The sequence below is a fragment of the Streptomyces sp. NPDC048411 genome (assembly GCF_040704695.1).
In the GTDB taxonomy this organism is placed as follows: Bacteria; Actinomycetota; Actinomycetes; order Streptomycetales; family Streptomycetaceae; genus Streptomyces.
Genome location: NZ_JBEZKL010000035.1, coordinates 1 through 55,842, shown reverse-complemented (window position 1 = coordinate 55,842; position 55,842 = coordinate 1). Strand labels below are relative to the sequence as shown.

Below are 55,842 nucleotides of genomic sequence, written 5' to 3'. Positions count from 1 at the left end.
GGTCTGGCGGGATGTCGACGCCGCACTGTCGCAGCTGCACGGCGAGCGGGTGGACACCGGCGAGACGCTGATCGGCAACAACCCCACCGACGAGCTCGCACGGCGGCGCAACCGCGCTGTCTGACGGGCCGCGGAGCGGGGGCGCGGCGATTGTCAGTGCCGTAGGGCAGCATCGGTGATGTGAGAGCCGCGCCCACCATCCTGCATCTGGACATGGATGCCTTCTACGCCTCGGCCGAGCAGGCGGCGAAACCGAGTCTGCGCGGCAAACCGGTCGTGGTCGGCGGGCTGGGACCCCGTGGGGTCGTCGCCACCGCTTCCTACGAGGCGCGGCGCTTCGGGGTGCACTCGGCGATGCCGACCGCGCAGGCCCGGCGGCTGGCGCCCAACGCCGCCTATCTGGTGCCCCGCTTCACCCTGTACCGGACGGTGAGCGACCAGGTGATGGGGTTGCTGGGGCAACTGTCACCACTGGTGGAGCCGCTCAGCCTGGACGAGGCGTTCGTCGATCTGGAGGCCGGTGGGGCAGCCGACGACACCGCCTCGGCGCGGGCCATCGGCGAGCAGCTGCGCGACGCCATCAGAGCCGTCACCGGACTCACCGGCTCGGTCGGCCTCGCGGGCTCCAAGATGCTGGCCAAGATCGCCTCGGAGGAGGCGAAACCGAACGGGCTGCTGGTCATCGAGCCGGGGACCGAACGGGAACTGCTCGCCCCGATGTCCGTGCGGATTCTGCCCGGCGTGGGCCCTGCCACCGGGGACCATCTGCGGCGGGCCGGGATGACCACGGTCGACGACCTGGCCACGGCCGGCGAGGCGGAGCTCGTACGGCTGCTGGGGAAGGCGCACGGCGTCGCGCTGCATCGCATGGCCCTCGGGTACGACGACCGCCCCGTCGTGGCCGAGCGAGACGCCAAGTCGGTGTCGGTCGAGGACACCTTCGACATGGATCTGCACGACCGGATCCGGGTCAGGGCGGAGGTCGAGCGCCTGGCGGCCCGTTGTGTCCAGCGGCTGCGGGCCGCGGAGCGCTCGGGCCGCACCGTGGTGCTGAAGGTGCGCAGATACGATTTTTCGACGCTCACGCGGTCCGAGACGCTCCGGGGGCCGACGGACGACCCCACAGTGGTCAGAGAGGCCGCTGCGCGGCTGCTGGAGGCTGTGGACACCACCGGAGGGGTGCGGTTGCTCGGGGTGGGCGTCACCGGGCTCGCCGACTACACGCAGGAGGATCTCTTCGCCCAGGCAGCCGGTGAGCGGGCCGCGCCAGAGGTCCCCGCCCGTGAGGAACAGGGCGCGGGCGGCCACGGGGACGAGCCGGCGGACGGGGCGCAGGAGCAGGAGACCGCCGAACAGCTCGCGGCCCGGCGCTGGCCCGCCGGGCACGACGTATGCCATGACACCTTCGGCCACGGCTGGGTGCAGGGCAGTGGGGTGGGCCGGGTGACCGTGCGGTTCGAGGAACCCGGGTCGCCGCCCGGACGGGTGCGGACGTTCCGTGTCGACGATCCGGAGCTGCAGCCTGCCGATTCGCTTCCGCTGGTGAGTGATCCGGCGGACTACTCGTCCTGGCCGGCCAGCCTGCCGAAGTCCCGGTCCGGGCCCGGCTCATCGGGCGGCGAGTCCAGACCGTAGTGCCGGTAGAGCTGAAGCTCCTGTTCCGGCGAGAGATGGCGGCCCACGCCGAAGTCGGGCGCGTCCTTGATCAGCGCACGGTCGAAGGGGATCCGGAGCACGTCGTCGACGAATTCGCTGGGCTCAAGCGGAACGAAGGCGTCCCTGCTGAACAGTCCGGTGCGCACGGCTGCCCACTCGGGTATGCCGGTCGCGTCGTCGAGATACACCTCGTCCACAGTTCCGATCTTGGTGCCCTTGCGGTCGAATGCCTTGCGGCCGATCAGGCTGCGCGGATCGATGTCGGTCTGCACGGTCCCTCCCATTGGTCGCGGCTACTCCACAGGCACTACGAAAGGGCAGATTCGGGCTATCGGCCACTTGAGAATTCCGTCGCGAGCCCCGCTGGTAGGCTGGTGATGGCTGCTGACCCCGTGCGGGAGAGCCTTCCGGAGCGCATCCGGCAGGCGCCGAAGGAGCAAATCCTCCCCGGAATCTCTCAGGCCCCCGTACCGCACGGACGAGGTCACTCTGGAAAGCAGGGCGGGTTTCGTGGCGGCAGCAGCCGGAACGGATCCCTCCCTCACCGACGGTGAAAGCCGGTATGCCCCAGGGCGCACCGGTGAAGCTCTCAGGTTGAGATGACAGAGGGGGAGGCCGTCCGGGCACCCGCGCCGTGGTGCCCCTCGCAGGTCGTGACAGACCAGGAGGCCTCCACCATGACCCCCCGTCGCACTCCGCTCTCCCAGCTGGAGCAGGGCATCCCCTTCGAGCAGCGCCACATCGGCCCCGATGCCGAGGCGCAGGCGAAGATGCTCGCCCAGGTCGGTTACGGCTCGCTCGACGACCTCACCGCGGCCGCAGTGCCCGATGTGATCAAGAGTGCGGAGGCGCTGCAGCTGCCGTCGGCCCGTACCGAGGCCGAGGTCCTCGCCGAGCTCCGCACCCTTGCCGACCGCAACCAGGTGCTCGCCCCGATGATCGGGCTCGGCTACTACGGCACGTTCACCCCGCCGGTGATCCTCCGCAACGTCATGGAGAATCCCGCCTGGTACACGGCCTACACGCCGTACCAGCCGGAGATCTCGCAGGGCCGCCTGGAGGCGCTGCTCAACTTCCAGACGATGGTCGCCGAGCTGACCGGGCTGCCCACCTCCGGCGCCTCGCTGCTCGACGAGGGCACCGCCGCCGCCGAGGCCATGGCGCTCGCCCGACGCGTCGGCAAGGTCAAGGACGGAGTCTTCCTGGTCGACTCCGACACCCTGCCCCAGACCATCGCCGTGATCGAGACCCGCGCCGAGCCGACCGGTGTCGAGGTCGTCGTCGCCGATCTCGCCGAGGGCATCCCCGCAGAGATCGCCGGGCGCGGTGTCTTCGGCGTGCTGCTCCAGTACCCGGGTGCCTCCGGCGCCGTCCGTGACATCAAGCCCGTCATCGAGCAGGCCCACGAGCTCGGCGCGATCGTCACCGTCGCCGCCGACCTGCTCGCCCTGACCCTGCTGACCTCGCCCGGTGACCTCGGCGCGGACATCGCCGTCGGCACCACGCAGCGCTTCGGTGTACCGATGGGCTTCGGTGGACCGCACGCCGGCTTCATGGCTGTGCGTGAGAAGTTCGCCCGCAGCCTGCCCGGCCGCCTCGTGGGTGTCTCCGTCGACGCGGACGGAAACAAGGCCTACCGCCTCGCCCTGCAGACCCGCGAGCAGCACATCCGTCGCGAGAAGGCCACCAGCAACATCTGCACCGCGCAGGTACTGCTCGCCGTGATGGCTGGGATGTACGCGGTCTACCACGGCCCCGACGGCTTGCGGACGATCGCGCAGCGCACCCACCGCTACGCCACGATCCTGGCCGAGGGCCTGCGCGCGGCCGGGGTGGACGTCGAGACCGGCGCCTACTTCGACACGCTCACTGTGCGTGTTCCCGGCAAGGCGTCGGATGTCGTGGCCGACGCCCGTGACCGTGGGGTCAACCTGCGTCTTGTCGATGCCGACAGGGTCTCCCTCGCCTGCGACGAGACCACCACACGTGCGCAGCTCGCCGCCGTCTGGGCCGCCTTCGGCGCCGACGCCGACATCGAGGCGCTGGACGCCGCTGCCGCCGACGCGCTGCCCGAGTCCCTGCTGCGCACCGATGAGATCCTCACCCACCCGGTCTTCCACCAGCACCGCTCCGAGACCGCGATGCTGCGCTATCTGCGCAAGCTCGCCGACCGTGACTACGCGCTGGACCGCGGCATGATCCCGCTCGGCTCCTGCACCATGAAGCTGAACGCGACCACCGAGATGGAGTCGATCACCTGGCCCGAGTTCGGCGCGCTGCACCCGTTCGCGCCGGCCGAGCAGGCGGAGGGCTACCTCACGCTGATCCGTGAGCTGGAGGAGCGCCTCGCCGAGGTCACCGGCTACGACGCGGTCTCCATCCAGCCGAACGCGGGCTCGCAGGGCGAGTTCGCGGGCCTGCTCGCCGTGCGCGCGTACCACCGGGCCAACGGCGACGAGCAGCGGACCGTCTGCCTCATTCCGTCTTCCGCGCACGGCACCAACGCCGCGAGCGCCGTGATGGCGGGCATGAAGGTCATCGTGGTGAAGACCGCCGACGACGGTGAGGTCGACGTCGAGGACCTCCGCGCCAAGATCGAGAAGCACCGCGACGAGCTCGCCGTGCTCATGATCACTTACCCGTCGACGCACGGTGTGTTCGAGGAGCACGTCGCCGACATCTGTGCCGAGGTGCACGATGCGGGCGGTCAGGTGTACGTCGACGGCGCCAACCTCAACGCGCTGGTCGGTCTTGCCAAGCCCGGTCGGTTCGGCGGCGACGTCTCGCACCTGAACCTGCACAAGACCTTCTGCATCCCGCACGGCGGCGGTGGCCCCGGTGTCGGCCCGGTCGGCGTGCGCGCCCATCTGGCGCCGTACCTGCCGAACCACCCGCTGCAGCCCGGCGCGGGCCCCGAGACCGGTGTCGGACCGATCTCGGCCGCGCCGTGGGGCTCGGCCGGTATTCTCCCGATCTCCTGGGCGTACGTACGCCTGATGGGCGGGGAGGGCCTCAAGCACGCGACGCAGGTCGCCGTACTCGCGGCCAACTACATCGCCAAGCGTCTCGAACCGCACTACCCGATTCTGTACACCGGCCCGGCCGGTCTGGTCGCGCACGAGTGCATCGTGGATCTGCGGCCGATCTCCAAGGCGACCGGGGTCAGCGTCGACGACATCGCCAAGCGTCTGATCGACTACGGCTTCCACTCGCCGACCATGTCGTTCCCGGTGGCGGGCACGCTGATGATCGAGCCGACCGAGAGCGAGAACCTCGCCGAGCTCGACCGGTTCTGCGACACGATGATCGCCATCCGCGGCGAGGTCGAGAAGGTGGCCTCCGGCGAATGGAGTGCGGAAGACAACCCGCTGACCAACGCCCCGCACACCGCCGCCATCCTCGGCGGGGAGTGGACGCACGCGTACAGCCGCGAGACGGCCGTCTTCCCGGCCGGAGTCTCGGCCGCCGACAAGTACTGGCCGCCGGTGCGCCGGATCGACGGTGCGTTCGGTGACCGCAACCTCGTCTGCTCCTGCCCGCCGCTGGACGAGTACGACAACTGACCCACCCGTTCGGGTGTGACCCGGACATGCGTCGGGGCCGGTTCGGAGATCTTCTCCGGGCCGGCCCCATTTCTTACGGGCCACGCTCAGGCGGCCTTCATCACCCGGCCGGCGTCCAGCGGCCGGTGCGGAGCGATGATCTGCCCGTCCGGGAGCAGCTCACCGGTGTCCTCGAAGAGCAGGACGCCGTTGCACAGCAGGCTCCAGCCCTGTTCCGGGTGGTGTGCCATCAGGCGTGCGGCTTCCCGGTCGGCTGAGTCGGCTGTCGGGCAAGGTGGCTTGTGCTGGCACATGGCTGGGTTCTTTCGCTGCGTTGTAGTGGGTGTCCTGCGGCTTGATGAGGTGTTCATGGCCGCCCCCCGTATCTGTCGGTCCGGTTCCAGTGTTGCCCCACGGGCGCCAATCCGCAGGGATTTCGCGGCAGCGGTGCTCCTACTCTCATGACGCGTCACCCGGGCGGACGGTTCAACACAACTGCACTGTCCCTTCGGGTGGTTCGGGGTGGCCGGACCGGACTAGTCCGGATGGTCCCGGGGGCGCCCCGCTGTCCCGCGCTGCGTGTCCCGCAGTACTGTGCCCCGCCACCGGAAACGGCGACGGGGCACAGTACTGCGTGCCGGAGGCGGGACGGGGTCAGGCGGGTGAACCGAGCAGGGGGCCGGGGCCGGGGGTGATGCGCAGGGTCATCACGGGGAGTAGATCGGCGACCCGGTGCGCGCGGTGTGCCGCGATACCCGGTGGGGCGGGAGCCAGCGGTACCAGAAGATCGGTGGGGGCGAGGGTGCCACCCGACGGGTCGGCCTCGATGTCCTCGTGCAGCCACAGCGTCAGCATGTAGAGCTCCGGGATCGACAGCAGCCGGGGCTGGTAGCGGGGTGTCACCGTCTCCGTCTGGCGCAGGGCGAGCTCGGTCGATGCGATGTAAGGACCCTCGAAGAAGTGCGAGAAGGCCCAGCCGTCCGGAGTGAGCATGGTGTCGGCCGCGGCGACGGCCCGCTCCGAGCTGCGGATCAGGAAGCGCCACGCGGTCAGCCGGGTGCGTGGTGCGAGCCCGTTCGGGCCGATCCGGTCCAGCACATGGACGGGGAGCGGAAGTTCGGGGCTCAGAGGTCCCTGGACGGACCGGAGAGCCGGGGTGCGGGCCTCGAGGACTGCGGTGGGTGAACCGAGTGCCGCGAGGACGCTGCGCAGTGCAGGCGCGGGAGCCGGGGGAACATGCAGCGGCATAGTGGGTCGCCTCTCACTTCGGAGACACGGTGATGCGTGGGCGGGTGCAGACGGCGCTGTCGGCGTGCGGGGCCAGAGGAGCCGGTGACTGGGCCGGTGCGTCAACTCTCTGCCTCGTCCGCGGAGTTTATACGACACGTGTTCACGCGGTGTTTCCACTAGCCGCCGCAGGTATTGCCGGCAAGGCGGTATCGAGACTTTATTATGCGGAGATTCTGTTGATTCGAGGTGAGCCGCGCAGCCGCTACCTGGTGTTTTTCCGCAGCCGCGGTAGGCCGAATCGCGTCGGCGTTTTCACCACCACCGGCCGGTGGAAAATGCACCGTGCCGCATGCCGTCGGAATGTGCCCGGACGGTCGCCATCAGATTACTGGGTCCGCGCCGTCCATGAGGGCGTTATGGATCACATCCCCTGGGCATTATCGATCGTGACGCGAGCGGCCTGGGCCGCGGGCCGCCCACTTGCGGAGGGACGCTTCGATGGGGGAGAAGGTCGTGGCGGGCGCCTTTGATCTGTCCGATCGGCAGAGGTACCGGAGGAAACTCCACCTGTGCCTGGAGGGGCTGGGGAGGCTCCTGGCGGAGCAGAGGTTCGACCGCCCCCGCAACCTCATGGGCATGGAGATCGAGCTCAATCTGGCGGGTTCGGACGGCCTGCCCCGGATGATGAATGCGCAGGTGCTCGAGCGGATCGCGAGCCGTGATTTCCAGACCGAACTCGGGATGTTCAATCTGGAAGTGAACATAGTTCCGCATCACCTGGCCGGGCGTGTTTTCGATCAGCTGGCCGAGGAGCTCAGGACCGGTCTCGGATATGCGCATCGGAAGGCGGGCGAGGTCGCTGCCGGGATCATGATGATCGGAATACTGCCGACCCTCGGCAGCGCGGACCTGGTCGCGGCGAACCTCTCGGACGTGGACCGCTACACGCTGCTCAACGATCAGATAGTGGCGGCGCGCGGCGAGGATTTTGCCCTCGATATCGAAGGCGTGGAGCGATTGGTCTGCACCGCCACTTCGATCACACCCGAAGCGGCCTGTACATCGGTCCAGCTGCATCTGCAGGTCACCCCGGCGCGTTTCGCGGACGTGTGGAACGCCGCCCAGGCCGTCGCCGCCGTTCAGATCGCCCTCGGCGCCAACTCGCCCTTTCTGTTCGGCAGGGAGCTGTGGCGGGAGTCGCGGCCGCCGCTCTTCCAGCAGGCCACCGACACCAGGCCGCCCGAACTGCAGAACCAGGGGGTGCGCCCGAGGACCTGGTTCGGCGAGCGATGGATCAGCTCGGCGTACGAGCTCTTCGAGGAGAACCTGCGCTACTTCCCGCCGCTGCTCCCGATCTGCGACGGGGAGGACCCGCTGCGGGTGCTCGACGAGGGCGGCGTGCCGGGTCTCCAGGAGCTCGTGCTGCACAACGGTACGGTCTACCGCTGGAACCGGCCGGTGTACGGCCTGGCCGACGGCGTACCCCATCTCCGTGTCGAGAACCGTGTCCTGCCCGCCGGGCCGACCGTCACCGACGTGATCGCCAACGCCGCGCTCTACTACGGCCTGGTGCGGGCGCTCGCCGAGGAGTCCCGTCCGGTGTGGACCAGGCTGCCGTTCGCCGCGGCGGCCGAGAACTTCGACACCGCCTGCCGCCGAGGCATCGACGCCGAGCTGGTCTGGCCCCGGCCGGGGCGGTCGGGCGGGCTGACGCGGGTGGCGGCCGTCACGCTCGTACGGGACGAACTGCTGCTGCTCGCCGCGGCGGGGCTCGACGCCTGGAACATCGAGCCCGCGGACCGCGACCGCTACCTCGGGGTCATCGAGGAGCGCTGCAAACGGCGGGTGAACGGGGCGTCCTGGCAGGTGGACACGTACCACCGGGGGTTGGACGCCGGGCTCGGCCGGGACGCGGCGCTCGCGGCCACCACCCGCCGGTACGCCGAGTTGATGCACTCCGGCGATCCGGTGCACAGCTGGCCGGTGGGTCTCCCCGTGTCGTAGCCCGATGGGTGTGCCTCGGCGTGCCCGGCGTCTGCCGCCTCCGGCCGGTGCCCGCCCGGGCACGGCTGTTCAGTGCGGCGGCGCGGCGGAGAACCGTCCCCGCTGTAATCCGTCGGGTAGTCGTCGGGCAAGCTGTGACGTCCCGTGTCGGTGGTGCCGCTCCTTGAGGATGAACAAGGAAAAAGGGGACCACACCATCGTCAGTGATGGTCGTCCCCGGCCGGTCGCGCATGATTTTCGTACCTGCATTCGAGACCGCAGCGGGACGCGGGGAGTGGGATGAGATGCGAATGCACAACTGAAGGCAGGTGTACAGGTGACGGAGGGGCGCGTGGCTGATTCTTGTCCCCGAGAGGCCGTGTCACGGCGGATCCTGCGGTCCGAAACGGTGCTGGTGCTGGCTCTCTCGCTGGGTGCCAGCGGAGTCTCTGCTCTGATCAGTTTTGTCGGATCACTGACGAAACCAGGGGGTTTGAAGCATCAGGCCGCGACGCTCAACAGTTCATATGCCCCGGGACGACCATGGCTGGATCTCGCTTGGCAGCTCTTCGGCATCGCCACGGCCCTGATCCCCGTGGCGCTGGTGGCGCATCTGCTGACAAGGGAGGGCGCGGGCCTGCGGGCCATCGGCTTCGGCCGGACCAGACCCGGGTCGGACCTGGGGCGCGGCACGGTGATCGCGGCGGGCATCGGCAGCGCCGGGCTGGCCTTCTATCTGGTGGCGCGGGCCGCCGGCTTCAACCTCACGGTGGTTCCGGAGTCGCTGCCCGACGTGTGGTGGAAGTTCCCGGTACTGATCCTCTCCGCACTCCAGAACGCCGTGCTGGAGGAAGTGATCGTCGTCGGGTATCTGCTGCGCAGACTCGGGCAGTTGGGGTGGACGCCGATGGCAGCCCTGGTGGCGAGTTCGGTGCTGCGCGGCTCGTACCACCTGTATCAGGGGATCGGTGGGTTCATCGGCAACATGGTGATGGGCGTCGTCTTCGTGCTGCTGTACCGGCGTTGGGGGCGTGTCGGGCCCCTGGTCGCGGCGCATGCGCTGCTCGACATCGGAGCGTTCGTCGGATACGCGCTGCTGGCCGGCAAGGTGGGGTGGCTGCCCACGCCGTGAGCGGACGGCGCGCAAGCAGGGGGCGTACCGATCATTGCGTACGCCCCCTCGTCTCGTCGGTCAGAACGTGGTCAGCAGTTCTCCGTCGACGACTGTCACCGCGCTGCCCGTCAGCAGTGTGCGGTCACCGCGCAGCGATGTTCGGACCAGACCGGAACGGGCGGAGGCCTGCAGGCCGGTCAGCTCGTCACGGCCGAACCGGGCCGACCAGAAGGGGGCCAGTGCGGTGTGGGCGCTGCCGGTGACCGGGTCCTCGTCGATACCGACCTGGGGGAAGAAGCCGCGGGAGACGTAGTCGTAGCCACGGGCCGGGTCCTCGGCGGCGGCCGTGGCGACGATGCCGCGCCGTGAGCAGGCGGCCAGCGCGGCGAAGTCCGGGGTCAGTCCGCGTACGGACTCCTCGTCGGCCAGTTCGACGAGGAGGTCGCCGATGTGGGCGCCGGTGTCGTGGACGGACAGCGGTTCCGCGCCCAGGGCGACGGCCAGCCCGGCCGGGGTGGAGGCCGGCGTGAGCGGGGCTGTGGGGAAGCCGAGTGTGAGCGAGCCGTCCGGGTGGGCGGTGGAGGTGAGGATCCCGCAGCGGGCGGCGAAGCGCACCGTTCCGCCGGCCGTTCCGGTCGTGCGCAGGACGTGGGCCGTGGCGAGGGTGGCGTGCCCGCACATGTCCACTTCGGTGGCCGGGGTGAACCAGCGCAGCGCCCAGTCCGCCTCTCCGCCCGGCGGCAGGGGGTGCGCGAAGGCGGTCTCGGAGAGATTCATCTCCAGAGCGACCTGCTGGAGCCGGTCGGCTTCGGGGAAGGTGTCGGAGTCCAGGAGCAGGACGGCTGCGGGGTTGCCGGTGAACGGGCGGTCGGTGAACGCGTCGACGATTCGGATCCTCATGGGATGACCGTAGAGGTTCTGGAGAGCGGCGGACCAAGGCCAATTCCAGGCCGCCGGCCTGGGATTCCGAGAGCCGCACCGGGGCGCTACGGCCGGCGCCCCCACGCGGAGACGAGCGGAGCGGTGGCCAGGTCGAGGCGTCCGGTGGCGACGTTCTTCAGGTGCCGGTCGATCTCCTCCTCGGTGGCGAGACCCGACGTCACGAGCCGGTCGCGGATCTGGCGCACGGTGGCGGCCTCAAGGACGGTGCACGCCGGTGAGGTGATAGGGAAGTACGCATCGGCCTGCACATCGTCCAGACCCGCCTCGCGCAGCAGCCGGGGCAGGGTCCGGCCGTAGGCGAGGTCTGCACCGCGGGCCGCCATGAGTTCGCGGAAGCCTGACCGGAGGCGATTGGCGAGGCGCTGTTCGGGGCCCGACTCGTCCGGGCACAGCAGCGGCTGCAACCCGGGGTCGGCGTCCTCCAGGAGGAGTGCACCACCGGGCCGCAGCGCCTGAATCATGCGGCGCAGCGCCTCGGCACGGTCGGTGACGTGTACCAGGACCAGCCGGGCATGGACCAGGTCGAAGCTGCCGGGAGGCGGGGGATCGGCGGCGACATCGTGGCGCAGTACCTCGACGACGTCGTCCGCGGCGCCCTGCGCCCACGACACATCGATGTCCGTCGCGACCACGGCGCCGGTCGGACCGACTCGCGCGGCCAGGCCGGCGGGAACGGAGGGGCCGCCGGCTCCGACCTCCCAGCAGCGCATGCCCGCGGTGATACCGAGCCGGTCGACATGCCGGAAGGTCACCGGGTCGAAGAGTTCGGCGAGGGCGCCGAAGCGGATGCCCGCCTCGTTCTGCCGGTTGTCGAGCAGGTAGCCGTGGTCCGGGCCGTGCCCGTGCTCCGGGCCGGGTGCAGTCATGTCGCATCGCCCTCCGTCGTGTGCGCCTCGGGGCAAGTATGCAAGGCAAGGTCCTTCCGAAGCGATTGTCGTAAGAGCGATTCCGATATATCGTTGACGCATCGCGACAGATCAGCGATGGGAGGAGCGTAGCGATGCGTTCACATGGACACGAGCATGAGCACGGACATGGGCGCTGCGGGCCCGGTCATCACGGTCGGGGTGACTTCGAGGGCCGCCGTGCCGCATTCGGGCAGTTCGGACCCCCGTTCGGCGGTGGCCCCTTCGGTGGCGGCCCCTTCGGCGGGGGGCGCGGTCGCGGTGGCGGCCGGGGAAGGGCGCGGCGTGGTGACGTACGGGCTTCGATCCTGGCGCTGCTGAAGGACCGGCCGATGCACGGGTACGAGATGATCCAGGAGATCGGCGAGCGCAGCGGCGGGGCCTGGCGGCCCAGCCCCGGCTCGGTCTATCCGACCCTTCAGCTGCTGGAGGACGAGGGGTTGATCGTCAGCGCGAGCGAGGGCGGCAAGAAGCTGTTCACGCTCACCGACGCCGGCCGCGCCGAGGCGGAATCCGGGCCCGACGCGCCATGGGAGGAGGCCGGGCGCGGGATCGACTGGGAGAGCGTCAACGAGATCCGGCAAGCCGGCTTCGGTTTGATGGAGGCATTCGGCCAGGTCTGGAAGACCGGCTCGGCCGATCAGCGCCAGAAGGCGCTGTCGCTGATCAATGACGCCCGGAAGAAGCTCTATCTGATCCTTGCCGACGAGCAATGACCCGAGGAGTGGTCCCGGCGAAGGGCCCTGTGGCTGAGCCGCGGGGCCCTTCGTTCGTCCGGTGGTGGTCAGGCGGCGACCAGGCCGCCCAGCTTGCGCAGCGACTCCACGAGTGCGGCGGTCGCCGAGTCCTTGAGCTTGCCCGCCATCAGGGAGACCGCGGCTCCGGTGAACTCTCCGTCGATCCGGACCATGGTGGCATCGCCGTCGGGTGTCAGTGAGTAGCGCATCGCCAGATCGACACCCATCGGCCCCTTGCCCTTGGTGGTCAGCAGTCGGGCGGTCTCCAGCTCCGCCACGGTCCAGGTCACCTCGGCGGGGAAGCCCATGAGCTTCATGTTCTCCTCGTAGGTGGCCGCGAGTTCGAGTGTGGCCGGGCCGCCCTTGGGGAAGCTGGTGTGGGTGGCGTTCCACTGGCCGTACGTGGTGAAGTCCGTCAGCTGGGCCCAGACCTTCTCGGCCGGCGCTTCGACGCGCGTTTCGGCACTGACTTCGGCCATGCGACCACCCCTTCTCGTCGGGTTACCGTGTCGCGGAACGTAGCCGTAGTGGCGAAAACATTCAATACTGATGAACTGTCAGATCTGTTGGATCCGCTCTGTGTGCCGGATTGGCGCCGCGTCGAGCCGGTCGGCGATGCGAGGGTGCAGGCCGTCGGCGTGGCAGTGGAACGCCGCCCGGAACGGGTTGGCGGGCAGGGCGTCACGGAGAGCGTGGACGCGGTGGACGTACTCCCGTCCGTCGATCGCCGGCAGGGCGACCGATCGGCTCGCCTCTGGTGCTCCTTTCCGGTCGCCGCCGTACACGTGGTGTGGGGGACCTGTGCGGGCGGCTCGCGGAGCGCAGGGCAAGGCGGCGCGCGCCGTTTCCGGCAATCGGATCCGCGAATGACGAGATCTCATCCGTAAGGAGGAGGAACCGCTCTGGTGTCCCCAACTTCGGCGGGATGTGTAAATGGGCCCTTCCGGGGATGCTCAGGCACCCAGGGACTGATGGGGTGAGAGGTGTGCAAAACCGGACGCCGCAGATTCCTCAGCAGCCCGCACCGAACCGCGCTGAACCCGGAGCCACACTCACCGTGGAACTGGCCTCGGTGGTGACGGGTGCCCGCAGGCGCGCCCTGCGCGACGGTGACCGGCAGATCGACACGGCTCATCTGCTGCATTCCCTCATCGAGTCGGATCCAGAGGTCCGCACCGCCTTCGAGGGCGGACCGCAGCTCGCGAAGGTGCTCGGCTACCTCGTGCAGCGCTCCATCGGTTACGGGCTTCGCTGGCAGGGCACCGTGGAGGACTCCGGCGCGGTTCCGGTCGTCACTCAGATGGCGGCCGAGGCAGGGGACGCAGGGGTGGAGGGCTGGTCGCCCTCGGCTCTGTCGGCGATGGCCGGTGCCAGGGAGCGCGCGGAGCTTCGCGGGGACGTGCGGGCCGGCGGGCTCGATCTGCTCGCGGCACTGGCCGCCGACCCGGAATGCAGGGCTGTCGAGGTGCTGGAGCGGGCCGGTGTCGATGCGGTGCGGCTCGCCGGCCGGATCGTCGATGCGCCGGGCGGGGGCTGACAGCCCCTCGTCGCGCGGGCGCCTCGGCGTGGCGGTTTCCGCCAGGGTGTTGCCGGCCCGCCATGGCGGTGGTGCGGTGGCTCTGTCAGGGCTGTGATGGCCGGTCGTTTCCGTGCGGGGGCTCCGTCAGTGCTGTGAGAGCGGGTCGCAGCAGGATGGCCAGATGGTCGGCCGGGGTGCCGCGGTGGGCGTCGATGCCGGTCGGCGGTTCCGCCTTCACCATCCCCGGACTGCCGGTACTCCACATCCGGGACGGACTGATCACGCGGGTACGCGACTACCTGGACGGGCTGGCCGTCGCCCGGATCGGAGAGCGCGTGCGGTAGTGCGACAGTCAGGGGCCGCGGTGGTATCGGTGTGTTACGCGCGACAGCGGTCACCGGGGTGACGCTCATGACGGCAGCTGTCATGATGTGCCGATGCACGCGTCTCAGGGGAGAAGCGCCGGCCTGGGACTAGCCCTGGCCTCGGCGTTCGCATTCGGTGGTTCCGGGGTGGCGGCCAAGCCGCTGATCGAGGCAGGGCTCGACCCGCTCCATGTGGTATGGCTACGGGTGGCGGGTGCCGCCCTCGTCATGCTTCCCGTGGCGTGGCGTCACCGGGATCTCGTACGCAGCCGTCCCGTGCTGCTCCTGGGCTTCGGCCTGCTCGCCGTCGCGGGCGTCCAGGCCTGCTACTTCGCCGCGATCTCCCGTATACCCGTCGGTGTCGCGCTGCTGGTCGAATATCTGGCGCCCGCGCTCGTCCTCGGCTGGGTCCGGTTCGTGCAGCGCCGTCCTGTCACTCGGGCCGCCGCGGTCGGCGTCGTTCTCGCGGTCGGCGGTCTCGCCTGTGTGGTCGAGGTGTGGTCCGGGCTGAGCTTCGATGCGGTCGGGCTGCTGCTTGCCCTCGGTGCCGCCTGCTGTCAGGTCGGCTACTTCGTCCTCTCGGACCCGGGGAGCGGGGACACGGCGGCGGGCGCGGAGCCTCCGCATCCGGTCGGTGTCATCGCGTACGGACTGTTGATCGGTGCAGCCGTCCTCACGGTGGTGGCACGGCCCTGGGGAATGGACTGGTCGGTCCTCGGCGGCAGCACCGGCATGAACGGCGCGGAGGTTCCCGCCTGGTTGCTGCTCGGCTGGATCGTGCTGCTCGCCACCGTCATCGCCTATGTGACCGGCGTGATCTCGGTACGGCTGCTGTCTCCTGCGGTGGCGGGTGTCGTTGCCTGCCTGGAGGCGGTCATCGCTACCGTGCTCGCCTGGGTGCTGCTCGGGGAACATCTTGCAGCGCCGCAGCTCATCGGCGGCGCCATGGTGCTGATCGGTGCGTTCATCGCCCAGTCGTCGACGCCCAAGGCCCCCTCCGGCCCCGTGGCGTCGGGGGTGGGCGCGGGAGGCGACCGGGATGCCGTCGAGGAGTTGTCCGCCCGCCCTGCCGCCACGTAAGGTGCCGATCATGCATCTCACTGTGCTTCCGCCGCCCGCCGCCTGACGCGGGCCGCCACTCCTGACGAAGACCAGGCTCGGGAAGGCCCCGAGCGGATCGTCGCTGCCCGCGTGCCGAGCCGAGCGACCACCATCTGTTTTCTTCAGGAGAAGTGCACGTGCCGAATCCTGCCTCCCGCCTGCCCGTCGGGCGGAGCCTGTTCTATCTGATCGTCGCCGGGGTGGCCTGGGGGACCGCGGGGGCTGCCGCCTCGCTGATCTTCCGGGTCAGCGATCTCGGCCCTCTCGCCCTCTCGTTCTGGCGCTGCGTCGGCGGTCTCGTGCTGCTGCTCGCCGCGCTCGTGCTGCGGCCACGACGCGCAGCAGTCTCCGCCGAGTCGCGGCGGCGCCGTCTGCTGCGCATCCTCGGGACCGGCCTCGGCCTCACCCTGTTCCAGAGCGCCTACTTCGCGGCCGTCGAAGCGACCGGTCTCGCGGTCGGGACCGTCGTCACCCTCGGCGCCGGGCCCGTACTCATCGCCGTCGGCGCGCGGCTGACCATGGGGGAGCGGCTCGGCGGCGGGGGGCTCGCCGCGGTGCTGGGCGCGCTCGCCGGGCTCGCCGTGCTGGTGCTCGGCGGTGAAGGCGCTGCGGTGCGTCCTGCCGGGGTCGCACTGGCGCTGCTCTCCGCCTCCGGATACGCCGCCATCACCCTGCTGACCCGGTGGCTCGGCCGCGACGGCGGTGGCTCGGACCCGCTCGCCACCAGCGCGTGGGCCTTCGGGATCGGTGCGCTCGGGCTGCTGCCGATGGCGGCTGCGGAAGGACTTGTGCCGCACACCGCGGACGCCGCCCAGGTGGTGTGGCTGCTGGTGTACGTGGCGGCCGTCCCTACCGCGCTCGCCTACGCCCTCTACTTCGCGGGCGCTGCGGTGGTGCGGGCCGCCACGGTGTCCGTGATCATGCTGCTCGAACCGGTGAGTGCCGCGGTCATCGCTGTCGTCGTGCTCCGGGAGCAGCTCACCGCGGCCACGGTGGCCGGCACGCTGCTGCTCCTCACGGCGGTCGCGGGGCTCGCCGTCGCTGAGACGCGCAGTGCGGCGAGTGCCCGCCGCCGGGCAGCCGTTCCCGTCTGACGGTGCCGGGGGCGGCCACCGGTGGTGGCCGCCCCCGGGCATCAGAGAACGGTCAGATAGTCGGGCACCGCGATAGCCGGATCGAGGTCGTCCGACGGCTGCGGCGCATGGTAGCCGCGGGCCAGCGGAACGACGCCCGCCCAGTGCGGCAGCGCGAGATCGTCCGGATCGTCGTTCGGGCCTCCGGTGCGCACCTTTGCGGACACCTCGTCGAGGTCCAGCCGGATCACGGCCGTCGCGGCGAGCTCCTTGGTGTTCGCCGGGCGGGAGTCCGCGGTCCGGCCCGGGACGACATGGTCGACGATCGCGTCGAGCGCGGTACGCCGCTCCTCCGGGTCGGTCACCGTGCGGGCGATGCCGTGGACCACCACGGAGCGGTAGTTGATCGAGTGGTGGAAGGCGGAGCGGGCCAGCACCAGCCCGTCGACATGCGTCACCGTGAGGCAGACGGGCAGGCCGGGGTCCGTCTCGCCGGCCTGCCGAAGCGGCCGCGAGCCGGTCGAGCCGTGTATGTACAGCCGCTCGCCGATCCGGCCGAAGAGCGTGGGCAGGACGACCGGTGCGCCGCCGCGGACGAAGCCGAGATGGCAGAGGTAGGCCTCGTCGAGTATCGAGTGGACCAGCTCCCGGTCGTACGAGGCCCGCTCCCGGGAGCGGGTCGGGACGGTCCGCTCGGTCGGTTCGTACGGGGCTGCTGCCTCCGGGCCCGTGGTCTGCGGCGGTGCGGTGTCCGGCATGGCCAACTCCATTGCACTAGTGCATAATCGTCTTTGTGCTAGAAGAGTATCGGATCGTCGGGCGGCGTGCATCGGAGATTGCCGCGAGTGTCGAGCGAGCAGTCGGGTCGGGTGAGCTCGCGCCCGGGCAAGTGCTGCCGCCCATGCGCGAGTTGGCCGCCCAATTGGAGGTCAATCCGAATACGGTCGCGGCCGCCTACCGCACCCTTCGCGAGCGCGGGGTGATCGAGACGGCCGGTCGCCGGGGGAGTCGGGTGCGTCCGCGCCCCGCCAGTACGGCGCGTGGCTCGCTCCGGGTCGAGGCGCCGCCCGGGGCTCGCGATCTGGGAGAGGGGAACCCTGATCCGGCGTTGCTGCCACCACTGGACGAGGCGTTCGCGGCGGCCACGCGGGCGTATGCGGAGCGGCCGGGGATGTACGGAGAAGCGCCGGTGGACCCGGAGTTCGCCGCACTGGCACGCGCCGCCCTCGATGCCGACGGGGTGCCGGCCGGGCCCGTGGCCGTCACCTCCGGATCCTTGGACGCGATCGAGCGGGTGCTGGTCGCTCATCTCAAGCCCGGTGACGCGGTCGCCGTCGAGGACCCCGGCTGGGGCTCCCTGCTCGATCTCGTACCGGCGCTGGGTCTGCGTCCCGTGCCGCTCCCTGTGGACGACGAGGGGCCATTGCCCGATGCCGTCGAAGGGGCGCTCAGCGCCGGTGCCCGTGCACTCGTGGTGACGGACCGTGCGCAGAATCCGACAGGTGCCGCTGTCGGGGCGGCGCGCGCCGAGGAGTTGCGCCGCGTTCTCGCCGGTCACCGCGGAGTGCTGCTGATCGAGGACGATCACGGGCACGCCATCGTCGATCTGCCGCTGCATCCGCTGGCGGGTGTCACGGACCGGTGGGCGTTCGTGCGGTCGGTCGCCAAGGCGTACGGGCCCGATCTGCGGGTTGCCGTGCTGACCGGGGACGCGGTCACGGTCGACCGGGTCCTGGGGCGGCAGGGGCTGGGGCCCGGCTGGGTCAGCAGGCTCCTGCAGCGGGCAGTGGCGCACCTGCTGACTTCGGGCGCCGTCGACACCGACGCGGTCGCCCGGTCGTACGGGGAGCGGCGGGACGCGCTCGTCCGGGCGCTGAAGGAGCGCGGTGTCGAGGCACACGGCCGCAGCGGTATGAATGTGTGGGTGCCGGTGAGCGACGAGACCGGGACCGTCGCCCGGCTGCTGGGCGCGGGCTGGGCGGTGGCGCCCGGGGCGAGGTTCCGGCTCGCCGCACCGCAGGGGGTCCGGCTCACCGTGTCACCGCTCACCGCGGCCGACATCGAGCCGCTGGCGGATGCGGTGGCGGCAGCGGCAGGACCGCTCCGCCCGATGAATTACGGCTGAGCCGGGTGGCGTTCGGGGGGACGGGGTGAGCGGTTCGGGCCCGGACGCGGTGGTCCGACGGGGCGGGGTGAGCGGTCAGGACTTGGGCTTACGGGCTCTGCTCTGAGTCAGGGCGGCGCCCGTCAGGACGATCACGGCGCCGACCGGGGTGTTCCAGGTCAACTGTTCGCCGAGCAGGGCGACCCCGGCCGCGGTGGCGATGACCGGAATGAAGTACGTGACCATCTGCGCGGTCGTCGGTCCGACCTCCTCGACCAGGCCGTACTGCATCAGCACCGCAAGGCCCGTACCGAGCGCCCCCAGCGCGACGACGGCGAGCGTCGGCAGCAGGGGGAAGCCTTCCGGGGCCGACGTGAACAGAGGGGTGACCAGGGCGATCTGCACGGTGCCGAGGAAGAGCTGGCTTCCGGTCAGGGCGAGGGTGGACGACCCGCTGCCCGCCAGGGTCCTGCGGACGTAGATCCAGCCGACCGGGTAGCTGAGGGAGGCGAGGAGTGCCATCGCCGTGCCGCTGAAGTCCAGCCCGGAGAAGCCCTGCCAGGCGCCCAGCACCGTCAGCACACCGAGGAAGCCGAGGCCGAGTCCCGCCACGCGGCGACGGGTCGGCCGGTCCTCGGAGAGCGCGACGAGGGACAGCGCCATGCCCCACAGCGGCGAGGTGGCGTTGCAGATGCCGGCCAGTGTCGACGGGATGGTCTGTTCAGAGTAGGCGAAGAGCGAGAACGGCAGCGCGTTGAGGAAGAACGCGGCGACGGTGAGGTGGCCCCAGGTGCGGGCGGTGCGCGGCAGCCGCTCACGGCGCACCACCATGGCGACGGCCAGCACCGCCGTCCCCGACAGCAGTCGGCCGAGCGTCACCTGGAACGGGGCGTACGCCTCGGTGCCGACCTTGATCAGGAGAAAGCTGAAGCCCCAGATGAGCGACAGCGCCGCGAAGCGGATCCGCCAGTCCAGTGCGGGGCGGCGCGCGGAGGAGGGGGCGGGAACGCCGGTCGCCCGGGTGGGGGCGGCGGTCGAGGTGGGGGCGGTCATGAGGACAACGATGACGAATTCAACCGCGTAGGACAAGTGAGACTTTGTGCAAGCCTTCGCGTAGCATCGCTTACATGTTGAACCTCGAGCGACTGCGCACCCTGGATGCCCTCGCCCGCTTCGGTTCGGTGAGCGGCGCGGCCGAGTTCCTGCATGTCACCACGTCGGCAGTCTCCCAGCAGTTGGCCAAACTGGAGCGCGAAGTGAGGCAGCAGCTCCTCGCCAGGAACGGCCGCGGGGTCCGGCTCACCGACGCGGGGCAGCTGCTCGCCGACCATGCCGCGAGGATTCTGTCCCAGGTCGAGCTGGCGCAGTCCGACATCGAGGCCCAGCGCGGAGAGGTGGTGGGCGAGATCCGGCTCGGCGCGTTTCCCACCGCAGCGCGCGGACTGTTCCCGGCGATGCTTGCCACGCTGCGCGCGGATCACCCCGAACTGAAGGTGAGCACCGCCGAGTTGGAGCCGGAAGCCGGCATCCGTGCCGTGATGCGGGGCGATATCGACTTGGCGGTGGTGCTCGACTGGAGCAACAAGAGGCTGCCGGTCCCCGGCGGTCTGGCGATGGCCGAACTGCTCGACGACGCACCGGACATCGCGATGCCGGCCGATCACCCGCTCGCGGACCGTACGGAAGTGGATCTGGAGGACTTCGCCGACGACGACTGGATCTCCTGGCCGGAGGGCGAGTTCTGTCACGACTGGCTGATGTTCACGCTGCGCTCCAAGGGAATCGAGCCGCGCATTGCCCATCTCGCGGGCGAACACCACACCCAGCTCGCACTGATCGCCGTCGGGGTGGGCGTCTGCGTTTCGCCCCGGCTGGGGCGGGGGGCTGCGCCGGACAGGGTGCGGCTCGTGCCCGTGCGGCAGAAGATGAGACGGCACGTCCACGCCGTGTGGCGGGCGGACGCGGACCGCCGCCCGTCGATCAGGGCGGCGGTTGCGGCCCTGCGTGCGGCGGGCCGGGATTTCGACGCTCCGTTGAACAGGGACGGTGCGGCCTGACCTCGTGGCGGCGAGGCGGTGGAATCAGGCCGGGTATGCCAGCTTCCGGAAGTCCCAGGAGGTGATCGCCTCCGGGGTGAGCCGCAGCCACGCGTGCCGCCCGTCGTGCGGCATCACGTCCGTCCCGAAGTACTTCGCCGCGAACAGCCGCTCCGGGAAGTCCAGTTCGAGACATGCCTCGCCGGTACGAGGGGCCTCGCCGACGAAGGCCGCCTCGCCCGAGAGCTCGACGCCACGCAGCTCTCCGTACTCCACCCCGTCGTCGACAACCACTGCGATCTTCGGGTCCTGGCGCAGCTGTGACCAGCGCAGGGACCGGGTGATCGAGTACAGCCAGAGCGAGGTGCCGTCCCAGGTGAACCAGAGTGCGCCGATGTGCGGGCGGCCGTCGGCGGAGACGGTGGCGACCCGACAGGTGCGCTGCTCCGCGAGGTATGTGTCGCGTTCCGCGTCCGTCATCATGATCCGACGGCCCCGTCGCTGAATGGCGGCCATGGGGCGCCCCTTCCAATGAGCTGACTAGGTGTCAGGAATGATGGATCCTCTTCCCTCCTGGCGCAATGGCCGTTAGCCTCGCGCGCCCGGCCGTCAGCAGAAAGACCGCCTGTAGACACCAGGAGCCATCGAGAGGGGCAGCCGTGCCGTCCAGGGAACAGCTCGCCGAGCAGCTCGATCCGGCCACCACCGTGCTTCTGACGGTCGAGTGCCAGCAGGGCGTCGTGGGCCCTGACAGCGCACTGCCCGAACTCGCCGAGGAAGCAAGCGGATCCGGCGCCCTCCACCATGTCGCCCGGCTGGTCGCAGCCGCCCACGAGGCCGGTGTCCAGGTGCTGCACGCGGTCGCCGAACGGCGCCCCGACGGGCGCGGTGCCAACCACAACGCCCGCCTCTTCCGGGCCGCCGGGCGCCTGCCCGTGCAGCAGCACCCCGGCACCACGGCGGTCCGGATCGCCGCGTCCATCGAGGTGGCCGACGAGGACATCGTCGTACGCAGGCTGCACGGCCTCTCGCCCATCGCCGGCACCGATGTGGACGCGCTGCTGCGCAATCTCGGCTGCCGCACCCTCGTCGTCACCGGCGTCTCGGCCAATGTCGCCATCCCCAACGCCGTCTTCGACGCGGTGAACCTCGGGTACACGGCGGTCGTGCCGTCCGACGCCATCGCGGGGGTGCCCGCCGACTACACCCCCGCGATGATCCGCAACACGCTCGCTCTCGTCGCCACCGTCACCACCACGCAGGACGTGCTGGGCTGCTGGCGGAGCCCCCAAAGGGCCAGGTCCTGACCTACGAGGCGAGTGTGATCGAGTCGCCCTCGACCTTGATCGAAGCGGCGGGCAGCGGTTCGGTGGCCGGGCCCGCCGACACACTGCCCGTCGCGGCGTCGAACTTGCTGCCGTGACAAGGGCAGTTGATCGTGCCGCCCGAGACGCTCGACACCGCGCACCCCTGATGCGTGCACTTCGAGGAGAACGCCTTGAACTCCCCGGCCTTCGGCTGCGTGACGACGACACCCTTGTCGGCGAAGACCTTCCCGCCGCCCTCGGGGATGTCGGCGGTCTTCGCCAGGACGCCCGCAGCACCCCCGGCACCGGCCTGTTCGACGGCAGCCGAGCCGCCCGAGTCCTTCGAGCCGCCGCACGCGGTGAGTACGGTGGCCACTCCGACGGCACCGGCGGCTGCGATGACGGTGCGACGCCCGGGACGGACCCCGTGCTCCTGCGATGCGCTCATGCCGGCATTCCCTTCCGTGTTGTTCATGGCTTCGACCAGGGATACGCGCGGTCGATGTCCCGTGTTCAACGATCGAGGGATTTTTTCAGGAAGTCCCGCTCCAGGACCAACAGATGGGCGGCCGTCTCCTCCTGGGTGACCAGGTGGGTCGCCCCGGAGAGCGGCAGCACCGTGTGCGGTCGTCCCGCCGCCAGCAGCGCGGCGGAGAACCGTAGCATGTGGGCGACGGTCACATTGTCGTCGGCGAGTCCGTGGACCAGCATGAGCGGACGCGTCAGCCGGTGCGCCTCGGTCAGCAGCGAATTGCGCTCGTACGTCTCCGGGTCCACCTCCGGATGGCCGAGAAACCGCTCCTCCCAGTGGGTGTCGTACAGCCGCCGGTCGGTCGGTGCGGCGCCCGCGACCGCCGCGTGGAACACCTCCGGGTGACGCAGTACGGCCGCGGCCGCGAGATAGCCGCTGAACGACCAGCCGCGCATCGCCACCCTCCCCGGGTCCAGTTGCGGATACCGCGCGACCGCCGCGTGCAGCGCGTCCATCTGATCCCGCAGGACAGCCGTCAGCCGGTCGCCCCGCACGGATTTCTCCCACGCCTTGCCGCGCCCCGGAGTGCCACGCCCGTCCGTGACCAGCACCGCGAACCCCTGCTCGGCGAACCACTGGGCGACTGCCGTCCACCAGCCGCGCGCCTGCAGCACCAACTGCATCCCATGGCCCGCGTACGGGCTGAGCAGGACGGGCAGACGGTCGTCGCCGGGGCGGTGCCAGGACGGCAGGTACAGGTGGCTGCGCAGTTCCCGCTCTCCCAGGCTCAGCGCGAGGGGCCGCGGGGTGACCACGGGAGTCTCGGCGAGGACTCCGATCCGCCCCGCCGGCGCACCGTCGCGCAGCACCGACACCGTCTGCCCGTCGGGGGTCCTGCTGTCCAGTACGAGCGTGGGGCCGCCTGCGGCGGCCGTGTGCACACCCGGCGTCCCACTGATGCGGACGGGACCGTCGCCGGTCGACCCCACCGCGCACGACCAGATGTGGATGTCCGTCGGCTCCTCGCTCGCGGTGAAGAACACCCGGTCATCGACGGCGCCGACGACCTCGCGGACCTCCAGTCCCGGCGGTGTCGTACGGCCGTCGATGTCCAGCCCCTGGGTGTCGCCGCCGGGCTGCGCGGGGACGACGAGCGCCCCGGAGGCGAGGCGCAGCGGCGTACCCGGCCGGAGCGCGACCCACGCGGGATCGTGGGCGCGGTGCAGAGTCCGGGTCTCTCCCGTGGCCGGATTCACCGCCAGGACGTACACCGAGCGCTGATCACGCGTCTGTACGGAGACCAGCGGACCGTGCCGGTCCCATGCGGCCGTGGCGACATACTCGAACGCCGGGTCCGTCCAGGTCCCCTGCGGGTGGTCCTCGCCCGCGGCCGTGGGCAGCCGCACCGCGACCCGTTCGCCCGACACCCGCACCACGTGCAGTGACACCTCCGCGTTCGCCGTGCCCGCCGCCGGGTACGCCACCGCGCGTGGCGGACGCTCCGGATTCGCCGGATCGCTGATGTACCTGCGCTGTACCATCGAGGTGTCCACGCGTGCCACCAGCAGCGCATCGCTGTCGGGGGACCACCAGTAGCCGCGTGGGCGCCCGAGCGACTCGGCCGACACATAGTCGGAGAGCCCGTACGTCACGTGCCCCGTCCGCTCCTCCGGTACGGCCACCGGCCGGTCGTCGGTCCCGTCGCTCCGCACCGTCCGCAGTGCGCCCCCGGAGACGTACGCGATCAAGGCGCCATCGGGCGAGGGCCGCGGATCGACCACGGATCCAGCGGTGGCGACCCGGCGCGGGGTGCCTCCGTCCGTCCGTACCACCCAGAGCTCGCCCTGGAGGGCGAAGGCGACGAGCCGGACTTCGGCGTCCGTCGCGTACGACACCACTCCGGTCGACGTTTCCCTGGCCCGCTCCCGGCGTGCCAGCTCCTCTTCCGGTACCTCGCCGGGGTCCGCGTCTTTGCGCCGGAGGGCAGGTGGGTCGGCGAGTATCCGCTCACCTCCGTTCTCATGCAGCCACAGGCGACTCACCGGGTCGGTGCCGCCCGTCGTCCTGAGGAAAAGGACCTGCCCGCCGTCGGGCGACACGGTGAACTGCCGGGGCACCCCGAGCGAGAAACGCCTGGTGCGGGCGGTTTGGAACGGCAGTCCACCGGCGGGGGCTGAGGCGGCTTCGGCCGTGGTCATCTCGGTGTTCCTCTCGGTCGTGATCCGCTGCTGCGACCAGCATCGAGGCAGGTACCGGGTGTCGCGCAACGCATTTACGACGGCCGTGACGACCTGCTCGTGGCCGAACTGCACGAGGGCCCGTGGCCACATCCCGGCCGACGATCCGATGACAGCTGATGCCCGACCGATACGGAGGACCACCGAGTGAACACAGCTGAACCGGATTCGGACGACAGTCACCCTCACTTTCGGCACCTCATCGAGAGGGTGACCGAACATCACCGCCGTGCTCAGGCCGAGCGTGAGGAATCCGCCCTGGAGGACGCGATCGGTGATGCGGCGTTCGGCCTGGCGGCCGACATCGCGCACCCCATGGCCCGCCAGGCGGAATCCGGGTACGACCTTGACACGGATCTCGGCATCGACCCACGGTAGTGCCCGTTTGCCGGTTCCGAGATTTTCCGGCCCACCGGTTCAGGTGGGCCGGAGTACGTTCAGCGAGCGGCCGCCCATGAGTCGTGCGCCCAGTCCATGAAGCTGGTCCAGCGAATCTCCGGGTGGGCATTGCGGAGCGCGGGGATGTCGACGCGATAGCCAGGGCCGTTCAGGAACGTCCACATCGCATGCATGTCCGGATTGCCGATCGCTGCCAGCGGTACTTGTTCATGCCGGACCTCCCGCCCCAGCGCCGCACCGAGCGAGGCCGCCATCTGCCGGGGAGTGGGTGCATCGCCCGCCAGCTCAATACGGCGCCCGACGTAGGAAGCGGGGTTGATCAGCACTTCCGTTGCGAACGCGCCGAGGTCGGGGCGGGCAAGCTGCTGCAGCGGCCGATCGGGCGGCAGCGGCAGATCAAGAACGCCGTCGTGGATGCGCTCTGCTCCGCCCAGCGCGTTGTCGAAGAAATATGTCGGCCCCAGAATCGTGTACGGCACATCGCCGGAGGCCAGCTCAGCTTCGATGCGCGCCTTGCTCTCGAAATGCGGTACCCCGCTGTCCTGGTCGGCCCCGGCCACGGAGCTGAACACAAGATGCGGCACGCGCTTCTCCGTCGCGGCGGACAGGATCGCCCGCCCCTGCTCCACCTCCGCGTTCACGCCGGCTTCGAAGGGCGTGGTGAACGCGAAGACACCCGACACGCCGCTCATCGCCGCGGCGAGCGACGCACGGTCGCTCAGCGATCCGGCCACCACTTCGACGCCCTGCTCGGCCAGTTCCCGCGCGGCCGCGCGGTCCGGGTCACGAACCAGCGCCCGGACCCGGGCGCGGCGGCCCAGCAGCGCGTTCGTCACGGCCCTGCCCTGTCCACCGGTTGCCGCAAGCACCAAAATCGGATCGTCGTCCATGGAAGAACTCCCTTCCTCGTATGCGGAAATGGACCATCAGCCTGCCCGATGCCCAGCGTCCGGCGCGAACGCCACACCAGCATCACGGCACGCCCGACGCCCCGCCGTCCGCGGTCCCGCCGGGCTCAGGAGCGGACCAGCGGGGTGTCCACCAGGTGTTCGGCCAGGAACCAGGCCTGCAGTTCGCCGGTGCGGATGACCTGTGAGACCAGCAGGTCGTTGGTGCCGTCGTCGCCGAGTTCGGCGGTGCGGGCAGCCGCGTCATGGGCCGCCGTCAGGATGGTCTCGTGGGCCTCGAGCAGCCGCGAGAGCATCGCCGGGACCTCCTCCACACCGTCCGGCGGGCGCGGAATCGACGTGATCTCGGCGACGTGCCGCGGATCGCCGACGGCGACCCCGCCGAGGGTCTGGACGCGTTCGGCGAGGGTGTCGACGAGTTCCAGCTGCTCGCCCGCGTGTTTGTCCAGGAGCAGGTGCAGTTGGTAGAAGGTCACGCCCCGCATGATCCAGTGGTGCTTCTTGTAGAGGCCGTAGAGGATCTGGGTGTCGGCCAGCACCTTGTTCAAGCGCTGGCAGGAGTACATGCGCGCCTCGTACGACAGGGCGACGGGGAACTGCTTGACGGTTCCGAACTCCTGGATGACCGAGCCCTCCTGGTGCAGCCACGGCTGACTGCTTGTGGGCGTGGAACTTGCGGACATGGCGAGCCTCCTGCTGATGCGGTGCTGTGAATACGCGGTCGACGCTAGGGCTGAATCGGCAGCAACATTGCCAGGGAGTGCACGCGTAGGTGTCCGTCAGTGCACGAGATGTCGTCGACAGAATTTCATCGGCCGACGCCACGAAGACATTTTTAAGGACGCAAGGACGGGCCATGGTCTTCCGGCCGCTCCGGCTTTACGAACAGCGCACCCCTTATGTTCTCGCAGTGCACGATGCCGGCCTGTTGCTCGCCCATCGCCATTGCCGTGGTGAGTGTCCCAGTAGCTGAATTTCACCGGCGGGGCGTACCGTCTGAATGGCCACGAGGCGATGAGTCGAAAACACCGCACGCCGTGTGGGGTGGCCGGCACCGGCAGAAGCCATTGGTCACCCCCACCGCACCATGTCCCGTCACGATGCCGCCGGCATCGCGATCGGACGACGCGCCCGCGGGTACCCAGTCCGGGTTGGGGTATCCCCTGCTCGAACGGAGTTAAGAGCTTGGGGAAGGACGGCACCGCCCCCACACGACCGGAGTGATCGTGCGGGGCATCGGACCGCCCAGGCCGGACCAGGCACCCGAGGACGTGACGGAACCCGCCCACCCGCAACGGACCGGCCCCCTGGAGAGCCGTCACCGAACGGGACGCGAAAGCGGGAACCCAGCGCATCCAACACCGTGCGGGATGCGCCCAGTACACAGCAGTGGGTCCAGGACACACTCATGCGCACTGGATAGGAACGGTCTTGGCTACCCTCCGGGGAGCCCACGCGTCGCTCAGCGCATGGCGACACCGCACACCCCCCGACCCGCATCTATGGCTGTCCGCCCCATGGGGGAGGTCTCCCGCGCCGCCCTACCGTGGCGGACCTGGACCACAGAGCCCACCCCGGACGGGAGAGCCGCGATGCGCAGAGTAACGAGCACCCTGCTCGGCCTGCTTCTCACACTGCTGAGCCTCGGAGCAGCCACCACACCGGCCCACGCCGCCCCACCCACCTATCTCACCCTCGAAGCCACTTACACCACCGTTGCCAACGGCTGGGATCGCGTCGACCGCTACCTCGACACCACCAGCGGTTTTCATTCCGAGCAGTACCCCCCGGACGGCCGTGGCGACCAGGACGGCCAGCGACGCACCTTCTTCAGCGGCGTCAAGCAGCCCTACTCCGGCCGTTTTCTCCTCTACTCCGCCCCCGGCTGGAACAGAGGCAGTCACCAGACCCCCGTCCTCCTCGTCCACGGCGCCAACGACAACGCCGACCGCGCCTGGGCCAACCCCGGCGAAGCCGGTGGCTACGGCTGCGGCACCATCTCCTGCCCCAGCACCGGACTCATGCAGTACCTCACCGACCGCGGCTACCGCGTCTTCGCGATCAACTTCGCCCATAAGCAGGGCGACAACCTGATGCAGGCCCAGCAGGTCGGCGACGCCATCGCCGTCATCAAGGACCGGCTCGGCGTCAGCCAGGTAGACCTCGTCGGCTGGAGCAAGGGGGAGATGTCTGCCCGAGCCTACGTCTCCTCACTGCACCCCACGTGGGGACGTCCCTACGCCGGAGACGTACGCCGCCTCATCACTCTCGGCGGCCCCAACGGCGGCTACGACTACCCCTACGCCCACGGCTGGGCCCACGACTTCAGCGTCTGGCCCCAATGCGGCGGCAGCGTCAACGCCCCCTCGCCCCACCTCTACATGACCTGCTACGGCACCTACACCGCCCACCCCGAATTCGCCTTCACTCCCACCAACGGCTACGACGTCTATCCCGGACAGCGCCAGATGCTCGCCCGCTGGGACACCGCCTACGGCATCGACATGACCCAACAAGACTGGTACACCACCTACCACGGCGGCCAGGGCTTCTACACCTCCGGCAGTGGCATCCAGACCGCCATCGACGCCGGCTCCCTGATCACCCCCCTCCACAAGGCAGGCATCCCCGGCGCCGTCGCCACCTACCTCCTCGCCGGCGGATCCCCCAACGTCCTCGGCATCTACAACGAGAACCGCGGCCCCAGCGACGGCGTGGTCTTCGTCAACAGTGCCCTCGACCGCACCGGCATCGCCAACGTTGCCGGCACCTCCCTCATCACCACCGCCAACCACCTCCAACTCGGCTGGCACTCCTCCGCCTGCGCCCAGATCGCCGCCTGGCTCGGCTGACCTGCCACTCCCCAAGGACAAACCATGACCACGCCCGCACTCCTCCCCGGCATCCACGCTCGACTCATCACCACCCCCCGGCTCACCCTCAACCTCCTCGAACTCCCCGACCGGACCGGCGAACCCGTCCTCTTCGTCCACGGCAACGTCTCCGCCGCCACCTTCTGGCAGCAGGCCATGCTCGACCTGCCCGACGCCTATCGCCCCCTCGCCGTCGACCTCCGCGGATTCGGCGGCACCGACCCCCTTCCCATCGACGCCACCCACGGCCTCCGGGACTACAGCGACGACCTCACCGCCCTACGCGACACCCTCGCCCTCGACCGCGTCCACCTCGTCGGCTGGAGCATGGGCGGCGGCATCGCCCTCCAGCACCTCCGCGATCACCCCACTGCCGTCCGCAGTCTCACCCTCGTCAACCCCGTCTCCCCCTACGGCTTCGGCGGCACCCACGGCCCCGACGGCCGACTCAACCACCACGACGGCGCCGGCTCCGGCGCAGGCACCGTCAACCCCGAATTCGTCCAGCGCCTCACCGAAGGAGACCGCAGCGAGGACTCACCACTCTCCCCCCGCGCTGTCCTTGCCTCCAGCTACGTAAAACCGCCGCTCCGCCCCGCACTCGAGGACTCCTTCGTCGACGCCATGCTCTCCACCCGCACCGGAGACGACCACTACCCCGGCGACACTCGTCCCAGCGACCACTGGCCCGGCACCGCCCCCGGCCCCCGAGGTGTCCTCAACGCCATGGCCCCCACCCACTTCCGTATTGACGACCTGCACCGGATCGACCCCAAACCGCCCATCGGCTGGATCCGCGGCACCGACGATCTCATCGTCTCCGACACCTCGCTCTTCGACCTCGCCCACCTCGGCGCACTCGGCGCCGTTCCCGGCTGGCCCGGCGCCTACCACTGCCCTGCCCAACCCATGCTCGCCCAGACCCGCCACGCACTCGATCACTACGCCGCCGCGGGCGGCCACGTCCGCGAAACTGCCATCCCCGACGCCGGCCACGCCGTACACATCGACAAACCCAAGGAGTTCACGGCCGCCCTCCTGGACACCCTCACCGCAGGCCGGTGAAGCGGCCTGGCACAAGGCCACCGCGGGGTGATGACCGGCCGGTCGCCTTCGGCCCGGCTGGCTCTGTTCACGAGTTTCGGTTCTGGCTCAACGTCCGTGACGCACGCATGCTGAGCGGTGATCGGCGGTCGGGCTGGTCTTCGGGGAGTTGCCCGAAAATGATCAGTGGCGATCTTGGATGGCTGACAGTTCGGTGTCGCGGAAGATAGCGCTCTGGTTGGAGGAGCCGCTGTCCCCGTCGACCGCGGACGTATGGGTGCATTCGGTGAAGGTGAACAGCGAGTCGATACGTATCCAGGCAAGTTGTTGAGCCTACGAGACACAGGACTGACCGCCCTTGCGGTCTCGCTGGCCGGGACGGGGCCGGTGCGCAGCCGTTCCGGCACCGGCCGGGCGACACACCAAAGCTCTGCTCGACAGGCGAGGAAGGTCAGCCGAAGTCGTTGACCTGGTACACCGTCCGGGGACCGGTTGCCTGCCACTGTTCTGCGCTCAGCAGCCGGGTCCGTTCGGCGATCTGGCGCAGGGCGGCGACGGCCCGGTCCGTGAAGAGCCCGCCGCTGTATCCGACGTAGGCAATGACGCCGGGCACCGGCTCCCAGGCCAGCAGGCCGCTGCCGCCCAGCTCGGATGTGGCGGTCGCGGACTTGCCGCGCACCGATCCCGCCGCCTGGGTCTTCACGGCGTACAGCCGATCCTCGAACCCGCCCCCGCGGGCGACGCCTGTGTAGATCAGGCCGTTGGAGAGCTCCGTAGGCTCTCCCAGGGCATCCGAGCCGTAGCGGGCCTCATTCAGGTCACGGGGCCGTGACATGCCGGTGGCTGCCACCGAGAGCCCGGGCGGTGGTTCGACCGTGGGCCGGCCGGCCACGACGACCGTCGCGGCTGCGATCCTGATCAGTTCGCGCTCCGACAGGTCACCCCGGATCCGTGCGTACGCACCATCGGCCGGCCATGTGATCGCGCCGTCGCCGACCGATCCTGCAACACCGCCGACCCTGACCGCGCGTCCCTGGCCAGGCGCGGGCACCGGGAACGTCACCACCGCGCCGTTCCTCCCCAGCGAGCCGTCGGGGCGCCGCACCACCACCGTCCAGGGGCCTCCGCCTGCCGTGCGGTCGCGCCGGATCAGCGTGGAGCCCCTGCTCACGGAGGCTCCTGCGACCACCAGGCCAGGCGTCCGATCGGGCGAGGCTGTGGCGTCGGGGCCGTCCGGGAAGACGCTGTCGGATCGTGAGGGCGGTGAGGACGCCGGTGCCGGAACTGCCTGGCGTGGCTTGTCACGCCCGCCCACCGCGACGATGCCCGTCGCGAGGACGGCGGCCGATATCACGGTCACTCCCGCCGCCGTCATCCAGCGAGGCGGCGTCCACCGCGGCCGATCCGGGCCGCTGCTGAGAATCTCCCCCATGCGCACACTTTCCTCCGCGGATGCGCCGCCGTACAGCACGGGTCGGCAACTCCCTGACCTCGCGGAAGAGCTGGAGCACGAGGACGGCGGGATCGGCGGCCCGGCTAGTGCGGAGGTTGGTCGCGGGAGGGGCCGACGAGGGTCGGCCGGTAGCGCGGGGCCCGGCGCATGGCTTCGGGTTCCCGGGTGCGTGCGTAGCGTTTGACGGTGTTGCGGGCGAGGCCCTGGCGGCGGGCGCATTCGAGCAGGCCGACGCCCTTGTCGAGAAGGTCGTGGACCTGGTGCCACCGTTCGCGGGTGGTCCGCTCGCGCACTCTCTCGGGGCGGGGCGGGTTGACGGTGGCCCAGCAGGAGCTGTGGGAGCGGACCTCGGCCAGGGCCTTGTCACAGAGGTTGTGCCACAGGTGCGATCGGTCGCTGACCTGAACAGCGTCGGCTTGAGAGCGACGTCGTCCACGCCGAGAACCCGCGGGACCCGGAGCGGGGGCAGAGGCAGCCGCACGAGCATCTGCAGTGCGGTCGAGCGCGACACCGCGGCGGCCAGAGCTCGGGACAGGCGGGCGCCCGCCCGGCACGCTCACTCCTTGACCACCCAGCCGAGCTGGTCGGTGAGCCGGTTCGTCCGACGCTGGTAGCGGCCCAGCAGGCCGGGCACCTGCTCACGGAACGTCTGCCGCGGGCAGCCCGGCACCGGGCACACCAGGGGCCGCCCCCTGACCGACACCACTGCCCGCCTGCCGTCCACCGGCACGTCCGCCACCGTCCGGCCATGGAAGCCGTGACAGACCCCCGCCATATGAGGGGTCGGGGAGTGGTCCGGTGCGACAGCTTGCGGAAGTGTCAGATGCCGGGCGGCTGGATTCGGCTGTAGATGAGTCCGCCACTGGTGCCGCCCGGGGTGGTGACCGTGACCTGGACGGGTCCTGCGGTTCCGGGTGGTGTGGTGGCGGTGACCTGGGTGGCCGAGACCACCGTGAACGACGCCGCCGTACCGCCGAAGGTCACCGCGGTCGTCCCGGTCAGATTGGTGCCGGTCAGGGTCACCACGGTCCCACCCGAGACCGGCCCCTGACTCGGAGCAACTGCGGTGAGGTTCGGCGCCGCGACATAGGTGTAGGAAAGTCCGTTGCTGGTACCGCCCGGGGTGGTCACCGTGATGTTGACTGTGCCGCTGCCGACGGGGGCGAGCGCGGTGATCTGGGTGGCGGAGTCCACTGTGAACGACGCCGCCGTACCGTCGAAGCTCACCGCGGTCGTCCCGATCAGGTTGGTGCCGGTCAGGGTCACCGAAGCCCCACCCGAGACCGGCCCCTGACTGGAAGAAAGCGCGGTGAGAGTCGGCGGGTCGACGAAAAAGTAGGAGAGACCGTTGCTGGTGCCGCCCGGGGTGGTGACCGTGACCTGGACGGGGCCTGCGGTTCCGGGTGGTGTGGTGGCGGTGATCTGGGTGGCGGAGACCACCGTGAACGACGCCGCCGCCGTGGCACCAAACCTCACTGCGGTCGTCCCGGTCAGGTTGGTGCCGGTCAGGGTCACCGTAGCCCCGCCCGAGACCGGCCCCTGGCTCGGAGCCGCGGACGTGAGGGCCGGCGCGTTGATGTAGAAGTAGGCGAGGCCGCCACTGGTGCCGCCTGGGGTGGTGACCGTGACCTGGACGGGGCCTGCGGTTCCGGGTGGTGTGGTGGCGGTGATCTGGGTGGCGGAGACCACCGTGAACGACGCCGCCGCCGTACCACCGAACTTCACCGCGGTTGTCCAGGTCAGGTTGGTGCCGGTGAGAGTCACCACGGTCCCGCCCGAAACCGGCCCCTGATTCGGAGCAAGCCCGGTGAGGTTCGGCGCCGCGACATAGGTGTAGGAAAGTCCGTTGCTGGTACCGCCCGGGGTGGTCACCGTGATGTTGACTGTGCCGCTGCCGACGGGGGCGAGCGCGGTGATCTGGGTGGCGGAGACCACCGTGAACGACGCCGCCGCCGTACCACCGAAGCTCACCGCGGTTGCCGCAGTCAGATTGGTGCCCGTCAGAATCACCGTCCCGCCGGGCCCCTGACTCGGGGAAAGCGCGGTGAGAGTCGGCGCATTGAGGAAGAAGTAGGAGAGACCGCTGCTGGTGCCGCCTGGGGTGGTGACCGTGACCTGGGTGGGTCCGGCGGTTCCGGGTGGTGTGGTGGCGGTGATCTGGGTGGCGGAGACCGCTGTGAACGACGCCGCCGCGCCTCCGAAGCTCACCGCGGTCGCCCCGGTCAGATTGGTGCCCGTCAGCGTCGATGTCGCCCCACCCGAGACCGGCCCCTGATTCGGAGCAACCGCGCTGAGGGTCGGCGCGGCGGGGAGGGAGAAGGAGAGGCTGTTGCTGGTGCCCCCCGGGGTGGTGACCGCGACTTGCACGGTACCGCTACTCGCAGGAGACGTAGCCGAGATGGCCGTGTCTGACAGGACATCGAACGACACCGCGTTGTCCGTTCCGAACCTCACCGCCGTCGCACCCGTGAAACCACTCCCGCGGAGATTGACCGTGGTACATCCTGAGCCGGAGCGTTGATCGGGATGGACAACGGTCAACGTCGGCGTGGGCAGGGTTGCCGCTACTGCGGCCGCCGAGTGGGGCTGTTGCGACATGTCTGTGGTACCTCTCTGCCAAGGGTCAACGGCGGGCGCCGGTCGGCGCCTGCGGGATGTGACGGTGAGCGCCCGAACAGAGGCAGGGGATGCCTCTCTGTCCGAGTTGTCTGGCTGCCCGAGCCCGGTGGACGTGTCGGGATCAGGAGCCTCAGATACCGGAACCGGCCACGTACGTGAAACCGCCCGTCACGGTGGCGATGCCGCCGGAGGTGGGGCCGGAGTTGGGTGCCACCGGTGACGGTGACGCCGGCCGTCCCCGCGGTCCCCGTCGGCACGGTGACGTTGAGCAGGCTGTCGGACACCACGGTCGGGACCGCGCTGTTGGGAGCGAAGTGGATGGCACTCGCGGTGGACAGCCCGGTCCCCATGGTGCTGATGCTGTGCCCGCCCGCGCCGGCCCCGGAGGCGGCGCTCAGGGAAGCCATGAACGGCGCGCCGACCGAGGTGCCCGGTGTTCGCGGTGATGGTGGCCGACTTGGTGCCGAACGTCACCGTGCTGGCGTTGGTGCGGTTGGTTCCGGTGCCCGTCACCGTGGTCCCGTCGCCCGGCGATGGCGCTCGGTCGTACGGCCGTTACCGGGTGGTCGCTGTTTTCCACTGTGTCGCCCGAGTGTGTCAAGTGGCCCGGTACGGGCCGGTGGAGCGGAGTAACGGGTCGCGGCCCCCGGCCCAGAAGGGGTTCCGGGCCGGGGGCCCTTGGAGGAGCGAAGGTGGCATCCTGCGGAGCTACCTCGCCCGCTCCCGCTAGGGCGGGTCCCTGAACGTGATCGCGTCGTGAGGGCGCGGTCAGATGCCGGGACCGGTGACGTACGTGAACGCGCCGGTGGCGGTCGCGCTGCCCGCGCCGTTGCTCACGACGACGTCGACGAGGCCTGCGGTTCCGGGCGGGGTGACGGCGGACACCGTCGTGTCGGAAACCACCGTGAAGGGCGCCGGTGTGCCTCCGAAGGTGACCTCGGTGGTGGTCGCAAGGCTGGTTCCGGTGATGGTCACCGCTGTGCCTCCCGACGTCGGACCGGAGGCCGGAGCCACCGCCGTCACGGTCGGCTCTGCGACGTACGCGTACGACAGGCCGTTGTTGGTGCCGCCCGCCGTTGTGACGCTGACACCGACCGCGCCCGCGGCGCCGGCGGGTGCGACCACAGTGATACGACTGTCGGACACCACCGTTGGTACGGCTGTGTTGGCGCCGAAGGAGACGCTGCTGGCAGTGGAGAGGCCGGTTCCCGTGAGGGTGACGGTCTCACCCCCCGCGGTCGACCCGGAGTTCGGACTGATGGACTGCTTGAAGGGCGCCCCCACGTAGAAGAAGGGGATCGGGTTGCTCGTCCCCCCCACAGTGGTCACAGTGACGCCGACCGCCCCGTTGCCGGACGGAGAGACGGCAGTGACCTGGGTGGGCGAGACATTGGTGACGGCGGTCGCGGACCGGGTGCCGAAAAGCACCGCGGTGGTACCGGAGAGATTTGTGCCGGTGATGGTGACGAGAGTGCCGCCGCCGCTGGATCCCTGGTTCGGACTGATGGGCATGACATTCCTCCTTCGCTCGAAATGGGGTACATTTCCGAGCAGTGAGTGAGGCGTTCGGTTCGCCGTACGCACCATGCGATGAGGCGCTCCCCCCCGGGCCAAGTGCTTTGCAATGGCCCTGTGCTGATGTTCGATTGGCGGTGTAGGGCCGCCGGAGCACAGTCCGAGTCACCAAGGTGGGGAGGGATCCTGCAAGTGTTTGCTGCCGCAGGATCGGGAGCGCTTTATCGCAAAACTTGAGCATCCGTACGGCTCGCCGATTAGGTTACGAGAATTAACCCACCAGGGTGAATCGGAACACAAGGCCTCAAGGTCGGAAGTCAGTCATTCGATTGAGTGCTCAGGAGTGAAACCCGGCACACTCATAGCGCATTCACGAATAGCCGTTTATAGCTATATATGACTGGCGGCACGGGAAATTCACTTCCCGGGATCACTGTCCGGTATCCGTTCGGCCGCCCCTGTCAGGTGCCGAGATCCCTGCTGTTCGACGCCAGTGGCCGCTCCGCGTCTGGTGCACCATGAGTCCGCGGTGCGTCCCCAGCCCTCGTCCGACGGAATGACTCACAGGAGCGCGCCCGCCACGATCCAGATGACCGCCAGGACCAGGAACTCGGTGACGATGTCGGTCCAGTGCCGGCGTGTGACATGGATCAGCACTTCGTCCTCGGCAGGATAGCTGTCTGCAGAAACCGCGGCTGGACTCCTGGCACGCCGCGTGAGGAGCCGGTACGGGGCAGCGGTGTTCGACTCGGCGACACTCAGGGGAGGTGGCGTGTTCATGTCCCGCTCCTAACGTCGGCGGCCCGAGTCACACATTTTCGAGGGGAATCTCCCGAGCATGCGACGTAGACCTGTGAAGACGCTGACGGTCCTGGCCCTGACCGGCGCCGTGGCCGCCGGTACGGCGATCACCGCCAACTCCGCTCCCCAGCACGACGGTCAAGGGAAGGAGATACGCAACGTCATCTACCTGCTCGGTGACGGAATGGGCCGCACGCACGTCACGGCCGGCCGCGACCGCTACTACGGGGCGGCCGGCAAACTCAACATGGAGCGCCTGCCGTACACGGGCGCGGTCGCCACCTACGCCGTCGAGAAGGGCAGCGAGCAGCCCGCGCTGGTCACCGACTCGGCCAGCTCGGCCACCGCGTGGTCGTCCGGCGTCAAGACGTACAACGCGGCGATCGGCGTCGACACGTACGAGAAGAAGGTGTCGACGCTGATGGAGGAGGCCAAGTCGGCCGGCTTCGCCACGGGAAACGTCTCCACCGCCGAGATCACCGACGCCACTCCGGCGGCCCAGTTCAGCCACGCGCTGCTGCGCGGCTGCCAGGGCCCGGTCTACTCCGACGCCGCCTGCCTGCCGAAGAAGGCCGACGGCACGTATGAGCCGGCGCCCACGGACAAGACGCTGATCACGCCGATCGCCGAGCAGATCGCCCGCAACGGCACGGCGGACGTGATTCTCGGCGGCGGCCTCGCCCGCTTCGAGCCGGACGACCAGAAGGCGCTGCAGGCGCAGGGCTATCAGGTGCTCGGCAGCTTCGGCGACCCGTCGCTGCCGGCGCAGACCGCCGCCAGCCAGAAGGTCGCCACCAAGACCGACCTGGACATGGCCCAGGGCAAGAAGGTCATCGGCCTGTTCAACCGGGGCAACCTGACCGTCGAGCAGGCGAAGGCCTCCCTGCCCGCGGACGCCCCGCAGAAGCAGGAGCCGACACTGGCGGACATGACCAAGAAGTCCCTTTCGCTGCTGAACGGCCGCTCGAAGAAGGGCTTCCTGCTCCAGGTCGAGGGCGCCCAGATCGACAAGCGCTCGCACGCCAACGACGCCGCCCAGACGCTCGCCGAGGTCAAGGCGTTCGACGACGCGGTCAAGGCGGCGTACGACTTCGCGAAGAAGGACGGCCACACCCTGGTCGTCGTCACGGCCGACCACGAGTGCGCCGGCTTCAACATCATCGAGAAGGGCACCTACACCAACGCCGAGGCCGTCGCGCCCCCGGCCAACACCGACGCGGGCAACCCGGCCAACAACAGCACCCCGTCCCGCTCGTCCTCCGGCGCCAAGGATGCGGCCCGCTCCAGCGGCATCGTCAACGGCGCAGGCTCCGGCGACGCGAAGAACTTCGCGCCCGCCACGTTCCGTACGCCCGACGACCCGAAGGATGTGAAGGACGGCAGCGTAGACGCCAGCCTCTGGCTGACCTACCTGTCCGGCAACCACACCGGCGCCGACGTGCCCATCTACGCCTACGGTCCGAACGGCAGCGCCTTCGCCGCCAGCCAGAACAACACCGAGCTGTACGGAAAGCTGTACCGCTCGCTGTTCGGCACCGCGCCCCAGCACGACTGACCTCTTTGAGGTCGGGGCCGGGAGGGTTTCCCCCTCCCGGCCCCGGCCCGGATGCATCTGGAGTACGACGATGAGACACCTCACCCGCTCTCAGGCGTTCGCCACACTGGGCGCCGTCATGCTGGCGGCCCTCACCGGCTGCAGCACTGCCGCGGACGCCGACCGCGCCGAGGCGAAGCCATCGCCGACGCTCACTCCGGCCGCCCTGCCCGCCCCGCGTTCCGCCCCTGCCCCGGCTCTCACACTCACCTCACTGCCAAAGCGGGGCGAAGTCCGTGTCGAGGAGGGACCGTTCACCGACCGGGTACGCGTCACCCGTCTCGCCCTCACGAAGAAGCCGACAGTCACCGGCCATGTGGCCATCACCTCTGATGTCAGTGACGTCCTCGCCCTGGAACTACGTGCCGCTTACTACGACGCCGACGGCCACCTGCTGGGCACGGGCAGTTTCCAGTACCAGGAAGAAGGAGAGGACGCGCACGGCGACGACCATCATGACGGCCCGCGCGCGGCCGGGGACGGCATCGACTTCACCGTGCCCGCGAAGAAACTCACCGGCACTCCGGCCACCGCGGTGATCTCCGTCCCCGTACTGGTCAACGAGTAGCCGTCCCAAGGCGGTAGCTGACGGAACACCGCGGCGCGCGACGGTCCCGCCCAACCAGTGCCGCCTGTACGACGCCTTCCGCACCATCTGTACGGTTGCGCAACCACACATCGCGTCACTGGGCCCAACGAGTCCGGGTTCGTCGTCGAGCGGTCCACGGACAACGGCGTGACGTTCAGTCAGGTCGGCACGGCCCCGGCCCGCAAGAACACCGGAACGGTCACGTTCGTGGACGGCACCGTCGCACTGGGGTCGACCTACCGGTACCGGGTCTCGGCGGTGAACATCGCCGGGCGCGGCACGACGCCTCCCGTTTCGGTCAAGGTGTCGGCCCCCGTCGGTGCCGGCAGGCCCGTCGGCAGGGCAGTCCGGGTCGGCGGCAAGGAAAGGATCCTGATGACCAGCGGTCCGTCACCCTCGCCGAGGCATACGCCCGCCACCCCGAACGCTTCGGCCGCCGCTCCCGATCACCCGAGATACCCCAGACGGCCTGGACCAACGACCCGGCCGAGCGCCGAGAGCCCGCACCACAAACCTCATAGCGTCATCAGCGTCTCACTGGACTTGAAATCTTCCGGTCCGGCTGCCCGAGCTGATCAAGGACCTCACCTTCGTCACCGTCCAGAGCGGCCCGCACAACACCGCCTGGACCTACCCGAAGGGGGGCAACCGGGCGCTTCTCGACTTCCTCGCGCTCTGACACGCGCTGCGCATCCGTCGCGTGTGGCCTGTGTGGTCGGTGTGGTGTATGGGAACACTGCTGACGCGTGGGAAAGCGGCTGATCTGTCACGGTGGTATCCCTTGGGTCCCAAGTCTGTGACCGGTCTCCTGTGCGCCGTCTGTGGGCGCTACGGTCCCCCTGCGTACCGAATCCTTGGGGGGTCATCATGCGCAGAATTCCGCTCGCCCTCAGTCTCGTCGCCACCGCCTGTCTGGCCCTGACCGCCTGTGACCCCGGCCCCGGGGACAGCGGCGGCGACGCCAAGCAGTCCGCGTCACCCACCCACTCACAGCCGTCGCCCACGCAGAGCGCCACCGGCGCGCCCGCCGGTGACGACACGGGTCCCGCCGCGGTCGGTTTGGGTGAGCCGTCCCGAACCGTCGGAGCCAAGACCGTCGGAATCCTGGAGATCACCCCGACGACCGTCGTCTACGCCGAACAGGGCGCCGGGGTGTCACCGCAGAACGGTGTGTTCGCGGTCGTCGCGCTGAGCGAGAAATCAATGAGCGCGAACCCCGCCGACGAGGAGCCCGCGCCGGGCGGCGGCTGGCAGTGGATCGGCCCGGACGGTACGCCCGTCGCCGCGGGCAACGGCAACGCCGGGAAGGTCACTTTGGACGGGTACCTCCCATCCGGTGCCATCGAGCCGGGGGGCACCGCCACCCGCGCCCGGGTCTTCGACCTCACGCCCGAGCAGGCGAAGGGCGGCAAGCTCGTCTACACGGACGGTACGCAGGCACCGCACGGCTGGAAGCTTCCCGCCGAGGACACCGGACCCCAGGTCGCCGACATCAAGGGCAAGCTCGGGCTCTGACCCGGACCGACGGAACCGCGCCTCAGCCCCGCTTGCGCGCGGTCAGCACCAGTTACTCCCGCTCCACGGCCTTGCGCCCCACCAAGGCCGTGGCGCCGTGCGGGGTCGACCAGATCACGGTCCGCGCCGGCAGTCACGCTCGGTTACTATGCTCACTTCATGCCGGAAGCCGGGACAAAGGGGCGGGCCACGCTTGACGGACTGCTCGGGAGTCAGGCGGACCGGCAGGCCGGTCCACACTCCCCAGATTCTCCCCAGGACTGATCGGACGCGATACCTCAGGTTGTGCGACGCCCACCTGGCCCGTGGATTTCCAGGGGGCCAGGCCGTATAGCCTGGGGAAATGCTTACAGAGGTCACCGCGACGCGCTACGTCACGCCGCTGCGTGAGGGCGGCTCGCTCCCGGGCATCGTTGAAGCCGACGATCTCGGTACGTATGTCATGAAGTTCACCGGCGCGGGGCAGGGCCGGAAGACCCTCGTCGCGGAGGTCATCTGTGGGGAACTCGGCCGGCGGCTGGGACTGCGGGTCCCGGAGCTCGTCACCATCCAGCTCGACCCGGTCATCGGGCTCGCGGAGCCGGACCAAGAGGTGCAGGAGCTGCTCAAGGCGAGCGGCGGGCTGAATCTCGGAATGGACTATCTGCCCGGTTCGATCGGGTTCGACCCGCTCGCCTACCAGGTGGACCCGGCAGAGGCCGGGAAGATCGTGTGGTTCGATGCGTTGATCAACAATGTCGACCGGTCGTGGCGGAACCCCAACATGCTGGTCTGGCACGGGGACGCCTGGCTCATCGATCACGGTGCCACGATGATCTGGCACCACAACTGGCCGGGTGCGCAGGCCTCCGCGGCCAAGCCGTACAACGCCTCCGACCATGTGCTCGCGCCCTTCGGCCCGGACATCGCCGCCGCGGCCGCCGAGCTCGCCCCGCTCGTCACCGAGCAGCTGCTGACCGAGGTGACCGCCGAGGTGCCCGACGAGTGGCTGGTCGACGAGCCCGGTTTCGACACGACGGACGCGCTGCGCCGCGCCTACGTGGAGCCGCTGCTGGCGCGCGCCGCCACCATCCACGAGCGGATCTCGATGGACACGCCCACGAAGACGACGCCGTCCCGGGCGCCGGGGTGGCTGACCGAGCATCTCACTCCGTGGCCGCATCCCACGAAGAAGGACCGTGCCGAGAAGGCGGCGGCCGATCGGGCCGACGAGGCGCAGAGCAGCAAGGACGACAGTCAGTGAGCAAGCGTGATGTCTTCGAGTACGCGCTGCTGCGTGTCGTGCCCCGGGTCGAGCGCGGTGAGTGCATCAACGCGGGCGTGCTGGTGTACTGCCGCGCCAAGTCCTTTGTGGCGGCCCGCACCCATCTCGACGAGAGCAAGCTGAGGGCGCTCGACCCGAACGCCGACGTGGTCGGGGTCCGGGCGGCGCTGCGGGCCGTCGAGGGCGTCTGCGGCGGCGGCGACGCGGCCGGCCAGGCCGCCGGTGACGACGCCGGGCGGCGCTTTCGCTGGCTGATCGCTCCGCGCTCCACGGTGGTCCAGCCGAGCGCCGTGCACAGCGGCCTCACCGCCGATCCGGAGGCCGAGGTCGAGCGGCTGCTCGACCTGCTGGTGCGCTGATCCGGCCACCGTCGGCGCCGCGCGCGGACCCTGAGGTCGCGGCGCCGACGGTGTGACATGCACTGCTGCGCCGGTGGGCCGTTGACACCGAGTGCCGGGGCTTCTAGCGTCTCGTCTGCTGAAGGTACTAAGCGGTTGCTCAGTTGTTGGGAACTTCCTGACGTTTGCTGAGCCGCGATCCAAGGGCGAGGAGAACCAAGCATGTCCACCACCGAGCAGCGTGTCGCCATCGTGACGGGAGCGGCGCGAGGCATTGGCGCCGCCACCGCGGTACGCCTGGCGGCCGAGGGCCGCGCCGTCGCCGTACTCGACCTCGACGAGGCGGCCTGCAAGGACACCGTCGAGAAGATCACCGCCGCTGGGGGCACCGCCCTCGCCGTCGGCTGCGACGTGTCGGACAGCGCCCAGGTGGAGGCCGCCGTGGCGCGGGTCGCCACCGAGCTCGGCGCGCCGACGATCCTCGTCAACAACGCGGGCGTGCTCCGCGACAACCTGCTCTTCAAGATGAGCGAGTCCGACTGGGACACCGTGATGAACGTGCACCTCAAGGGCGCGTTCCTGATGGCCAAGGCCGTCCAGAAGCACATGGTGGACGCCACGTTCGGCCGTATTGTCTCGCTGTCCTCGTCCTCGGCGCTCGGCAACCGCGGTCAGGCGAACTACTCCGCCGTCAAGGCCGGTCTGCAGGGCTTCACCAAGACCCTCGCCAAGGAGCTCGGCAAGTTCGGCATCACCGCCAACGCCGTCGCCCCCGGCTTCATCGTCACCGAGATGACCGCGCAGACCGCGGCCCGGGTCGGCATGGGCTTCGAGGAGTTCCAGGCCGCCGCCGCCACCCAGATCCCCGTGCAGCGCGTCGGCCGCCCGGAGGACGTCGCCAACGCCATCGCCTTCTTCACCGGCGACGACGCGGGCTTCGTCTCCGGCCAGGTCATGTACGTCGCCGGCGGACCGCTCAACTGACCCGAAGGGCAGCGGACATCATGACTGTGCAGGACAGCGGGAAGGTCGCGCTCATCACGGGCGCGAGCCGGGGGATCGGTTACGGAATCGCGGAGGCGCTCGTCGCCCGCGGCGACCGGGTGTGCATCACCGGGCGCGGCGAGGACGCCCTCAAGGAGGCCGTCGAGAGGCTGGGCTCCGACCGGGTCATCGCCGTCGTGGGCAAGGCGCACGACGAGGCGCATCAGGCGGCGGCGGTCGAGCGCACCATGGAGGTGTTCGGCCGCGTGGACTTCCTGGTCAACAACGCCGGTACGAACCCGGTGTTCGGCCCGATCGCCGAGCTCGACCTGGGTGTCGCGCGCAAGGTCTACGAGACCAATGTGATCTCGGCGCTCGGCTTCGCCCAGCAGACCTGGAAGGCCTGGCAGAAGGAGAACGGCGGGGCGATCGTCAACATCGCCTCGATCGCCGGTATCTCCGCCTCGCCCTTCGTCGGCGCATACGGCATGAGCAAGGCGGCCATGGTCAATCTGACCCTGCAGCTGGCGCACGAGTTCGCCCCGGCAGTCCGGGTCAACTCGATCGCTCCGGCCGTGGTCAGGACCAAGTTCGCCGCGGCGCTCTACGAGGGGCGCGAGGCGGAGGCGGCAGCCGCTTATCCGCTCGGCCGGCTCGGTGTCCCGGAGGACATCGGCGGAGCCGCTGCGTTCCTCACGTCGAGCCAGTCCGACTGGATCACCGGACAGACGCTGGTGGTCGACGGAGGCATCTTCCTGAATGCGGGCGTGAGCTGAGCACAGCCTGCTCCGGTTTGGCCCTGATTGACTCAAGTGCCCCGTCGGACCTGCGGATTGACCCGGCGGGGCGCTGCGGTATGGTCTGCCGATCCATGGCTGATCGAGGAGCGTGCACGTGTTCTACCGGGCCAGGCTGCAGGCCGCTGCAGCCCTTGCTTCCCTTTCTTTGCTGGCCGGCTGCGGCCTGCTTTCCGACAACGGCTCGGAGGCGGAGCAGAAGATAGTCGTCGGTACCACGAGTGAGCCCTCCACCCTCGATCCGGCGGCGGCATGGGACAACTCGTGGGAGCTGATGCGTAATGTCTTCCAGACCCTGGTGAGCTTCCCCACCGGCAGTACGAGCCCCGAGCCCGACGCCGCGGACTCCTGTGTGTTCACGGACCGGACCAGCACGGCCTACCGCTGCACGCTCAAGAAGGGCTTGAAGTTCTCCAACGGGGACAAGCTCGACGCCGAGGCTGTGAAGTACTCCATCGACCGGATCAGGACCATCAAGGTCAAGGGCGGCCCCCACGGCCTGCTCGGCTCGCTCGACCGGGTCGAGACCAAGGGCGACGGCACCGTCATCTTCCATCTGAACAGGCCGGACGCCACGTTCCCCTTCATTCTGGCCACCCCCGCGATGTCCCTCGTGGCGCCCAGCGACTACCCGAAGGACAAGATCCGCGAGGACGGCAAGGTCACCGGGTCGGGCCCCTACCTCCTGAAGAGTTACGTGCCGGGGGGCAAGGCCGAGCTGGTGAAGAACCAGGGCTACAAGGGCTTCGCCAACCGCAAGAACAACGCCGTGACCATCCGGTACTTCAAGGGGTCCGCCCCCATGGTCGACGCGCTGAAGAAGAACGAGATCGACGCCACCTACCGCGGCCTCACCGCGGAGGAGGTGGTGAACCTCGAGGACAACAAGGACGAGAACAGCAAGCTGCAGCTGATCGAGACCGTCGGCGCCGACATCCGCTTCCTGGTCTTCAACCCCGAGGACCCGGCTGCCGGGAACCCGGCCGTCCGCCGGGCCGTCGCACAGCTCGTCGACCGGGACGCGCTCGTCGCCAAGGTCTACCAGGGCACCGCCGAACCGCTGTACTCCATGATCCCCAAGGGTATCGCCGGCCACACCACCAGCTTCTTCGACAGCTTCGGCAACCCGAGCAAGAAGAAGGCCAAGCAGATCCTGGTCAAGGCGGGGATCACGGAGCCCGTCGCGATGACGTTCTGGTACACCACCGACCGGTACGGCTCGTCGACGGAAACCGAGTTCGGTGAACTGAAGCGTCAGCTGGAGGCATCGGGTCTGTTCAAGATCACGCTGAAGGGCCTGCCGTGGAAGAAGTTCCAGGAGGGCTTCACCAAGGGTCAGTACCCGGTCTTCGGCCGCGGCTGGAACCCGGACTTCCCGGACCCGGACAACTTCATCGCCCCCTTCGTGGGCAAGGAGAGTGTCACCGGGATGCCGTACGACAAGACCGAGATCACCCGGCACCTGCTGCCGCAGACCCGCCAGGAGAGCGACCGGGGCGCGGTCAGCAAAGAGTTCGAGCAGGCTCAGAACATCCTGGTCGACGACGTCCGGCTGCTGCCCCTGTGGCAGGGCAAGCTCTATGTCGAGGCGGGCGAGGACATCGGTGGCGGCGAGCGCGCCCTGGACCCGCAGACGGTCATGCAGATGTGGGAGCTGTACCGCAAGACCAGCTGGTAGGGCTCGCCCGGCCGGTTGTCAGTGGCTCCCGGTAGGTTCTGTGGTCGAGAACCGATTGCGTACCGGAGGTTGTTGAAGTGACCGACACCGACCTGCTGCCCGAGTCCTGGCGCGGCGTCCTCGGCGAAGAGCTGCAGAAGCCGTACTTCAAGGAGCTCACCGAGTTCGTCGAGGAGGAGCGGGCGAAGGGACCGGTCTACCCGCCCCGCGAGCAGGTCTTCGCGGCCCTGGAAGCGACCCCGTACGACAAGGTGAAGGTCCTGGTCCTCGGCCAGGACCCGTACCACGGCGAGGGGCAGGGGCACGGGCTGTGCTTTTCCGTGCGGCCCGGCGTGAGGACACCGCCTTCCTTGCGGAACATCTACAAGGAGATGAATGAGGAGCTCGGCCTGCCTATCCCGGACAACGGGTATCTGATGCCGTGGGCCGAGCAGGGCGTCCTGCTGCTCAACGCCGTGCTGACGGTCCGCGCCGGCGAGGCCAACTCGCACAAGGGCAAGGGCTGGGAGAAGTTCACGGACGCGGTGATCCGCGCGGTGGCCACGCGGCCCGATCCGGCGGTCTTCGTGCTCTGGGGCAACTATGCCCAGAAGAAGCTCCCGCTGATCGACGAGGAGCGCCATGCGGTGGTGAAGGGCGCACATCCGTCACCGCTGTCCGCGAAGAAGTTCTTCGGCTCCCGTCCGTTCACGCAGATCAACGAGGCGGTCGCGGCACAGGGACACCAGGCCATCGACTGGCGCATCCCCGACCTGGGCTGATCCGCCCGGAGCCGTCCCACGGGCCCGGGGGTCTCTGTCAGGTCGTGGCCGGCCGCGCCCGACCCGGTAGAAAGGTCCTAGCCCGAGCCTGAGCGGGATTGCCGGTGCCAGCCGCTAGCGTCGCCGTGACCGGAATCGAACGGGCTCCACCGGGCCCGGTCGACGTCGACCGGGGTGAACCGGTAACAGCTGGACACATGCGAGGGAGACCGCGGTGACGGAGCAGCAGGAGGCGTCGACGGATGCCGTCATGACCAGGATCGGCCAGGCGATCATGCTGCTCCACGGCGGCGACAGGGAAGAGGCCCGTAACCGCTTCGGGGCGCTCTGGGCGGAGATCGGTGAGGACGGCGACGCCCTGCACCGCTGTACCCTCGCGCACTACATGGCTGACACCCAGGACGATCCCGGCGACGAACTGGCTTGGGATCTAAGGGCGTTGACCGCTGCCGAGGGGCTCTTTGACGGGCGCGTCGCGGAACATGGGGATTCGCTCGCGGTGCGGGCCTTCTACCCCTCGCTCCACCTCAACCTTGCGGCGGACTATGTGAAGCTTCAGCGCCCCGACGCGGCCCGGGTCCATCTGGACCGGGCCCGGAAGGCGTCCGAGGTTCTCGCGGACGACGGGGTGGACGACGGGTACGGGGGAGGGGTGCGCGCGGCGATCGGGCGGCTGGAGCGGCGGCTTCGGGAGCTGTGAGCCGAGGTCTGCCGCGGATCGTCGCGGCCCGCCGGCAACGGACGGGCCGCAACGATCCGAGTCGGCCGGATCCCGGCGGGATCCGCGGCCGACGGGGCGTTCAGTGGCCGTAGGTGTCCTCACAGATCCGGGCTTCGGGGCTGCCCGCGGACCAGCCTCCGTAGGCCCGGCCGAGCGCGCAGACACTTGTTCCGGTGGCGGGGACGGCGGGCGGATTCGGCACCCGCGCGGCTGTGGGCGGGGCATGGCGAGGCCGGGGCACGCCGACGTGCTCCCGCCGCTGTGGGGCGCGAGGCGCGGTGTGTTGGGTGTCCGAGCGCGCCTTCGCCGGTCGGCCGGACGCCTTCGGCGACGGCTTCGGGTCGGGGATCGCCTCCAGGGTGTCCCGGACCGGCGGCCCCACGATCTGGGGCGCCAGGTCCTGGACAGGCCTGCTGGTCTCGGGCCGGGGCGCAATGCCCGGCCGGGGCTCCACGGACACACAGCCGGTGACGGCAGTGACTGCCACGCCGACCAGGAGCTTCACGGTGATACTGGTTCGCTGCACCTGGGCAACTCTGCTGTGCGGGCAGGGCGCTGCGCGACCCGGCCGGTGATGATTGGCCCTCACGAGTGACCCCGGTCAGCGCAACGCCCCGGTCGGCGGCGTCTGCCCGCCGGGCGGCGTGGTGTGAGGTTCAGTCACCGGTCGTGCCGTCGATCCGCTCCCGGACCAGATCGGCGTGGCCGTTGTGCCGCGCGTACTCCTCGATCATGTGGGTGTAGATCCACCGCAGGTTGAACTGCTCGCCCTTGCGGCTGCGGCCGACCGACAGGTCGTCGAGCCCGTGCTTCGCGGCGATCTCGCGGGCCGCGTCGATCTGCGCCCGCCAGGTGGTCCCGGCCTCCTCCCAGGTGTCCGCCTCGGTGGGATGGAAGTCGCCGTCCTCGTCCTCGTCGGTGTAGTACAGCGACTTCGCTTCCTCGCCGGCCATGACGTTGCGGAACCAGTGACGCTCCACCTCCGCCATGTGCCGTACGAGCCCGAGCAGGCTGAGCCGCGACGGCGGTACGGACGCCTCCCGCAGCTGGGCGTCGCTGAGCCCCGCACATTTCAGCGCGAGCGTGTCGCGGTGATAGTCGAGCCAGCCCTCGAGCATCGGGCGTTCGGCGGCGGTGATGGCGGGTTCGGAACGTACCCCTGTGGTCATGCCGGTCATTGTTTCCCGGCGATCAAGACCTGGCCAGATGTTATTCGCCGAGCGGTGCCAGCATGCCGCGCAGGAGTTCGGCGAAGCCGGTACGCAGCTCTTCCTCGGTCGGTACGGACCGGTGGTACGACCCTGCGGCGCACGAGAACATCAGCCCTTCGCACCAGGCCACCAGGGAGAGGGCGTGCCGCTCGGGCTCGGCCGAACCGGCTGTCGTCATCAGCGCCACCAGGGGTTCGCGGAACTGTCCGCCCGTCGCGTCGAAGAACTTCCGGAGCTCCGGCCGCCGGGTGGCCTCCAGGGCGAGTTCGTAGCGGCAGATGAGCAGGTGGGGGTGGCGGGTCAGGTATCGGTGCAGGGCTGAGGCGAGGCTGCTGACGAGCGCGGTGACGTTGTGGGGCGGCCCGGTCCCGGCGTCCGGTTCGCCTTCCGGCCCGCCCCCGGCTGCGGGCATCGGAAGTTCGCTCGGAGCCAGGACCTGCGCCTCGCGCTCCGCCAGTCGCCGCACCGTCGCCTCCAGGAGCGCCTGCCGGGTGCGTGCGTAATTGGATGTGGAGCCCTGGGGGAGTCCGGCGCGTTCGTCGACCGCCCTGTGGGTGAGCCCTCGCATCCCGCGCTCGGCGAGAAGTGCCAGGGCGGCATCGGCGATCAGTTCCGCCCGGGAGGCGCCGCCGGTGCGTGTGGTGCTGGTGGCCATGAGATCACCCTATCGCTGTGACTACAGCTGTAGTATTTTGGTCTCGTTACTACAGGTGTAGTTTCGAGGAGGAGTCATGGACAAGCCTCATGCGGTCGTCATCGGCAGCGGAATCGGCGGCCTCACCGCCGCCGTGGCCCTCTGCCGACGGGGGTGGCAGGTCACCGTCCTGGAGCGGGCCGCTTCGCTGGAGCCCGTCGGCGCAGGCATCGGCCTGGCCCCCAACGCGCAGCGTGCCCTGGACGTCATCGGCCTCGGCGACAGGATCAGATCCCTGGCTGCCTGGCAGGGCGACGGCGGTATCCGCAGTCCGAGCGGCCGGTGGATGTCCCGGACGGACAGCGCGGCGGCGACCGAGCGGTTCGGCGGAGCGATGGTCCTGCTGCACCGTGCGACCCTGATCGATGCCTTCGTGGCCGAACTGCCCGCATCCGTGATCCGGACCGGAACGACGGCGGAACTCGTGAACCCGGGCACCGCGGGCGGCGCCCGCGCCGTGGTCAGGACGCCCACCGCGGACCTCGAGGCCGACCTCGTCATCGCAGCCGACGGCATCAACTCGGCCGTACGCACACACCTCTTCCCCGATCACCCCGGGCCGTCGTACGCCGGCTTCACCACTTGGCGCGTCGTCGTCCCCGCGCCCGAGAGGCCCTTCGCCCCGCACGAGACCTGGGGCCGCGGCGCCCTCTGGGGCACCCAGCCGCTCAAGGACGGCCGGATCTACGCGTACGCAGCCGCGGTCGCCCCCGCCGGAGTCCGGGCCGCCGACGACGAGAAGGCCGAGCTGCAGCGCCGCTTCGGCGCGTGGCACGATCCGATTCCGGGGATCATCGCCGCCGTCGCACCCGACCAGGTGCTCCGCAACGATGTGCGCCATCTGATCGACCCGCTGCCCGCGTTCCACCGGGGGCGGACCGTCCTGGTCGGCGACAGCGCCCACGCCATGACGCCCAGCCTCGCACAGGGCGGCAATCAGGCCATCGAGGACGGAATCGTGCTCGCGCACCACGCGGCGCCCGACGCCGACCTCGGGACGGCGCTCGCCGCGTACAGCGCGGACCGGCTCCCCCGGACGCGCGCCATCGTCCGCAAGGCCGCCCGGGTGGCGCGTCTGATGCGGGTGACCAGCGCCCCCGCCGTCGCGGTGCGCGACACGCTGATGTCCGCCGTGTCCCGGCTCGGGCCGGCCCTGGTGCTGCGTACCTTCGACGGCATCGCGGACTGGCAGCCGCCGCAGCACACGTATGCTGCCCGGGCGAAGGACATGCATATGACACAGCGTTAGTCAGAGGGAGACCCCAGTGAAGGTCGGCTGCATCGGGCTCGGCGGCATCGCGCAGAAGGCGTATCTGCCGGTCCTCACCGCCCTGCCCGGGGTCGAACTGCATCTGCAGACCCGCACTCCCGCCACTCTCGCCGCCGTCGCCGCGGCCCACCGGATCCCGCCGGAGCAGTGCCACTCCGAGCTCGACTCGCTGATCGCCCAGGACCTGGACGCCGCCTTCGTCCATGCCCCGACCTCCGTACACCCGGAGATCACCGACCGGCTGCTCCGGGCCGGTGTGCCCACGTACGTCGACAAGCCGCTCGCCTACGAACTCGCCGATTCCGAGCGGCTGGTCGACCTTGCCGACGAGCGCGGTGTCAGCTTGGCCGTCGGCTTCAACCGGCGGTTCGCGCCCGGCTATGCGCAGTGCATCGAGCACCCGCGCGAGCTGATTCTCATGCAGAAGAACCGGGTGGGCCTGCCCGAGGAACCGCGCGCCATGGTGCTCGACGACTTCATCCATGTCGTCGACACCCTGCGCTTCCTGGTGCCGGGGCCGGTCGAGCACACCGTCGTGCGGGCGCGGATCCGCGAAGGCCTGATGCACCATGTCGTGCTGCAGTTGTCCGGAGACGGATTCACCGCCATCGGCGCGATGAACCGGCTCAGCGGCTCGACGGAGGAGCGGCTCGAAGTCTCCGGACAGGACTCCAAGCGGGAGGTCGTCAACCTGGCCGAGGTGATCGACCACAAGGGACAGCCGAGCCTGCGGCGGCGTGGTGACTGGGTGCCGGTGGCCCGTCAGCGCGGCGTCGAGCAGTGCGTGCTGTCCTTCCTGGACGCCGTGCGTGCCGGGAAGCTGCTGAGCGCCCGGGACGCGCTGGAGACACACGAACTGTGCGAGCGCATTCTGCTGGACCTGAACTGCGCGTAGCGGAAACCGCTGGTCAGGGCGGGTCCGGATGCGTCCCGCACGAGCCGGATGCAGGCTGAGGGGATGGACCGCCAGCCCGTGGAGGTGACCTGGTGAAGCCCCACGACGAGCCACAGGGCTGGGGTGCTCTCCAGCCACCGCCCGGCTACTACTCCGCGGACGGGCGGCCACCCGACGCGACGCAGCGCGCCCTGATCCTGGACTGGGCGGTCAATCAGCGGATCGCTAGCGGCTGGCGGGTGGAGTCGCGCGCCGAGACGCAGGTCGTCATGGTCCGCGGGCAGCCGCTGAATCATGTGCTGCACGCTCTGCTCATGGTGTTCAGCTGCTTTCTGTGGGGCGCCGTGTGGGTGGCGCTGGCCGTGACGAACAAGGTCGAGCGCGTTGCCCTCACCGTCGACGCACAGGGGCACATCGTCTCGGTCAACGCCCCGTCATAGCCGTGCCGCCGGAGCGGCCGCACCGACCGGCTCCGCCGAGCTCCGCCGCCGGAGGGACCGTGCACCCTCATAGGCACAGAACACCGCCAGCACCCCGAGCGCACCCTGCGCCGGCCAGTCGCCCAGCCGGACGTAGAGCGTGCTGCCGGTGGCCAGCGGTATGTCGAACACGGCGGCCGCGCTGGTGTCCGTACCGAGCGGGGTGCCGATGCGACGCCCCTGCGCGTCGTACACCGTACTGATCCCGGTGAGCGTGGCGTGCACCATGGGGCGGCCGGTCTCCGCCGCCCGGAGGGCGCCCAGCGAGGCATGCTGGGCCGGCGCCCAGTTGTGCTGGAACGTGGACGTCGACGACTGGGCGATCAGCACCTGGGCCCCGTCCTGGGCAAGCCGCCTGCTCATGTCGGGGAACGCCGATTCGAAGCAGATCAGCGGACCTATACGCAGCCTCTCCGCTCCGCCCGGGGACCCTGAGGAATACACCGGGGACGGCGGCTCGGGAACGGACATCAGCACCTGCCGGGTCCCGCGCAGCCGGTCCTCGCCCGCCGCCTTGCCCAGCGACGTCACCCAGCCGAGCACCGAACGAGCCGGAATGTACTCGCCGAACGGCACCAGACGCATCTTGTCGTAGCGGTCCCCGGTCGGGCCGTCCGGCCCCACCAGCACCGCACTCTTGAAGATCCCCGTCCGGCCCGAGGCGTGGGCCTGCCGCGCATCCATATTGACCAGCACATCCGCGCCGACCTCGCGTGACACCTTCGTGATCCGGTCTGCGAGATCAGGGTGCTGCGACAGGTCCTCGCCGACGCTGCTCTCGCCCCAGACGACCAGGTCGAGCTGTCGGCCCGCCAGCGTGCGGGTCAGTTGCTCGCTGCGTGCGAAACGCAGCTCCACGCTGTTCGGCCCCTCGACCACGCCGGGTTGTACGACGGCGATCCGGGCCGCTCCCGCGGGCTCCGGCTGCGGCGCCCACCTCCATATCGCGCCCACTGCCAGCGCGCCCACCACGATGCCGGCCGCCGCGGCCGTCCGGGCGGCGGACGTCACGAACACCAGGGTGACCGCGATGTTCACCGCCACCACCAGGAGGCTCACCAGCCACACCCCTCCGACCGATGCCACCCGGAGCGCCACGGGCACCTGCCACTGGCTTGCGCCCAGCAGCCCCCAGGGACCGCCGAGCGCATCCCAGGAGCGGGCCAGTTCGATCATCAGCCAGCCGGACGGGACCACGATCAGGGCCGCCGCGACCCTTGCGACGGACGGCGATCCGCCCAGCAGCCGGGAGACCAGCAGCCCCCACGGCGCCCAGAGCAGACCGAGGAACGCCGCCAGTATCACGAGGAACACATGCAGGCTCGGCAGCAGCCAGTTGTGCACCGCGATCAGGTAGCCCGTACCGCCGAGCCAGCCGTCGAGTGCGGCCCGCCGACCCGTACCCGCCGACCGGATCAGCAGCAGCCACGGCACCAGCGCGACGTACGCGAACCACCACAGAGCCGGGGCGGGAAAGGCGAGCGCGGGCAGTGCACCCGCGAGCAGCGCAGCACCACCGCGCCACCAAGGCGACCGGAGCAGGCGCTCCCCCTGCTCACGCCGAACGGCCGGAATTCGCATGCCGCGCCTCCTCGTCCTGCCCGGTGAGCAGCCTCCCCCTCCTCCTTCCCCAGTGTGGGGGGAGGGGAACGGCCGCGGCCAGAGGGGGAGCGGGGCCCGAGGCGCGGATCAGCCGGGGGCGAGCTCCCCGGTGAGGCTGCGCCACTTCTCATGGACGGCGACGGTACGGATCCGCCAGCCGGTCTCTGTGCGCAACAGCCCGAACGCGTACCGGCCGCCGGAGACGAAGTTCGGCGCCGTGGTGGTGTCCGCGGCCCCGGGGGCGTCGTCGTCCGGCGCGCCCCGTAGCCGCATCGGGTTGAGGTAGTCGGCCTGCACCTCGGCCCGGTCGCCGGGATACCCACCCAGGTCCTGGAGGTCGAGCCGGCGGTTGACGATCAGATGCTGTCGTACGGGGAAGAGGCGCATGGTCTCCGCGAGCCACTGCGCGACCTCGGCGGCGGTCCCCTCGATGCCGCCCGCGCTGCGGTAGTCGGCGCGGCCGTCCGGGGTGAACAGCTCCCCGTAGTCCTGCCAGGCGCTGTCGTCCACCGCCACCGCATAGCCGGTGATCACTGCATCGATGGACAACTGGTCCATCACGGTTGCGAGAGCCACGCGCTGCGTCATGCGGTCAGTGTGTGCCCGTCGACCGCCGAGGCCAAGGGCCGTGCACGCGCGGCGGCGGTCCGGTCCTGATCCGGATGCCCGGTGCACGGCACGGTGCGTGCCTCAGCAGGGGACCACGGCCACCGGCCCGAGCGCGTGCGTGAGCGTTGTCTGCGCGACCGGGGACAGCCCGAACCCGAGCTCCTCGCCGCCCTTGCGCCGCCCGATCACCGTGAGCGCGGCGGTCGCCGACGCCGTGACCAGGGTGCGCGACGCGGAGCCATGGATCGGCTCCAGCACGAGCTCGACCTGCGGGTACTTCTCGCCCCGGCCTGCGGTGAGCTCCCCGAGAGCCCGCTCGGCGGCGCCCGCCGCCGCGTCCCGGTCGAAGACGGGTCCGCCGGAGAGCATCGACGAGAACATCGTCCAGCCGTGCACGATCCGCAACCGCGCGCCGGGCCGGGCTGCTGCCGCCTCGAACGCGAAATCCAGTACCGCTTCGCTGCTCTCGTCGGCAGCCACTCCCGCAACGATGTCTGGAAATGTCTCCGCCGCGTCCACCGCGTCGTCGTCCCCCCGACCGCTGTGGATGACGACGACCGGGCACGCGGCCATCGAAGCCGTCGCAAGGCTGTTTGAGCCGATCAGCAGGGACCGGAATCCGCCCAGACCGCGGGAGCCCAGCACCAGCAGCGACGCGTTCTGGCCGAGCGAGGTCAGCGCGGACACGGGGAAGTCGAGCGGGCTGACCGTGGCCGGGTGCAGGTCCGGAGCGATCAGCGACACCCGCCGTACGGACTCCGTGAGCAACTCCTCGGCCTGTCGCTGCTGCGCCTCCTGGACGGTGCGCCGGGTGGGGATCCGGGCATGCGCGATCGTCAGCGGAAGTCCTCGCCGGACGGCTTCGCGCGCCGCCCAGTCGAGGGCCTCGTAACTGTGCGAGGAGCCGTCGACGGCGGCGATCACGGGAAGCTCGGTGATGGTCATGGAATCCTCCAGAGTCCGGCGGTGCATGTCCCAGGCTGGTATGCGAACGCCGCACCCGGCAGGGCCTTTCGGCCCTTTTCTGCCCTGTGCGTCCGAGGGCCGGCCCGGCGGGTGCAGGCCCGGCCGCTTTCCGGTGCCGGGCGGAGGCCGGTCCCGGACCACCGCCGGGACCTGTTCCGTACGCTACGGCCGGTGGCCGTCCGGCGCTCCGGCGCGAGATCGCGCGGCGGCTCAGGTCGCAGGCCGGGCGTGCTCCACGGCGGCCGGGGCGGGCACGGGTACGACGCGCGGCCCGATCCTGGTGCTGTCCCTGCCGGCCGGAGTGCTGGCCGGAACCTCGTGGAGCGCCCGCACCCGTCGTACCGTCGTCCGCGCCGCCGTGGGGTGTTGTGCGGCCGCTGTGGGCGGGGCGCTGGTGGCGGTCATTGCGTACTGACGAAGACGGTGCAGGCAGCCGGGCGGTGAGGAGGCGGACTCGGAGCACCTGATGCAAGCTGCGGACAAGGCAACGGGCCGGGGCGAACCGCGAAAGGCGATCATGAGTACAAGGGATGCGAACGTCCGAAATGCCGGGGCCGTGGCTCCGGCCGGCGCAGCGGCGGCCACCGGGTCGGCCGAACCGGCCGACGCAGCGCTGTCCGGTTGCGCGGCGCTGGTGACCGGCGCCTCCAGCGGCATCGGGGCGGCCACCGCCCTGGCACTGGCCCGGCAGGGCGCGGCCCTCGCGCTGGTCGCCCGTCGAGCCGACCGGCTGGAGGACCTGGCCACCGCGATCCGGGACCGGGGCGGCACGTGCGTCGCCCTCACCGCCGACCTCCGCGAGGCGGCACAGGCCCGTCGCGCCGTCGAGGACGCCGCGGACCGGTTCACACGGCTGGACGTGCTGGTGAACAACGCCGGATACGTGGCGATCGGCGCCGTGGAGGAAGGCGACCCCGAGGAATGGGACCGCATGGTCGACCTCAATCTCAAGGCCGTCCTGCACATGTCGCAGGCAGCGCTGCCGCACCTGCTGCGCGCGGCCGCTGACGGCCCGCGCCGGGTCGCCGACCTGGTGAACGTCAGCTCCGTCGCGGGCCGGTTGGCCCGTAAGAACAACAGCGTCTATTCGGCGACGAAACACGCGGTCGGAGCGTTCAGCGAGGCCCTGCGCCAGGAGGTCACGGGGCGCGGAGTCCGGGTGGGCCTCGTCGAGCCGGGGATGACCACGACGGAGATGTCGACCGGAGCCGGGTTCGCGGCCGCGCGTGATCTGCCGCAGAGCACATGGCTGGACGCCGAGGACATCGCCCGGGCCATCGCCTTCATGGTCACTCAGCCCCGGCACGCGGCGGTCAACGAGATCATGGTGCGCCCGACGGCCCAGGAACACTGAACCCTGGGTTCCATCGACCTCGCTGATGTCCAGGCAGCGGCCCATGGCGGGGCCGCCGCCCGTTCCCGCCGGGTGGATTCCAGGGATCGTCGCAACACAGGGCGTGTGTTGCGACGATCTTAGGGTTCGCCGTTGAGTGCCCGGACGAGTTCGTCGACTGCAGGTGCGCCGGCGAGCCCCTCGGGCGTGGTGTAGACGCGGCAGGTCAGCCCGTATGTTTCAGCTGCGGCCGGGAAGGGATCGTGGCCGTTGACGCGGATGGTCGGCGATCCGGGAAAACGTAGGGCCTGGGCCTGGTCGTCGGTTTCCACGGCGAGCAGGCTGACGTGGTGCCCGGGGTTCCCGGTGATCGTCAGAGCCTGGGCGAGGTGCTCCTGGGCGAGGTGCCAGTTCGGGCAGCCGCCGAAGTACAGCAGTTCGATGTTCACCTCTTTATGATGCTCCAGGCTCCCGGGGTGTTCAGCACGCACCGCTGAGGACCTGAGCGAGTCGCTGAGCTGGGGTTTCCCACCCACGACACACACCAGCACACGCTGTCACATATGCGGAGACCGACTACAACAGAAAAACAGTGATGGAGGAACGA

The 55,842-nt window shown here is 69.9% G+C and carries 57 protein-coding genes, 1 pseudogene and 1 riboswitch (1 of these 59 only partly in view); of the genes and pseudogenes, 30 read left to right on the top strand and 28 right to left on the bottom strand.

Annotated features, from left to right (window positions below; translation table 11 throughout):
- Together AB0915_RS15405 and AB0915_RS15400 are read left to right on the top strand one after the other, a co-directional pair.
- Positions 1–124 carry the end of a MerR family transcriptional regulator gene (locus AB0915_RS15405; protein ID WP_366691564.1) on the top strand. 494 nt of this gene lie to the left of the window's left edge, so the window shows 124 of its 618 coding nt (coding positions 495–618); its start codon lies beyond the left edge, outside the window; it ends in the stop codon at positions 122–124.
- Between the two features lie 56 nt (positions 125–180).
- Positions 181–1,635, top strand: coding sequence for a DNA polymerase IV (locus AB0915_RS15400; protein WP_366691563.1), 1,455 nt, complete (start codon positions 181–183; stop codon positions 1,633–1,635).
- Here AB0915_RS15400 and AB0915_RS15395 read toward each other — a convergent pair.
- The gene (locus AB0915_RS15395; RefSeq protein WP_366134138.1) at positions 1,560–1,940 is read right to left on the bottom strand and encodes a PRC-barrel domain-containing protein; all 381 of its coding nucleotides are present in this window, start codon (positions 1,938–1,940) and stop codon (positions 1,560–1,562) included. The genes AB0915_RS15400 and AB0915_RS15395 overlap by 76 nt on opposite strands.
- A gap of 101 nt (positions 1,941–2,041) precedes the next feature.
- Positions 2,042–2,139, top strand: a riboswitch (glycine riboswitch).
- A 194-nt stretch (positions 2,140–2,333) separates the two neighbouring features.
- Here AB0915_RS15395 and gcvP point away from each other — a divergent pair.
- Positions 2,334–5,219, top strand: coding sequence for an aminomethyl-transferring glycine dehydrogenase (gcvP, locus tag AB0915_RS15390; protein WP_366691562.1), 2,886 nt, complete (start codon positions 2,334–2,336; stop codon positions 5,217–5,219).
- 86 nt (positions 5,220–5,305) lie between these two features.
- Here gcvP and AB0915_RS15385 read toward each other — a convergent pair whose 3' ends face one another.
- Together AB0915_RS15385 and AB0915_RS15380 are read right to left on the bottom strand one after the other, a co-directional pair.
- Entirely contained in the window at positions 5,306–5,512 is a 207-nt protein-coding gene (locus AB0915_RS15385; protein WP_323135913.1) for a DUF5999 family protein, read from the bottom strand.
- Between the two features lie 340 nt (positions 5,513–5,852).
- A complete protein-coding gene (locus AB0915_RS15380; RefSeq protein ID WP_366691561.1) occupies positions 5,853–6,446 on the bottom strand; it encodes a hypothetical protein in 594 nt (197 codons plus the stop codon).
- Positions 6,447–6,926: 480 nt separating this feature from the next.
- Here AB0915_RS15380 and AB0915_RS15375 point away from each other — a divergent pair, with 480 nt between their 5' ends.
- Complete coding sequence (locus AB0915_RS15375) at positions 6,927–8,432, top strand: glutamate-cysteine ligase family protein (protein WP_366691560.1); 1,506 nt, start codon at positions 6,927–6,929, stop codon at positions 8,430–8,432.
- Positions 8,433–8,763: 331 nt separating this feature from the next.
- Positions 8,764–9,543 (top strand): CPBP family intramembrane glutamic endopeptidase, encoded by a 780-nt coding sequence (locus AB0915_RS15370; RefSeq protein WP_366691559.1) that lies wholly within the window; start codon positions 8,764–8,766, stop codon positions 9,541–9,543.
- A 60-nt stretch (positions 9,544–9,603) separates the two neighbouring features.
- Here the strand turns inward: AB0915_RS15370 and AB0915_RS15365 are convergent, their stop codons facing one another.
- Positions 9,604–10,425, bottom strand: coding sequence for a PhzF family phenazine biosynthesis protein (locus AB0915_RS15365; protein WP_366691558.1), 822 nt, complete (start codon positions 10,423–10,425; stop codon positions 9,604–9,606).
- 86 nt (positions 10,426–10,511) lie between these two features.
- Positions 10,512–11,333, bottom strand: coding sequence for a methyltransferase domain-containing protein (locus AB0915_RS15360; protein ID WP_366691557.1), 822 nt, complete (start codon positions 11,331–11,333; stop codon positions 10,512–10,514).
- 134 nt (positions 11,334–11,467) lie between these two features.
- Between AB0915_RS15360 and AB0915_RS15355 the strand changes: the two genes are divergently transcribed.
- Positions 11,468–12,088: a PadR family transcriptional regulator gene (locus tag AB0915_RS15355; RefSeq protein ID WP_366691556.1), complete on the top strand. Its 621-nt coding sequence runs from the start codon at positions 11,468–11,470 to the stop codon at positions 12,086–12,088.
- A 68-nt stretch (positions 12,089–12,156) separates the two neighbouring features.
- Here AB0915_RS15355 and AB0915_RS15350 read toward each other — a convergent pair whose 3' ends face one another.
- Both AB0915_RS15350 and AB0915_RS15345 read right to left on the bottom strand, forming a co-directional pair.
- A complete protein-coding gene (locus AB0915_RS15350) occupies positions 12,157–12,588 on the bottom strand; it encodes an SRPBCC family protein (RefSeq protein ID WP_366691555.1) in 432 nt (143 codons plus the stop codon).
- 78 nt (positions 12,589–12,666) lie between these two features.
- The gene (locus tag AB0915_RS15345) at positions 12,667–12,894 is read right to left on the bottom strand and encodes a hypothetical protein (protein ID WP_366691554.1); all 228 of its coding nucleotides are present in this window, start codon (positions 12,892–12,894) and stop codon (positions 12,667–12,669) included.
- A gap of 200 nt (positions 12,895–13,094) precedes the next feature.
- On the opposite strand from AB0915_RS15345, the gene AB0915_RS15340 reads away from it, so the two are divergent.
- From AB0915_RS15340 to AB0915_RS15325, 4 genes are all read left to right on the top strand, one after another.
- On the top strand, positions 13,095–13,646 hold the full coding sequence (locus AB0915_RS15340; protein WP_366691571.1) for a Clp protease N-terminal domain-containing protein: 552 nt from the start codon (positions 13,095–13,097) through the stop codon (positions 13,644–13,646).
- A 155-nt stretch (positions 13,647–13,801) separates the two neighbouring features.
- Entirely contained in the window at positions 13,802–13,972 is a 171-nt protein-coding gene (locus AB0915_RS15335; RefSeq protein ID WP_366691553.1) for a hypothetical protein, read from the top strand.
- 93 nt (positions 13,973–14,065) lie between these two features.
- Complete coding sequence (locus AB0915_RS15330) at positions 14,066–15,073, top strand: EamA family transporter (RefSeq protein ID WP_366691552.1); 1,008 nt, start codon at positions 14,066–14,068, stop codon at positions 15,071–15,073.
- A 158-nt stretch (positions 15,074–15,231) separates the two neighbouring features.
- Positions 15,232–16,188, top strand: coding sequence for a DMT family transporter (locus AB0915_RS15325; protein ID WP_366691551.1), 957 nt, complete (start codon positions 15,232–15,234; stop codon positions 16,186–16,188).
- A gap of 41 nt (positions 16,189–16,229) precedes the next feature.
- Here AB0915_RS15325 and AB0915_RS15320 read toward each other — a convergent pair whose 3' ends face one another.
- The gene (locus AB0915_RS15320; protein WP_366691550.1) at positions 16,230–16,925 is read right to left on the bottom strand and encodes a pyridoxamine 5'-phosphate oxidase family protein; all 696 of its coding nucleotides are present in this window, start codon (positions 16,923–16,925) and stop codon (positions 16,230–16,232) included.
- 35 nt (positions 16,926–16,960) lie between these two features.
- Between AB0915_RS15320 and AB0915_RS15315 the strand changes: the two genes are divergently transcribed.
- Positions 16,961–18,292: an aminotransferase class I/II-fold pyridoxal phosphate-dependent enzyme gene (locus AB0915_RS15315; protein ID WP_366691549.1), complete on the top strand. Its 1,332-nt coding sequence runs from the start codon at positions 16,961–16,963 to the stop codon at positions 18,290–18,292.
- A 75-nt stretch (positions 18,293–18,367) separates the two neighbouring features.
- On the opposite strand, the gene AB0915_RS15310 is transcribed toward AB0915_RS15315, so the two are convergent.
- Positions 18,368–19,324 carry a DMT family transporter gene (locus tag AB0915_RS15310; protein WP_366691548.1) on the bottom strand — a complete coding sequence of 319 codons (957 nt, stop codon included), beginning with the start codon at positions 19,322–19,324 and terminating at the stop codon, positions 18,368–18,370.
- 74 nt (positions 19,325–19,398) lie between these two features.
- Between AB0915_RS15310 and AB0915_RS15305 the strand changes: the two genes are divergently transcribed.
- Positions 19,399–20,328 (top strand): LysR family transcriptional regulator, encoded by a 930-nt coding sequence (locus AB0915_RS15305; RefSeq protein WP_366691547.1) that lies wholly within the window; start codon positions 19,399–19,401, stop codon positions 20,326–20,328.
- Between the two features lie 24 nt (positions 20,329–20,352).
- Here the strand turns inward: AB0915_RS15305 and AB0915_RS15300 are convergent, their stop codons facing one another.
- The gene (locus tag AB0915_RS15300) at positions 20,353–20,823 is read right to left on the bottom strand and encodes a pyridoxamine 5'-phosphate oxidase family protein (protein ID WP_366691546.1); all 471 of its coding nucleotides are present in this window, start codon (positions 20,821–20,823) and stop codon (positions 20,353–20,355) included.
- Between the two features lie 143 nt (positions 20,824–20,966).
- Here AB0915_RS15300 and AB0915_RS15295 point away from each other — a divergent pair, with 143 nt between their 5' ends.
- Positions 20,967–21,614: a cysteine hydrolase gene (locus AB0915_RS15295; protein WP_366691545.1), complete on the top strand. Its 648-nt coding sequence runs from the start codon at positions 20,967–20,969 to the stop codon at positions 21,612–21,614.
- Between the two features lies 1 nt (position 21,615).
- On the opposite strand, the gene AB0915_RS15290 is transcribed toward AB0915_RS15295, so the two are convergent.
- Both AB0915_RS15290 and AB0915_RS15285 read right to left on the bottom strand, forming a co-directional pair.
- Entirely contained in the window at positions 21,616–22,062 is a 447-nt protein-coding gene (locus AB0915_RS15290; RefSeq protein ID WP_366691544.1) for a Rieske (2Fe-2S) protein, read from the bottom strand.
- A gap of 65 nt (positions 22,063–22,127) precedes the next feature.
- The gene (locus AB0915_RS15285) at positions 22,128–24,284 is read right to left on the bottom strand and encodes a prolyl oligopeptidase family serine peptidase (protein WP_366691543.1); all 2,157 of its coding nucleotides are present in this window, start codon (positions 24,282–24,284) and stop codon (positions 22,128–22,130) included.
- A gap of 249 nt (positions 24,285–24,533) precedes the next feature.
- Between AB0915_RS15285 and AB0915_RS15280 the strand changes: the two genes are divergently transcribed.
- The gene (locus tag AB0915_RS15280) at positions 24,534–24,701 is read left to right on the top strand and encodes a hypothetical protein (RefSeq protein WP_366691542.1); all 168 of its coding nucleotides are present in this window, start codon (positions 24,534–24,536) and stop codon (positions 24,699–24,701) included.
- 59 nt (positions 24,702–24,760) lie between these two features.
- Here the strand turns inward: AB0915_RS15280 and AB0915_RS15275 are convergent, their stop codons facing one another.
- Both AB0915_RS15275 and AB0915_RS15270 read right to left on the bottom strand, forming a co-directional pair.
- Complete coding sequence (locus AB0915_RS15275; protein ID WP_366691541.1) at positions 24,761–25,612, bottom strand: NmrA/HSCARG family protein; 852 nt, start codon at positions 25,610–25,612, stop codon at positions 24,761–24,763.
- A 125-nt stretch (positions 25,613–25,737) separates the two neighbouring features.
- The gene (locus AB0915_RS15270; RefSeq protein WP_366691540.1) at positions 25,738–26,313 is read right to left on the bottom strand and encodes a DNA starvation/stationary phase protection protein; all 576 of its coding nucleotides are present in this window, start codon (positions 26,311–26,313) and stop codon (positions 25,738–25,740) included.
- A gap of 909 nt (positions 26,314–27,222) precedes the next feature.
- On the opposite strand from AB0915_RS15270, the gene AB0915_RS15265 reads away from it, so the two are divergent.
- Both AB0915_RS15265 and AB0915_RS15260 read left to right on the top strand, forming a co-directional pair.
- Positions 27,223–28,482 carry a lipase gene (locus AB0915_RS15265; RefSeq protein WP_366691539.1) on the top strand — a complete coding sequence of 420 codons (1,260 nt, stop codon included), beginning with the start codon at positions 27,223–27,225 and terminating at the stop codon, positions 28,480–28,482.
- 24 nt (positions 28,483–28,506) lie between these two features.
- A complete protein-coding gene (locus tag AB0915_RS15260) occupies positions 28,507–29,568 on the top strand; it encodes an alpha/beta fold hydrolase (protein WP_366691538.1) in 1,062 nt (353 codons plus the stop codon).
- 430 nt (positions 29,569–29,998) lie between these two features.
- Here the strand turns inward: AB0915_RS15260 and AB0915_RS15255 are convergent, their stop codons facing one another.
- The 6 genes and pseudogenes from AB0915_RS15255 to AB0915_RS15230 form a co-directional block, all read right to left on the bottom strand.
- Positions 29,999–30,718: a hypothetical protein gene (locus AB0915_RS15255; RefSeq protein WP_366691537.1), complete on the bottom strand. Its 720-nt coding sequence runs from the start codon at positions 30,716–30,718 to the stop codon at positions 29,999–30,001.
- A gap of 313 nt (positions 30,719–31,031) precedes the next feature.
- Positions 31,032–31,760 (bottom strand): annotated as a pseudogene (locus tag AB0915_RS15250) (ISL3 family transposase); the annotation flags it as partial.
- A gap of 59 nt (positions 31,761–31,819) precedes the next feature.
- Positions 31,820–33,598, bottom strand: a complete 1,779-nt coding sequence (locus AB0915_RS15245) for an IPT/TIG domain-containing protein (RefSeq protein ID WP_366691536.1) — start codon at positions 33,596–33,598, stop codon at positions 31,820–31,822.
- Positions 33,565–34,026 carry an IPT/TIG domain-containing protein gene (locus AB0915_RS15240; protein ID WP_366691535.1) on the bottom strand — a complete coding sequence of 154 codons (462 nt, stop codon included), beginning with the start codon at positions 34,024–34,026 and terminating at the stop codon, positions 33,565–33,567. Before AB0915_RS15240 ends, AB0915_RS15245 begins: the two co-directional genes overlap by 34 nt.
- Before the next feature lie 361 nt (positions 34,027–34,387).
- Positions 34,388–35,131 (bottom strand): IPT/TIG domain-containing protein, encoded by a 744-nt coding sequence (locus AB0915_RS15235; RefSeq protein WP_366691534.1) that lies wholly within the window; start codon positions 35,129–35,131, stop codon positions 34,388–34,390.
- Between the two features lie 564 nt (positions 35,132–35,695).
- Positions 35,696–35,914, bottom strand: a complete 219-nt coding sequence (locus tag AB0915_RS15230) for a hypothetical protein (protein WP_366691533.1) — start codon at positions 35,912–35,914, stop codon at positions 35,696–35,698.
- Positions 35,915–35,972: 58 nt separating this feature from the next.
- On the opposite strand from AB0915_RS15230, the gene AB0915_RS15225 reads away from it, so the two are divergent.
- The 10 genes from AB0915_RS15225 (at position 35,973) to AB0915_RS15180 (ending at position 46,155) form a co-directional block, all read left to right on the top strand.
- Positions 35,973–37,490, top strand: a complete 1,518-nt coding sequence (locus tag AB0915_RS15225) for an alkaline phosphatase (RefSeq protein WP_366691532.1) — start codon at positions 35,973–35,975, stop codon at positions 37,488–37,490.
- A 70-nt stretch (positions 37,491–37,560) separates the two neighbouring features.
- Complete coding sequence (locus AB0915_RS15220) at positions 37,561–38,097, top strand: hypothetical protein (protein WP_366691531.1); 537 nt, start codon at positions 37,561–37,563, stop codon at positions 38,095–38,097.
- An 888-nt stretch (positions 38,098–38,985) separates the two neighbouring features.
- Complete coding sequence (locus tag AB0915_RS15215; protein ID WP_366691530.1) at positions 38,986–39,633, top strand: hypothetical protein; 648 nt, start codon at positions 38,986–38,988, stop codon at positions 39,631–39,633.
- A gap of 343 nt (positions 39,634–39,976) precedes the next feature.
- Positions 39,977–40,876, top strand: coding sequence for a HipA family kinase (locus AB0915_RS15210; protein ID WP_366691529.1), 900 nt, complete (start codon positions 39,977–39,979; stop codon positions 40,874–40,876).
- On the top strand, positions 40,873–41,256 hold the full coding sequence (locus AB0915_RS15205; protein WP_366691528.1) for a DUF3037 domain-containing protein: 384 nt from the start codon (positions 40,873–40,875) through the stop codon (positions 41,254–41,256). The genes AB0915_RS15210 and AB0915_RS15205 overlap by 4 nt, the downstream gene beginning before the upstream one ends.
- A 201-nt stretch (positions 41,257–41,457) precedes the next feature.
- Positions 41,458–42,219, top strand: coding sequence for a 3-oxoacyl-ACP reductase FabG (gene fabG / locus AB0915_RS15200; RefSeq protein WP_366691527.1), 762 nt, complete (start codon positions 41,458–41,460; stop codon positions 42,217–42,219).
- A gap of 20 nt (positions 42,220–42,239) precedes the next feature.
- Positions 42,240–42,995, top strand: coding sequence for an SDR family oxidoreductase (locus tag AB0915_RS15195; protein WP_366691526.1), 756 nt, complete (start codon positions 42,240–42,242; stop codon positions 42,993–42,995).
- Between the two features lie 118 nt (positions 42,996–43,113).
- Positions 43,114–44,694: an ABC transporter substrate-binding protein gene (locus AB0915_RS15190; RefSeq protein ID WP_366691525.1), complete on the top strand. Its 1,581-nt coding sequence runs from the start codon at positions 43,114–43,116 to the stop codon at positions 44,692–44,694.
- 77 nt (positions 44,695–44,771) lie between these two features.
- The gene (ung, locus tag AB0915_RS15185) at positions 44,772–45,455 is read left to right on the top strand and encodes a uracil-DNA glycosylase (RefSeq protein WP_366691524.1); all 684 of its coding nucleotides are present in this window, start codon (positions 44,772–44,774) and stop codon (positions 45,453–45,455) included.
- Between the two features lie 214 nt (positions 45,456–45,669).
- Positions 45,670–46,155 carry a hypothetical protein gene (locus AB0915_RS15180; RefSeq protein WP_366691523.1) on the top strand — a complete coding sequence of 162 codons (486 nt, stop codon included), beginning with the start codon at positions 45,670–45,672 and terminating at the stop codon, positions 46,153–46,155.
- 100 nt (positions 46,156–46,255) lie between these two features.
- Here the strand turns inward: AB0915_RS15180 and AB0915_RS15175 are convergent, their stop codons facing one another.
- The 3 genes from AB0915_RS15175 to AB0915_RS15165 all read right to left on the bottom strand — a co-directional run bounded on the left by AB0915_RS15175 (position 46,256) and on the right by AB0915_RS15165 (position 48,042).
- A complete protein-coding gene (locus AB0915_RS15175; RefSeq protein WP_366691522.1) occupies positions 46,256–46,702 on the bottom strand; it encodes a hypothetical protein in 447 nt (148 codons plus the stop codon).
- Between the two features lie 130 nt (positions 46,703–46,832).
- A complete protein-coding gene (locus tag AB0915_RS15170) occupies positions 46,833–47,345 on the bottom strand; it encodes a DinB family protein (protein ID WP_366691521.1) in 513 nt (170 codons plus the stop codon).
- 40 nt (positions 47,346–47,385) lie between these two features.
- On the bottom strand, positions 47,386–48,042 hold the full coding sequence (locus AB0915_RS15165) for a TetR family transcriptional regulator (protein ID WP_366691520.1): 657 nt from the start codon (positions 48,040–48,042) through the stop codon (positions 47,386–47,388).
- Positions 48,043–48,118: 76 nt separating this feature from the next.
- On the opposite strand from AB0915_RS15165, the gene AB0915_RS15160 reads away from it, so the two are divergent.
- From AB0915_RS15160 to AB0915_RS15150, 3 genes are all read left to right on the top strand, one after another.
- Positions 48,119–49,330 carry an FAD-dependent monooxygenase gene (locus tag AB0915_RS15160; RefSeq protein WP_366691519.1) on the top strand — a complete coding sequence of 404 codons (1,212 nt, stop codon included), beginning with the start codon at positions 48,119–48,121 and terminating at the stop codon, positions 49,328–49,330.
- Positions 49,331–49,346: 16 nt separating this feature from the next.
- Positions 49,347–50,246: a Gfo/Idh/MocA family oxidoreductase gene (locus tag AB0915_RS15155; protein WP_366691518.1), complete on the top strand. Its 900-nt coding sequence runs from the start codon at positions 49,347–49,349 to the stop codon at positions 50,244–50,246.
- A 92-nt stretch (positions 50,247–50,338) separates the two neighbouring features.
- A complete protein-coding gene (locus AB0915_RS15150) occupies positions 50,339–50,686 on the top strand; it encodes a hypothetical protein (RefSeq protein WP_366691517.1) in 348 nt (115 codons plus the stop codon).
- Here AB0915_RS15150 and lnt read toward each other — a convergent pair.
- The 4 genes from lnt to AB0915_RS15130 all read right to left on the bottom strand — a co-directional run bounded on the left by lnt (position 50,681) and on the right by AB0915_RS15130 (position 54,307).
- Positions 50,681–52,306, bottom strand: coding sequence for an apolipoprotein N-acyltransferase (gene lnt, locus AB0915_RS15145; RefSeq protein WP_366691516.1), 1,626 nt, complete (start codon positions 52,304–52,306; stop codon positions 50,681–50,683). The genes AB0915_RS15150 and lnt overlap by 6 nt on opposite strands.
- A 108-nt stretch (positions 52,307–52,414) precedes the next feature.
- A complete protein-coding gene (locus AB0915_RS15140; RefSeq protein WP_366691515.1) occupies positions 52,415–52,915 on the bottom strand; it encodes a nuclear transport factor 2 family protein in 501 nt (166 codons plus the stop codon).
- 102 nt (positions 52,916–53,017) lie between these two features.
- Entirely contained in the window at positions 53,018–53,881 is an 864-nt protein-coding gene (locus AB0915_RS15135; RefSeq protein WP_366691514.1) for a universal stress protein, read from the bottom strand.
- Between the two features lie 231 nt (positions 53,882–54,112).
- Positions 54,113–54,307, bottom strand: coding sequence for a hypothetical protein (locus tag AB0915_RS15130; protein WP_366691513.1), 195 nt, complete (start codon positions 54,305–54,307; stop codon positions 54,113–54,115).
- 112 nt (positions 54,308–54,419) lie between these two features.
- Here AB0915_RS15130 and AB0915_RS15125 point away from each other — a divergent pair, with 112 nt between their 5' ends.
- Positions 54,420–55,256, top strand: a complete 837-nt coding sequence (locus AB0915_RS15125) for an SDR family NAD(P)-dependent oxidoreductase (protein WP_366691512.1) — start codon at positions 54,420–54,422, stop codon at positions 55,254–55,256.
- A 119-nt stretch (positions 55,257–55,375) separates the two neighbouring features.
- Here the strand turns inward: AB0915_RS15125 and AB0915_RS15120 are convergent, their stop codons facing one another.
- Complete coding sequence (locus tag AB0915_RS15120; RefSeq protein ID WP_366691511.1) at positions 55,376–55,684, bottom strand: thioredoxin family protein; 309 nt, start codon at positions 55,682–55,684, stop codon at positions 55,376–55,378.
- Positions 55,685–55,842: the final 158 nt, after the last annotated feature.

Coding starts and splice junctions, on each gene's coding strand:
- AB0915_RS15395 (WP_366134138.1), bottom strand. CDS start 1,940: ATGGGAGGGACCGTGCAGACCGACATCGATCCGCGCAGCCTGATCGGC.
- gcvP (WP_366691562.1), top strand. CDS start 2,334: ATGACCCCCCGTCGCACTCCGCTCTCCCAGCTGGAGCAGGGCATCCCC.
- AB0915_RS15385 (WP_323135913.1), bottom strand. CDS start 5,512: ATGTGCCAGCACAAGCCACCTTGCCCGACAGCCGACTCAGCCGACCGG.
- AB0915_RS15380 (WP_366691561.1), bottom strand. CDS start 6,446: ATGCCGCTGCATGTTCCCCCGGCTCCCGCGCCTGCACTGCGCAGCGTC.
- AB0915_RS15375 (WP_366691560.1), top strand. CDS start 6,927: ATGGGGGAGAAGGTCGTGGCGGGCGCCTTTGATCTGTCCGATCGGCAG.
- AB0915_RS15365 (WP_366691558.1), bottom strand. CDS start 10,425: ATGAGGATCCGAATCGTCGACGCGTTCACCGACCGCCCGTTCACCGGC.
- AB0915_RS15360 (WP_366691557.1), bottom strand. CDS start 11,333: ATGACTGCACCCGGCCCGGAGCACGGGCACGGCCCGGACCACGGCTAC.
- AB0915_RS15355 (WP_366691556.1), top strand. CDS start 11,468: ATGCGTTCACATGGACACGAGCATGAGCACGGACATGGGCGCTGCGGG.
- AB0915_RS15350 (WP_366691555.1), bottom strand. CDS start 12,588: ATGGCCGAAGTCAGTGCCGAAACGCGCGTCGAAGCGCCGGCCGAGAAG.
- AB0915_RS15335 (WP_366691553.1), top strand. CDS start 13,802: ATGGCCAGATGGTCGGCCGGGGTGCCGCGGTGGGCGTCGATGCCGGTC.
- AB0915_RS15330 (WP_366691552.1), top strand. CDS start 14,066: ATGCACGCGTCTCAGGGGAGAAGCGCCGGCCTGGGACTAGCCCTGGCC.
- AB0915_RS15320 (WP_366691550.1), bottom strand. CDS start 16,925: ATGCCGGACACCGCACCGCCGCAGACCACGGGCCCGGAGGCAGCAGCC.
- AB0915_RS15310 (WP_366691548.1), bottom strand. CDS start 19,324: ATGACCGCCCCCACCTCGACCGCCGCCCCCACCCGGGCGACCGGCGTT.
- AB0915_RS15305 (WP_366691547.1), top strand. CDS start 19,399: ATGTTGAACCTCGAGCGACTGCGCACCCTGGATGCCCTCGCCCGCTTC.
- AB0915_RS15300 (WP_366691546.1), bottom strand. CDS start 20,823: ATGGCCGCCATTCAGCGACGGGGCCGTCGGATCATGATGACGGACGCG.
- AB0915_RS15290 (WP_366691544.1), bottom strand. CDS start 22,062: ATGAGCGCATCGCAGGAGCACGGGGTCCGTCCCGGGCGTCGCACCGTC.
- AB0915_RS15285 (WP_366691543.1), bottom strand. CDS start 24,284: ATGACCACGGCCGAAGCCGCCTCAGCCCCCGCCGGTGGACTGCCGTTC.
- AB0915_RS15275 (WP_366691541.1), bottom strand. CDS start 25,612: ATGGACGACGATCCGATTTTGGTGCTTGCGGCAACCGGTGGACAGGGC.
- AB0915_RS15270 (WP_366691540.1), bottom strand. CDS start 26,313: ATGTCCGCAAGTTCCACGCCCACAAGCAGTCAGCCGTGGCTGCACCAG.
- AB0915_RS15265 (WP_366691539.1), top strand. CDS start 27,223: ATGCGCAGAGTAACGAGCACCCTGCTCGGCCTGCTTCTCACACTGCTG.
- AB0915_RS15260 (WP_366691538.1), top strand. CDS start 28,507: ATGACCACGCCCGCACTCCTCCCCGGCATCCACGCTCGACTCATCACC.
- AB0915_RS15245 (WP_366691536.1), bottom strand. CDS start 33,598: ATGTCGCAACAGCCCCACTCGGCGGCCGCAGTAGCGGCAACCCTGCCC.
- AB0915_RS15240 (WP_366691535.1), bottom strand. CDS start 34,026: ATGGCTTCCCTGAGCGCCGCCTCCGGGGCCGGCGCGGGCGGGCACAGC.
- AB0915_RS15235 (WP_366691534.1), bottom strand. CDS start 35,131: ATGCCCATCAGTCCGAACCAGGGATCCAGCGGCGGCGGCACTCTCGTC.
- AB0915_RS15230 (WP_366691533.1), bottom strand. CDS start 35,914: ATGAACACGCCACCTCCCCTGAGTGTCGCCGAGTCGAACACCGCTGCC.
- AB0915_RS15225 (WP_366691532.1), top strand. CDS start 35,973: ATGCGACGTAGACCTGTGAAGACGCTGACGGTCCTGGCCCTGACCGGC.
- AB0915_RS15220 (WP_366691531.1), top strand. CDS start 37,561: ATGAGACACCTCACCCGCTCTCAGGCGTTCGCCACACTGGGCGCCGTC.
- AB0915_RS15215 (WP_366691530.1), top strand. CDS start 38,986: ATGCGCAGAATTCCGCTCGCCCTCAGTCTCGTCGCCACCGCCTGTCTG.
- AB0915_RS15210 (WP_366691529.1), top strand. CDS start 39,977: ATGCTTACAGAGGTCACCGCGACGCGCTACGTCACGCCGCTGCGTGAG.
- fabG (WP_366691527.1), top strand. CDS start 41,458: ATGTCCACCACCGAGCAGCGTGTCGCCATCGTGACGGGAGCGGCGCGA.
- AB0915_RS15195 (WP_366691526.1), top strand. CDS start 42,240: ATGACTGTGCAGGACAGCGGGAAGGTCGCGCTCATCACGGGCGCGAGC.
- AB0915_RS15170 (WP_366691521.1), bottom strand. CDS start 47,345: ATGACCACAGGGGTACGTTCCGAACCCGCCATCACCGCCGCCGAACGC.
- AB0915_RS15165 (WP_366691520.1), bottom strand. CDS start 48,042: ATGGCCACCAGCACCACACGCACCGGCGGCGCCTCCCGGGCGGAACTG.
- AB0915_RS15160 (WP_366691519.1), top strand. CDS start 48,119: ATGGACAAGCCTCATGCGGTCGTCATCGGCAGCGGAATCGGCGGCCTC.
- lnt (WP_366691516.1), bottom strand. CDS start 52,306: ATGCGAATTCCGGCCGTTCGGCGTGAGCAGGGGGAGCGCCTGCTCCGG.
- AB0915_RS15140 (WP_366691515.1), bottom strand. CDS start 52,915: ATGACGCAGCGCGTGGCTCTCGCAACCGTGATGGACCAGTTGTCCATC.
- AB0915_RS15135 (WP_366691514.1), bottom strand. CDS start 53,881: ATGACCATCACCGAGCTTCCCGTGATCGCCGCCGTCGACGGCTCCTCG.
- AB0915_RS15130 (WP_366691513.1), bottom strand. CDS start 54,307: ATGACCGCCACCAGCGCCCCGCCCACAGCGGCCGCACAACACCCCACG.
- AB0915_RS15125 (WP_366691512.1), top strand. CDS start 54,420: ATGAGTACAAGGGATGCGAACGTCCGAAATGCCGGGGCCGTGGCTCCG.